The organism is Sphingobacterium sp. UBA7625 (assembly GCF_002484085.1).
Classification (GTDB): Bacteria; Bacteroidota; Bacteroidia; order Sphingobacteriales; family Sphingobacteriaceae; genus Sphingobacterium; species Sphingobacterium athyrii.
In genome coordinates, this window is record NZ_DLJD01000062.1 from 1 (window position 1) to 57,671 (window position 57,671).

Below are 57,671 nucleotides of genomic sequence, written 5' to 3' on the forward strand. Positions count from 1 at the left end.
TTAGCCGGAACAAGAAGCATCTTTTGAGTGACATCATCATTCTGTCGATCCTTGGTGTACTTTGTGGTGCTGAATCCTGGGATTCCATTGAGGCTTTCGGTAAAACCAAGCTTGGTTTTCTCAAAGGTTTTCTCAAACTGCCTCATGGGATTCCCTCACACGACACGATCAATCGTGTCTTCAGCGGTCTTCGGCCCAAGTTGTTTGAAAAAATGTTCGTAGAATGGGCAGGTAGCCTGAAGAATGAGTCGATCAAAAAGGAGGTCATCAGTATAGATGGGAAGAGCATTAGGGGTTCAAGGGATAGTTTTCATTCCCAGAGTCCAATACACATGGTGAGCGCATGGGCATCCAGTAATGAGCTGGTATTGGGACAATTGAAAGTCTCTGATAAGAGCAACGAGATCACCGCAATCCCCCTTTTATTGGAACTGCTGGACATAGAAGGGAGCATCGTGACCATAGATGCTATGGGTACCCAAGTCGATATTGCACAGAAGATCGTAGAGAACAAGGCGGATTATATCCTATCGGTCAAGGGAAACCAACAGGAACTATTGGATCAGATAAAGGGTCGATTTGAAAACCAGCTTCCAGCAGACGCAGACCTAGCCCAGGAGAAAGGGCACGGACGCATAGAAAGCCGTAAATGCGAGGTGATCACCGACCTTACCTTCATAGACAACAGTATTTCATGGGCTTCAATAAAATCGGTGGTACGCATAAGTTCCACAAGGGAGATAGGAAACAAGGTGACCACAGAACAGCGCTACTATATCAGCAGCTTGAGTGAAAAAGCTGCACATTTCAATAATTATATCAGGTTACACTGGGGCGTGGAAAACAAGTTGCACTGGTCACTGGATATGATATTTAATGAGGACAGGCAAAGAAAGAGAGCAAAGAATGCCGCCGACAACTTCTCATATATTAGAAAAATAGGACTCAATCTGCTCAAAAAGGATACATCAAAAGGCTCATTGGTCACAAAGAGACTCAAAGCGGGATGGGATGATAAGTATCTAATGCAAATTTTTAATCAAATTTAAATGCGTTGACCCTGCAAAAGGAGATAATATTTATGAAATCTGGAGTAAAGAATTAGCAAATTAACAAGATGACAATAGAAGAATTTCAATTATTGGACAGTCCTGTTCATCACTGGTCTGCCGTCCAAAAATCATTATGGTATGACAAAAAAGGAGATTGGAAAACAGCACACGACCTCATTGATCAATTGGATGATTTAGAAGCCGCCCATGTACATGCGTACCTTCACCGAAAAGAAGGAGATCTCTGGAATGCCCGCTACTGGTATAATCGGGCACATCAACCTGTTTATGCAGGTGATCTTGACGCGGAATGGAAGGAATTGTTTCGACTATATTTCTAATCGATCTATTCATCCTGCCCCCTTCTTATAATCGCTTTCTCTAAAATGCTCCTACTCATTTTTGATGTAAATTTCGTTTATATTCCTATGGCATTAATCAATCCGGATAATTTATCAATTATCCCAAACAATAAATTTTAGCCAGAACATATAGTCAAAACAAAAACGAGAGTTTATTTTTGTAACAAAAATAACACAAAAGAAAAATAGCTTAAGACATACCAATGCAATGGCATGAATATTGAACATTGTTTTCTATACTTTAAAAAGTATACTTTTCATAAATTTAGGTTAATAATTGGTTAGGTTAAACACCTGAAGTTCCCCACTTCAGGTGTTTTTTATATATATGAAGCTATTGCTGGTATTACATTCAGCACCTTCTCTTCTGATCCCGCTCCAAACTAGATAATTATTTGTTTATGGACCAACATCTGATTTTGTCTAATGAAACATCGGATCCATTGTATTACTATATTTTTTGTTATATATTTAAGTCCATGATTAACCCGACACAAATTATGAAAAGAACATCAATTTTACTGTTTTTATTAAGCGGCCTTTCCATTGTGGTCCTACGGGCACAGGAATTTAATCCTAGCCGAATGGATAGCTTAATGTCCGCCATGGATAAAAAAAACGCCTGGATGGGAAGTATTGCAATAGCGAAAGGAGATAAATTACTTTATCAAAAGGCTATAGGTTACGCTGATAGAGCACAGCAAAAGCTTGCCACGACCAATACACGATATGGTATCGGTTCCATCTCCAAAACTTTCACCGCAACCCTTGTATTAAAAACAATCGAGTTAGGGAAACTGCAAATGAATCAAGCCCTATCTACCTTTTATAAAGATATTCCAAATGCTGATAAAATAACGATACGTCAATTGCTTGATCATAGTAGCGGGGTACACAGTGTCACTGATGACAAAGATTATTTAACATGGAACACAAAAGCGCAAACTGAAAAAGAACTTGTTGAGCGTATGATCAAAGGTGGCGCTGAGTTTGATCCGGGCAGTAAACATGAATATAGTAATTCAAACTACATTTTGCTGACTTACATCTTAGAAAAAGTTTGGAAAAAAGACTATGCTTTTTTATTGAACCAGCAGATCTGCCAGCCGTTAAAATTGGAACAGACCACATTTGGCCGGCCACAAAATAGTACCAAAGATGTTAGCGAGTCGTATAGATTCACACAAGATTGGGACCTAGAGCCACATACGGATAATTCTGTTCCTCTTGGCGCCGGAGCAATATGGTCTACCCCAACAGATCTGGTCAAGTTTTTTAATGGTTTATTTAACCAAAAACTGATCAATTCCACCAGCCTTGAAGAGATGAAAAAAATTAATGGCGGCTATGGGCTGGGGCTATTCCAAATGCCATTTTATGACCGCCGGGGATTCGGTCACACAGGGGGGATTGACGGTTATTCTTCTGTGGCGAGCCATTTTGATGACGGCAATTATAATGTTGCACTCATCAGCAACGGCAATAATTATAATAATAATGAAATACTAAAATTCAGCTTTGGTGAACTGTATCAAAAACCTTTCCCTCTTCCTGATCTTTCAGAAATACAATTGACAGATGAGGAAACCACGAGCATACTAGGTGAATATAAAAGCGAACAGCCTCCAATTCAGATCAATATTACCAAAGATGACGGCAAAATATTGGGACAGGTTGTAGGCCAACCCGCTTTTCAATTGAAACCAAAGGATAAAAACACATTGGTGCAGCTTCAATATGGTGTAAAAATAGTTTTTGATCGCAGTGAGAATAAGATGACGCTCTATCAGAATGGGCAAACACTTATCCTGAAAAAATAGTTCTCGCTACCCGAAAACAGATGCCCCACTTTCTTCTCTTAGACTATAGATCAGAAAGAAAGTGGGGCACAATGTACTAAATCAACAGTACCTATTTGAGGTTTACCGGCACAAACACAATCTTTCGATAATTCTCCTTTTCGAATAAAATACCGATTCTATTTTTATTTAAAAGAACCAAATCGGAATAAGCCGCATAGTCACCTTTAACACCCTCGGGAGCTTTAGCAACAACTCGATTGAAATACCAGGTTTTCCCCTGATCCTTACTCAACCGCAGCGTCAGATTATCTCTTCTGTCCGATGTTGCTGCATTACAAACAGCTAACACGTATCCGCCTTTCCCCTGCCAGGAAAGCACAGAACCCTGATTGACAGGATCGAGCAGGTTTTTATCATAATAAGTTGTATCCCAAGTTACTCCGCCGTCGTTCGAATACGAAACAATTCGTTCTTTCACATTTTCTCGTTGATTGCGGGAATTCATATACAGCCCTGTATTCGATATTTGTGCAGCCATTGTCTCATTTGACCCCTCAAATTTGACGCTCGCTCCTATCTTGAATGTCTTTCCATGATCATCCGAGTAATACGAATGGGCAAAATAGTCTTCGCCATTTGCTTTTGGATTTCCTTCGGAATGATTCGCAGGGATATAAATACGTCCTTTATATTTACCAGAATCGAATTGCAATGCATGTCCAGGTGTATTTGCATAGGCCCGCCAATCCTCATCAAAAGCATATTGTGTATTTACTGAAGGCTGATTGGGACGATGGGTCTGCAGTGTAATGTTCTGCGAATCGGACCAGGTTTTACCACCATCTGTCGAACTCACTGACCAGCACTCGCGTAAACCATTACCTTTACGCACCTCTGCTTCATGATTATTACCAGTATTGTAAAAAAGTAACAGTCTTCCCTTCGGATATGCTGGATCTAACAAGTCGACCAGGGGAGCAGGATTTCCGACCTGCAAATGGTCATTGTCAACAGCGACATGCAATGGTCCCCAGGTTTTACCATTGTCCGGACTGATTTTATAAACAATATCTACATTACCAAAATCCCCCGCATGATCCACCCTTCCCTCGGCAAAGGCAAATAACCGGCCTTGTTTATCTTTGACAATAGCCGGTATCCGATAGCTTTTATAACCGCCTTCACCGGATACAAAAACACTTACTTCCTGTGCTCCTGCGTAGGTATACAATCCAACAAACATTGCCGTCACAACAACATTTCGCATTCGAATCCACCTTGTATTCATCATATTTACTTATCACTTTTAACTATAAAAATAGAATAATCTTCTATCTTTAAAGAAAGGATAGCATAATCAACAACAAAACCATTATTACAATGAAATTAACCTCTATCTGCTTAGCACTTATACTATGGGGCATATGCGGCCAGGTACTGGGGCAAAATAGGCCTAATATCGTGATTATTATATCAGACGACCATGCCTATCAGACCATTGGTGCCTATGGATCAACTTATGCCAAAACGCCGTACATTGACCGTATTGCGGCTGAAGGAGCAATTTTCAACCATGCCTATGTTAACAACTCCATTTGTGGTCCAGCCAGAGCCACCCTATTGACAGGCAAGTATAGCCACAAGAATGGATTTAAGGACAATGAAACTTCCGAATTTGACTTCAACCAAGATTTATTTGTCAAACAGTTACAGCAGGTGGGCTACCAAACAGCCTGGGTCGGAAAGATCCATTTGGGAGAACAACTACAAGGGTTCAATTATTATGATATCCTCGTGGGTCAGGGCACCTACTTCAATCCGGATTTCATCAGTAAACAAGGACGCAAGCGCACGGAAGGATATGTTTCAGATATCGTAACGGAAAAATCTATCAATTGGCTGGATACGCTGGATTCCAGTAAACCCTTCTGTCTGGTCATCGGTCATAAAGCGACTCATCGCACATGGATGCCCGACCCGAAGGACTTTGGCACCTATGACGCCATGAATTTTACTGTTCCATTAACATTTTACGATAATTATCAAAGCAGACAAGCTGCAGCGTTACAGGAAATGTCCATTGACAAAGATATGAAGATGGCCTACGATCTCAAGATGTTCGACTCTTTGGAAGATATGATGAACGATGGAAATTTCAAACGAATGAACCAAGAGCAAAAAGATAGCTATATTGCTTATTATCGACCAATCTACGAACAGCTCAAAAACAGTAAATTAACCGGAAAACAGCTTGCGGAGTGGAAGTTTAAACGCTATATGATCGATTATCTCAATACTGCGCAGTCAATGGATCGCAACATAGGCAAAGTATTGGACTATCTGGATCAAAAATCACTCAGTAAAAATACTGTCGTGATCTATCTTTCGGATCAGGGCTTCTATATGGGCGAACATGGTTGGTTCGACAAACGCTGGATGTATGAAGAGTCATTCCGGACGCCCATGTTAATGCGTTATCCCCCATTGATTAAACCCGCGACAAAAATCGAAGCAAAGTTGGTGAACGCTGATATCGCGCCCACTCTCCTCGAGTTGGCAAGGATCAAAAAGCCTAGTGATATGCAGGGAAAATCATTCGTTCATGTCCTAAAGAACACAAAAAAAGAACATCGCAAAGACCTATATTATCATTATTTTGAAAATGGGGAACATGCGGTGAGCCCCCATTTCGGTGTCAGAGATGATCGCTACAAACTGATCCGGTATTATAAACGTGTGGAAAGCTGGGAACTCTTCGACCTTCAAAAAGATCCGAATGAACTTCAAAATGCTTATAAAGATCCCACCTATCAGCAAATAGTTACCCGGATGAAACAAAAACTTATGGAACAAATCCGGGAATTTGACGACAAAGAAGCCGAAGCGATTTATAAAGTAGATATTGATCGGTAAAATAACACAGGGTATCCATAAACGCGATACCCTGTGTTATTTTAAGCCTTCATGCTATACTTGTTAACCCACAAGGAAATTCACTCTTCCGCCGTATGTTTTATTGATTATACCTAGTTTCACCTTATAACATATATAACGTATGCAGCAACAAGAACGTACTGCTTAAGCATTCAACTTATGTACCCATAGCGATACATTAAGAATACTTTATGGATACTTAATCTGTACTGCAAAGGTGCCTTGTGAATATTCAATCCATATTATAGGAGTAATTGTATCAAGACAATGTGTTTATTTTGCGATAAATGTATTTCGTCTGTATTCTATTACATTTATAATGAACATTTCACAAGCCGATATACTTAGTCTACGCATTCTGACCAAAGAATTACAAAAAAATAAAAAAGAAAGTATAGTTATCAGGTGGATTTTATATATTTGCATTAACATTTTTTAACACATGAAAATCAGTGCAATACATATACCTGTAAAACGAATGCTTCTAGGAGATGTTTTTCAGATAAATTCAAACAATCTCCTATAACCACAAAAAGATCCACTCATTATTATTACTAAATTAATATGGCAAAAAACAACATAGATTTTGTCGTACTGGCAGCGCTTTGCTTAAGCACGGGCACGCTATACGCTCAATCCACCATAAAAGGCAAAGTAGTCGACAACAACAACGCGCCCATTCAGGGCGCAACGATTACAGAAATTACAAGTAAAAAACAAGTACAAACGGATGTAAATGGCCTATTTGAATTACCGTCAAATGGGAATTCTATCAGTATACAAGTTCAATATATTGGTTTTGATCCCAAAACTGTCCAAACCAATCCCGGCGGACTTACGACAATTCAACTTTCTCCCACGAGTTCCCAACTGGATGAAGTTGTTGTAACCGCCTTGGGTATTTCGCGTGAAAAGAAATCATTAGGATATGCTGTCCAGGAAGTCAAGTCTACTGAACTTCAAACACGTCCTACGAATGCACTCAGTGCGCTTTCCGGAAAAGTAGCAGGTCTTCAAGTGACGACATCCGGTGGTAACATGGGGGGATCCACCCACGTTTTGCTTCGGGGTATCAATTCAATTGCGGGAAATAACCAACCGCTTTATGTCGTTGATGGCACGCCTATCGATAACACGGATTTAAACTCATCATCGACCATTAACGGAAGCGCAGGCAAAGACGTCGGTAATATGATACAAGATATCAATCCTGACGATATCGATAACATCTCCGTATTGAAAGGTCCCTCGGCTGCTGCTTTGTACGGTTCTAGAGCCGCTAACGGTGTTATACTGATCACGACCAAGCGTGCTTCAAAGGGGGAGAAGATAGATATTTCGTTAAATACTGGCGTTGATTTTGAGAATATTGTCCGACTTCCGAAAAGACAGCATTTATACGGTCAGGGGTACTCTACTGTTTTTCAGACCCAAACTATCAATGGCAAAGACTATAAAATTGTAAACTACGCCGCAGATGAAAGCTGGGGACCTAAACTCGATGGTACGCCTGTCCTACAGTGGTATAATTTAAACCCTGAAGATGAATCCAATTATCTGAATCCGTCACCATGGCTTTATCCAAAAAATGATGTAAGCTATTTCTTCCGTACGGGTGTAGCCAATACCAATAATTTTGCTATTGCCGGCAATAGTGGAAATACAAATTATCGTTTTTCATACACGAACAAAAATGTAAAAGGAACAACTCCGAATTCTAGTTTAGGTCGTAATACATTTAACTTTTCGGGCGGCACACAGCTAGGAAAATTGAAAATTAACTCTAATTTCAACTACATCCGTAATGCATCCATAGGCCGTCCATGGACCGGCGCCTCTAACCGAAATATTATCCTTGAAGCATTTCAATGGGGAGCTGTTCAAGTCGACTACAAAATACTGGAAAATTACAAACGTGCAGATGGAACCCCATTGGCATGGAACCGTACCGGCTGGCAAAATACACCCACAGACGAAGCAACAAAATTCATAGACAACCCCTATTGGTCTGCCTATGAATCCTATATGGAAGATCGCAGAGACCGGTTCTATGGAAATATTGGGTTGCAATATGACTTGAATAGCTGGCTTTCCCTAGGAGCTAAAGTACATGGAGATATTTACTCGTTCCAATCTCAGGATCGCATCGCCGTATATTCGCGCAGCGCTTCACAATATGAAGAGACAAGTAATAAACTGAACGAGTACAATTATGAATTTTTAGCTACAGCCAAAAAAAACTGGGATAAATTCTCATTCATTGGAAATATTGGAGCCAATCTCCGTGACCAACAGCGCAAGCAAGATTATGCCATTACCCAAGGAGGTCTAACTATTCCAAATTATTATAATCTAAAAAATGCGAATTCTGTCAAGATTGACAACTTTAAATATCATAGACGCATTGCATCTGTTTATGGCAGCTTTTCTTTGGGATACAATGATTTACTATACTTAGATGGAACAGTGCGCAATGACTGGTCTTCAACGTTACCAACAGATAATAACTCATTTATATATCCTTCCTTAACAAGTAGTTTTGTTTTTAGTCAATTAGAAACATTCAAAAAATTGGATTGGTTAAGTTTCGGAAAAATACGTTTAGGATGGGCCCAAGTCGGAAATGACACGGATCCCTATCAATTATATAAGGTCTATGAACCCGAGCAATCGTATGAAGGACAAGCTTCTTATGGCCTTCCAGGGATTAAACCAAATGCCAATTTAAAACCCGAAATTACCAGCTCTTGGGAAACAGGCCTAAATATACAATTGTTCAAAAATCGCTTGGGGTTTGATGTAACCTACTACAACAATAATTCTAGAAATCAAATCCTGCCTGTCCCTGTTTCCTCGGCCTTCGGATACGCAAGCAAAGTATTTAATGCAGGAAAAATTAATAATAAAGGCATTGAAATTGTCCTCAACGGAACACCTATCAAATCAGAAAACTTTTCTTGGGACGCAACAATCAATTGGGCGAAGAACAAAAACAAGGTAGTCAAATTAGACGATCAAGTGAATACGTTAACCTTAAGCAGTTCACTGATTCAATTGGTCGCACGTGAAGGCGAATCGTATGGACAATTCCTTGGTAATGACTTTGTGTATGCACCGGATGGACAACGTGTACTAGAAAAAGATACGCAAGATAAAGATGGTAAATTAATTAAGAATAGTACCTATATGAAGACCTCTCAATTGGTTCCTCTGGGCTCTATTCTGCCCGATTTCACTTTTGGTATCCAAAACAGCTTTCGGTATAAAAACTTTGCCCTCGGCTTTTTGGTTTCTGGTCGTGTAGGTGGAAAATTCTTCTCCCAAACCTATAAAGTCGGTATGTATTCCGGTATTCTGGACAAAACAGCTGCCAATAACATCCGTGAAACAGGTATTGTACTGGATGGTGTCAAAGGGGATGTTACTTTTCATAGTGACGGAACCTACGATGTCAAAAATATTACGCCAAACACAACCAACATTGATGCACAGCAGTGGGCGCGCAATGAATACAATGGGCCTACAACCTTTTCCATTTTCGATGCGACATACGTCAAACTCAGAGAAGTCACTTTAGGCTATAATTTCAAACTAGCCAATGTCAAAGTCATCAAGAATATCGGCGTTAGTGTCTATGGTCGGAATCTTTGGAATATCTATACAAAAAGTAAATACATTGACCCTGAATTCACTTCGAGTGGTGGTAATGTACAAGGCATTGAAGGCGGTGCTATTCCGCTGCCTGTTACTTATGGTTTTAATGTGAATCTAAAATTCTAAAAAAATGAAATTATTAAATATACTATATACAGCAACGATCGGCATCTCAGTTTTTGCGTCCTCCTGTTCCAAAACTAAATTTGCTGAGATTAATACCGATCCCAATCGTCCGGCTTCGGTACCAACGCCTACGCTATTGGTTACTGCGGAGAAACAGTTGGTCAATGCCTTACGGAGTGAGGAGATTAATCTTCGGGGAGCGCAGTTATTCGCCCAATATTTCAGTCAGAATATCTATACTGACCAATCCCGCTACCGAATAGACCAGAGTTATTCGGATAATTACTGGACAGCAACATACAAATCACTGAATAACCTGAATGATATCATCAAACTCAATACGGATGAAAGCACCAGAGCAATCGCCACAGCAGGGACAGCCGGCACCAATGCCAATCAAATTGCCATTGCAAGAATTCTCAAGTCTTATGCTTTCCAATCATTGACCGATGTCTTTGGCAATATTCCCTATGAGTCTTATGGCAATAAAGACACTGATTTCCAAGCTTTACAGCAGGATCCGGACAATCTTACGCCCAAATATGCTAGTCAGGAAAAAATCTATAAGGATATTCTCAACGAACTTCAACAGGCAGCGGATACCCTGCTCAAGTATTCGTCAGATAAAACCTTCGGCAGCGCCGATATAATCTATAAGGGGGCCAATGCAAACTGGGCAAAATTTGCCAATTCCCTCCGCTTAAGGGTAGCCAATCGTATCAAGGCCAAAGATGCCACTTTAGCTTCAGCACATATTGCCGATGCCCTGGCAAAAGGAGTTTTTACGTCCAATAGTGACAACGCTGTATTCAAATATTCGAAGACCTCACCCAATGAATCGCCTCTATTCCGGGCTACAGTAACAGCCAACCGGACAGATTTCGCGATCTCCGATGTACTTATTAAAGCCCTTCAAGGCACGCGCGGCCCTTTTAAAATTGCAGATCCAAGGTTAGCTAAATTTGCCAAACCAACAGCTGCAGATGGGAAATTTATAGGCCAGCCCTACGGCCTGCCTTTAGCTGCCGGAAATCTGTTCCCGGTTGATAAAATATCGCTACCAAGTGACCTGATCAATGCGGCAGACTATGGCGAAGTTCTTATGGAATACGCCGAAGTTGCCTTCATCCTGGCAGAAAATAATAATTGGGACCAAGCAAACTATGAAAAAGGAACCAGAGCATCGCTGGAAAAATGGGGCGTATCACAAGATGATATCAACAGCTATATCGGCAAACTTCCCACAGCGAACAAAGAGCACGTGCTTACTCAGAAATACCTGGCACTTTTCAACCAAGGCGTCGAAGCGTGGTCAGAGATCAGAAGAACGGGATATCCATTATTCCTGACAAAAGCAGGCGACCTACTTTGGACAGGCACTATTAATGGTGAAACGGTCAGCTATTACTTTACACCAGAAGTGGGAAAAGAAATACCCAGCCGCTTTGTTTACCCGTTAAAGGAACAAAGTACCAATAAAGCAAATTATCAGGCTGCGCTGGCCCAACAAGGAGATGATGTGATCAACACCAAAGTATGGTGGAATAAATAAAAAAGTATTTTCTACCCATTTGAACACCTGAAGTTTAAGATTTCAGGTGTTTTTTTTCAATTATTTCATAACTTCGTAAAGACCATTAAGAAAAAATGCCATGGATGATCAAATATTAGACAAAATCGACCAACTGAGTGAAGAGGGAAATGCTTATTGTGATGAAGAGAACTTTCGCGAAGCAATTAGGGTTTGGACTGAGGCGCTCAATTTAATCCCCAGTCCACAAAATGTCCACGCTGAAAGTCTTTGGCTGGAAGCCTCCATTGGGGATGCTTATTTCTTAGAGGACGACTTCGAAAACGCACTTCCACACTTTGAAAATGCTAAAGGCAATATCATCGAGAATGCCTATGAAAATCCATTTATCATGCTGCGGTTAGGGCAGTGTTACCTCGAAACAGCCAATACAGAGTCTGCACAAGAATATCTTCTTCGCGCCTATATGATGGAAGGAAAGGAAATTTTTGAAGAGGAATCACCAAATTATTTTAATTTTCTGGCTGATAACGTCGATTTGGACTAATCAATTGCATCTGCCAACTCCATTGGTAAATCAGATTCTAGAATGGATGCCCCCTGGGCAAATATCGCCCGATATTTTTTCTGCCGCTCAACCTTTTCTGGCTGCTTATCATAAGTAGAAGCGGAGGAGATCATGCACATGACTCCCTTTGCATTAAAAAAACGGTACATTTCTGTATTTGACTCTTTTAGCTCGGCTCCTATATAGACAATCATCCGGTCATAAGGTAATCCTGATGCTTTAAATTTAGCTAAGGCAGACTGATCTTTGATATGCATAGACATATACTGGTCTGGATGTTGGGCCAGATAGTAGGCCGCCTGCTCAACGTTATGTACAGTTACCCAAACCCAGCTATAGGCCTGATGTTTCCGTAATATAGCCGCAGTTGCCGACAGTGGCAAATCTTTCTTATCAAGATTTAAAATGGTTTTTCCCTTTGCCCATGCGATCACTTCATCCAGGGTATTGATAGGATATTGGGTTATATTTCCCGCATGATCCTTCAGACGAAGTTTACGTAGATCAGCCCAAGTATAGTCTGATACCCGCCCTACTCCATTGGTCACCCGTTCCAGGTTTGCATCGTGCAATAATACTGCAACACTATCTTTGGTATAACGCGGGTCTATTTCAAATATAGCCGGAATCTTACGTAATACAGCTTCAAAAGCCGCAATCGAATTTTCAGGAAGACCATCCTCTATCGTCCCCCGATGACCACTGATGATTTTCTTTCCTTCAGCATAGCGGAAATGTGCCCGCATCGCTTCTGCAGATTCAAAATTCAACCAATGAGTGCTTTGGGCAAAAACACGGGTATCCAAGAAATTGAAAAAAAATAATAATAGAACGACAGAAATTGCTTTCAAGCGTATATAATTGGATCCTAAAACAGCCATCTACCTTTGATTATTGAAATATACCCTGCTAAAATAGCTATCTTGTATCAATAAATTGTAAACAAAATATATACTCAAAATGAAAAAAATAAAACATACCGCTTAACCAGGCCGTATAAATTTTTCATGACTGTCAATGTATACCAACACAACATCACTATATTGTTCCATATTCATAGCGATCAAGAGAGACACTCCAAATCGAATTCCGATTTATCTTCGGAGATTTTGTAAATAAGAAAGTCGCTATAGAGACAGCCACTATATTAGAATTTTACGAGAAAAAATAGCAGTTTTTTTAGATGAAGAAATATTAAATATTCTATATTTGCATCAATTTATATTTGATCTAAATAAACTACCATGAAGAATAGAACACGATATATGATGTTCGCAGCGGGAACCCTTGTCCTTCTCGGGACGCAGTTACATGCACAAGAGTTATCTATCCTCGTAAAAAACAAAGAAAATCAACCAGTAGCTCAAGCCAATATCAAACTCAATGGAAAAAACATTGGATATTCCGATCAGCACGGGCAATTTCAGCTCAGTAAAGTGCCATCGGATAGTCCGCTTCAATTTCGTGTTTCCTATACCGGTTTTTCTCCTCTTGAAAAAACAGTGCGTTTAGATACACTCACCGGCCCTCTCTTATTCCAGTTAAATGCAACGCAGATTTTAGACGAGATTATTGTTACTGCCGGCCGTAAAGCTGAAAGTATATCGACTGTTCCCTCCTCTGTATCCATCTTAACCACAAAAGAGATCGAGGCACAGAGTCAGATCAGCACCAATCTTTCCACAATACTTGGTAATACAATTCCCGGGCTGGGAACAGCGACCAATAAAGCAACCAATTCGGGTCAGACCTTACGTGGACGATCCGTACTGGTTTTAATAGACGGCATTCCCCAATCCACGCCATTAATGAACGGCCAACGTGATCTACGCACCATTGATCCTAGCGTTATTGAGCGTGTGGAAGTTATTAAAGGAGCAACCTCCATCTATGGCAATGGCTCAGCTGGTGGGATCATCAACTACATCACACGCAACCCGGCAAAAGATTCAGCTCCCATCCAAGGAATTACCAGCCTGAGGACGACCTTCAATCCTATAAACAGTGCTGGAACATTAGGCTATCGTGCCGCCCAAACATTATATGGCCGAAAAAACAGCTGGGATTACACCGTCAGCGGATCGGCAGATTATGTGGGCCTTCAACGCGATGGAGATGGGACACCGCTTGGTCAAACAGATGGTCTTTCAAACACCTATCAATACAATGCATTTCTCAAAATCGGCTACACCATCGATAGCAGTTCCAATCTATCCGCTGTATATAATTTTTATCGAAGCAACCAGCACAACAGATACATCAGCCAGACAGGTGTCTATGGACAGTCCCCGACCATCGGAGTAAAAGGAGATGACCCTGGCAAACCTGCCGGTACGCCATACAATCACAATGCAATGCTGACGTATACCAAAAATAATCTTTTTGCCTCCACCTCTCTTGTTGCATCGGCCTATTACAACACCTTTCGGTCCATGAATCGTTATATCGAAAAAGCATCGGCCTGGTATGGTCCCGGCCAGACACAGATCAACTCTGAGAAAAAAGGTTTACGGATCAATCTCAACACGCCATTTCAGGTATTTGGCTCTAACGCAGATGTCACTTACGGACTTGATCTCCTGAATGATATTACGGATCAAAACCTGACAGACGGCAGGGTCTATATTCCCTATATGAATATGCTGAACGTGGCGCCCTATGCTCAAGTAAAAATTGATTTTCTCGAAAATCTAATCTTCAAAGGTGGGGTCCGTTATGAAAATGCAACCGTAAAAATAAAAGATTTCAACACCATTGCTACCGGACCGAATAATGAAGGTAGTATTGCTGTCAAAGGCGGTGAAATACCGTATAAAGGAGCCACGTTCAATGCCGGCCTCCGTTATAATAAATATTCTTTCTTTAACCCTTTCATAAGCTTTTCACAGGGTTTTGCTATCAATGAGCTTGGCAGAATTGTCCGCAGGGCAACGGACAACGACCTGGATAGTCTGAAAACAGATCCCATCATCACCAATAACTATGAAGTCGGGTTTTCTAGCAACTATAGTATTTTCCAATTAGCTGCTTCTTACTATTACAGTACTTCAAAAATGGGAGTAGAACTTGTAGACATTGGCGGTTATCTCATGCCACAACGACTTCCTGAGGATGTTTATGGATATGAAGTAGCCCTAAGTGCGACAATCAGTCCTCAGCTCACGATAGGTGGAACTTATGCTTATGTGGAGGGAAAATCGAAAAAAGAAGACGGTACGAAATCCTACCTCAACGGCTCTCGTATCGCTCCGATCAAAGCGACGGGATATATCTATTATACCCCGATCAAACCATTGACCTTTCAATTATTCTGGGTACATACCGGCGCGCGCGATCGTTTCATGCCTAACGAAAAAGGTGTTTATAAAAATAGCGAGGGGCCGGTTAAATCTGTTGATCTTTTTAACTTAAATGGTAATTATCAGATCAACAGACAGTGGTCATTGGGGCTAGGTATTGAAAATCTTTTCAACACGAACTACTACCCCGTTGTAAGTCAATATCGTGCACTAAATGAGGAATACGTAAGAGGTCAGGGAATGATGGCTTCCTTTAATATCAATTACAAATTTTAGATGATCAAATCTAGCATACTTTGGCTGCATAAATGGCTCGGTATAATCACGGGTGTTATCGTACTCATTTTAAGTATAACAGGGTGTATATATACCTTTCAGGATGAGCTCAAATTATGGGCTTATCCTGAAAAGTATTTTATAGCTCCTGTTGATAGCTCCACGGATCCGCTCCCTTTAAGTACCTTACTGAACAATGCACAAAGTAATCTTGAAGATGGGCAAAAAATCTCTCGTGTAGACCTCTATCCAGCGAAAAATCGAACCTGGGTATTTCGTGCCATGAAAACAGATGAGACAGCCTTTGGTCACTGGAATTACTTTCGCTATTATAAAAGGGTATTCATCAATCCTTATACAGGTAAGGTGCAACAGGTTGAAAACACAAAGACGGAGTTTTTTCAACTGGTCTTACAGCTCCACCTCAACTTGTTGCTTGGGAAAAAATATGGTCATGCCTTAGTAAGTTGGTCTACGGCGCTATTTATTGTCATTCTACTGAGCGGAATCGTATTGTGGTGGCCGAAAAAATGGAAAGGAAAAAATCTCCGCAGGAGCTTTTGGGTAGATACGAAGGTAAAATGGAAACGGTTAAATCACGATCTGCACAATGTGATTGGCTTCTATAGCCTTTTTATTGCACTGGCTTTTGCGATTACAGGTTTGGCATTTGCATTTCCGGGATTCAAAAAGACCTATATCGCTACATTTAATCTTTTTCAACATGAAGCGGCATCTACTCTTCTACCAGCCCCAAAACTAATTCCCTTGCCTTACGAAGAATTGCAGGACAATGCACTACACTACAGTCTCAAAAATTATCCGCAGGCTGAAATGTTTTCCATCCGACTGAAAAAAGAGACGGAACCGGAAGTAGATATTCAGATCAGACGGTACGAAAAACGGAGCGGTGTCTTTGACTGGTTATATTTTGACCGAAAACAAGCCCGTTTAAAAGAGATCAAAACGGGTGAGAACTTACGCCTCGGTGATAAACTGGGATCGTTGAATTATGATATCCACACCGGTAGTATAGGCGGCATGGGAACAAAGATTATTGCTTTTATCGCAAGCCTTTTTTGTGCTTCCCTACCCATCACGGGTTATATAATCTGGTTGAACAAAAGTAAGAAGGCAAAGAAAAAGAAGGGTTATCAACATAATGTTAATAAGTACTGTTAATAACAGCATCTTTTATTCTAAACATGTTATTAACACAGTTATTAACATAATGTGGAAAAGTAAACACAAAGGACTACTATTTGTAAAGAACAAAACGCTTCTATAACGGCCCTAAATAGATACTCCGAAATTTATTCATAAAAAAACAGACATATCTTTATATGCCTGTTTTTTTATGAATAATCCAACAATGAGTTAACTTCTTACAAATTTGGATTCTGTTCGTATTCTGTATTGGGAATAGCAAATAGATAATATGGACTATTATTTACAAAGTTAGAACCGTCAGAGAATTTGATCACCCGATGGCCTTGTCCATCGACCAATTTTGTTTTCCCTTCTTCGTCAACAACCTGCACCTGTATCGGTTCTCCTTTATCATTTAAAAAAGCCTTTCGTGTAACCTTACCTTGAGTACGAATAATATCAGATAATGCAAACCCCTCTCCCCAAAGCTCTTTTCTACGTTCAATCAAAATCTCCGCAATTAGTTTCGCGTTATCACTTCCTTCAAACAACTTCGCATTCCGTGCTTGTCGCAGTTTGTTCAAAGCAGCTACCGCCTTCTCTATATCTCCTGCTCTCGCATAACCCTCAGCTTCAATTAGTAACATTTCAGCTGAGCGCATATACACAATATCACCAATTTGATTTGTCTTCATTTTAAACTTCTTATAGCGTAAAAATCCTTCTCGGCCTTTCAGTCCATCCCATTCAAATAGCGCATAGCGGACATCATCTTTATCAAATAGATCCTTAAAATATGGATCAGCCATAAAACTATAATAATATGAGGCAGAAGAAGAAACATCAATATAGTGGAAAGTATAACTAGCTGTATTCTGCTCAGTAGTTTGCAAATGCCCCCATAGCCATTCTGAATTTTGAGCATCATTAAATCCGGTCTGATAATCCGACCCGCTCATTAGATTATGTCCGGCTGCTGCCTTATTTGCATATTCAGCTGCTAATTTCCATTCGCCAATCTGCAAATAAGTCCTGGCGAGAAGACCATAAACAACATCTATGCTGATCTGATATTTTTCCACCTTTGTAGCCGAAGCCAACAGCACCTCACTGTCTTTTAAGTCTTTCAATATCTGCTGATATAATTCCTCCAAACTCGCCCTGGGCTTACCTTTTGTCTGCAGGGTACTTGGTTCAGTATAAATTGGCACTGATTTCGCACTTTTGTCTTTTAGGTAGCTAAACTGATAGAACGAAGAAAGATTAAGATAGATAAACGCACGCAATGCTTTTGCCTGACCTTTTAGAAAGTTTTTATCAGCAACATCCCCAGTTACACCATCCACTTTTGCGATCACATTATTGGTATTATCAATGACCTTATAAAATAAGGTCCAGAAATAGGATACCCTAGATGACCGACGATTATCTAACTCTGTAAATGCATAGGCATCACGATAGCCATATTTAGTTGTTACCGCCACATCACTTCCCATGGCATCACTTGTACGCATGATAGCTGTATATCCCGGATTGGCGTAGGTAAAATAGGTATCATTTAAATATTTCCAGGTGCCGTTCACAACTGTTGCAACACCACGTGTATCTTTATAGATCTGTTCTTCTGTTACCGATGTCGTAGGCACCGTATCGAGCTTATCCTTACAAGATGTATTTATGAAGGAAAGCCCCAAAAGCATATAGAAAAGTTTTATTTTCGTGATTTTCATAATATTATTTACTTTAAGCATTCAACTGATTTAAAACACAAGCTGTATACCACCAGAGATTGTACGCATCGCCGGATAGCGGAAATATGTATTACCATTTACAGTCTGCTCGGGATCCATACCTTTGTGACCATAAAATGTCAAAAGATTTTCGGCAGTGGCAAAAACTCGTATTTTATCGATATTAATCCGCTTCAATAAAGCTCCGGGGAGACTATAACCGAAGCTTACGTTTTTAAGGCGTGCATAGGTTCCGCTATATAAAAAGCGCGTGGATGCCGAAGTCCAGTTTGTCGCATCGGTCGTTAATTTAGGGACATCTGTTTGTGTATTTTCCGGCGTCCAATGATTCAATATCTCTTTCGACCAGGCACGACCGGCATTATTGCCATTATGCATCAATTGAATGTAGTCATTATCCAATATTTGTCCTCCAAGGCTAAAGCTCAATAACGCAGACAGATCAAAATTTTTGTAGGTAAAACTATTCTGAAGACCTCCTACAATATCAGGGAGTGAGCTCCCTGCAACAAAGCTTCCCGCATCGCTATATTTAGAAGTTTTCTCGCCGGTATTATGACCATCTTTATCAGCGAGATACCATTGCGGCAATCCGTTTTGAGGGTTCACACCTGCCCATTCAGGCATATAAAAATCATATACACTGCCTCCGACGCGTAGAATTTTTGTTCCACTTATAATTGATTTTGTATTATCAGGAAGGGATGTTACTTTGTTTTTATAATGGGAGAAATTAATATCCAAATTCCATTTAAAATTATCATTTTTAACGGGAATTGTTCGAATATCCACATCAATACCAGTATTTTTTACTGCCCCTATGTTCGCATCGTAACCAACATAACCTGTAGATGCAGCCATTGGCATTGTAAATAATAAATCCTTACTTCTTCTATCAAAATACTCCACTGTTAGCGAAACACGATCCTGGAAAGCCGAAACATCCACGCCTACATTTAAGTTCAGATTCGTCTCCCACTTTAAATCTGGAGTCGCTAATCTACCAGTATAGGTCCCACCCTTCCCAAGGCTATTAGCAATGGTATAGAGTCCCTGATAGGCAAAATAGGTCCCCAGATTATCATTCCCCTGACCACCGTAACTCGCCCGAAGGGTTAGCTGATTAATTGTATTATTATCTTTTAAGAAGTCTTCTTGTTTCATTTTCCACGATCCACCAACTGACCAAAATGTTCCCCAGCGTTTATCTGGGCTGAATCTCGATGAACCATCGGTCCGTAATGAACTTGAGAAATAATACTTATTATCGTAATTATACTCTAAGCGTCCTAGAAAACTCAATAATTTATAATCCACACTTGATCCTGTAAAACCATCCAACTGAGAAGCAGCAACTGGCTCATAAAATCCGGGTAATACAAAATAACTGCGGTTACCACTGATATTGCTACTGTTAAAAGCATAGTATTCCTGCCCAGCTAACACATTAAGGTGATGCAAGCCAAATTGCTTTTCATATGTTAATATGTTATTCCATGTTTGTCCTACCGTCCGAACACTCGACCGAGCGACTGTACCAAAGGTTTCAGCACTAAATCCCAAGAGAGGGTTCTCATAATCATGTGTATTGGAATTGATATAATCGAGACTGTACGTAGATTTCAGTTTCAAATTCGTTGTCAACAAGGCTTCCAAATACGCCCGTGCCGAAATATTCTCTCTGCGAATATCATTTTTATCCAATGGCAGAGTAGCAGCTAAATTATTACGGGGGGAAGCCGCACTTGGTCTATAGGCACCAAAATCGTACACTCTTTTTCCATTCTCTTCTACATAGGATCCATCATCATTGCGTTCATAATATGGATAAAAAGATGGTACTAAACGGGAAAAGTTAATGATATTGGCGGTATTACTATCTTCTGATTGTGGATATTTTTGAAAAGTACTACTTCCACCTAAATTAACACCCGCATTTAACCAAGACTTGACTTTACTATCGATATTCGCCCGCAAATTATATCGTTTAAATCCCGACTCAATAGCCATCCCTTGGTCATTAAGGTATCCACCCGAAATATAATAGGTGTTTTTTTCACTTCCCCCGCTAAAACTCAAATCACCTTGCGTACGTACACCAGTTCGTTGCAACACATCTTTCCAGGGATCATCCCATAAGGTTTTAGCACCTGAAACCAACTTGCCATCCACACCTACCGGTTGCGGAAATTGGCTACCATAAGGATTTTTCTTCAAATCGACCAGCAGGGTTCTACTTGCATTTGCAGCAGCCTGTGCAGCATTCAAACCATTGCTCAAATTTTTATTACGCAATGCCTCCCAATACAATTGGAAGTATTCATCTGTTGTTACTTGTTCGTAATCCTTAACAGCACGGCCTGAATACCCCTGTGTGAAATTGAGATTGATCTTTGTATCACCTGATACTTTTCCAGATTTAGTTGTAATAATTATAACTCCATTTGCTCCCCGTGAACCATAAAGTGCACTAGAAGCAGCATCCTTCAATACCGAGATAGACTGAATATCGTTTGGATTAATAGAATTGATATCCCCTGCGTAAGGATTACCATCCAAAACAATCAGTGGTGAACTTGATGCATTAATAGAGCCAATCCCACGAATACGGATTGTTGCATCCGTTCCGGGCTGACCAGATGAAGCAACAGATTGTAACCCTGGTACCTGACCTTCCAACGCCTTGGAGATACTGGAAACCTGTCTATTCTCAATTGCTTTACTACTCACCGTACTCACCGACCCTGTGATATTTGTACGTTTAGAAGTACCGTATGCCACCACCACGACTTCATCCAGGTCTGTACTTGATGGTTTCAAAGCCAAAGAGACTGTACTTCCCGTGGCTCTCACCTGTTGCGATTCATAGCCTATAAAAGAAAACTCCAGAAACGGATCATCTTTACCTGTAATACTGATCGTAAACTCCCCTTTAGCGTTGGTCAGCGTTGATTTATTTTGGTCGGATACCCGCACACTTACGCCCGGAAGTACTTGCCCAGTATTGGCATCGGTCACTTTTCCCTGAATGGAACGTTGCTGTGCATACAATTTATTCACACTCGCACTAGACAGAGCTAACGCGACAATAGGAATGTATTTGAATGTTGAGTGCATATGAAGGATAATTAATAAATGAGTTAAGTATAATACTTATATAGAAAATAAATAAATTAATGTAATTATTTTACCAAAAAACAAGACAAAAGTCTGCATATCTAAAAATCTACTAAATTGATAGATTTTACAGGGCGCAAATATAATATAATCTATACTAATTTAATAGACATTTTTTTTAAAAAAAAATAAATAAATGAAAATCAACTAATTACAGAACCAACTAATGACAATAAACTGATAGTAAGCAAGCTAACAAACTGCTATTGATCCAGCCAACGCTGAAAATTTGGAGAACGTTCTTCGCTAACTATAACATCAATCCCCTTTGGAGTTGGGGGAATTAGTTCCAATTTAATTCTATTCCGACTTATTTTCAACATAGACTGAATGGAATCTATACGAATAAGAAATTTCCGATTAATCTGAAAAAAGGCAAAAGGATCTACCTGCGTGACCAAGTGGACCAAGCTGTCTTCAATGATATAGGCTACGCCTGACCTTTTTTCCACCGCATATAGCTCTTTATCTTCGGCCATAAAGTAAGCGATATCGGCAATCGCCAAGGACTTTAAAAAATTACCGTACTTTACAAGAAACCGCTGTTTTAAACGAACCTCTGCTTTGGGTAACAGCGGTTCAATACGTTTCATGGTTTGCACAAGTTCGTCCACATCGAAAGGTTTCAACAGATAGGCGTAGCCCTGATGCTGAAAAGCCTCTAATGCATATTGTTCATAGGCTGTCGTAAAAATAAGTGGCACTTCGACCGAAACCTGCTTAAATATTTCAAAACTCAGTCCATCCATCAGATGGATATCCATAAAGATCAGGTCGAAATGATGTTTATTGATCACCGTCACCGCCTCCTGGATCTCCTTTGCATTGGTAAAAGTCAATGTGCTATCCCCATAAAGGTCTATCAACATCTCCTTTAGGCCTACAAAAGCCCAGTCTTCATCTTCAACAATCAATATGTTCCATCCCATGGGTTGAATGTAATAAAAAATCCATTTCCTAAGAAAGAAAATGGATTAATATATAAAGGATTAAAAAAATTGACCTTATTTTAATAGATCTGGATTATTATTGATCGCTTCCTGTGGATAGCGGATCACATAACGCGGATCGTTTTGCTGCAAAGTCATTGTTCTCCCAAAACTGCTGTGTGTTATGGTAGGTCTCGTTGTTCGTTTTAAATCGTACCAACGTAATCCCTCCAGCGCCAGTTCACGTTTACGTTCAAGCAACACCGCATCCAGCAATTGGTCTTTCGACAAACCGGCATCAGCTTTAGTTTCTTTGCTATAAGCATCCGCCGTGAATCGGTTTTTCTTCAATACGGAAAGATATTTTAACGTTTCCGCGGTATTTCCTAAACGCGCATTGCATTCAGCAATTGTCAGGTAAAGATCCGCATTTCTGAAACTCACGTTGAAACGGTTTTCTCCCCCTTTAAGTGAGACATAGTCAGCACCTCTTTTTTGGAAATAGCGTCCTTTTCTTAGATCTCCATCTGAATAAGCCGACAACAAAGAGGGCGAAATAAATGAGCTCGAACGAACTTCGGGAATAGATACTTTCTCCAAGGCCATAATCACCTCTACCGACTCAAAATCGTTGGGCAATAAACTTGCTGCCGCATTTAGATCCACCAATTTGTCATTTATCGCCAGCGCTTTCTGAGCGGCTTCCATGGCCGTCTTCCATTCACCACGGTATAAATGAAGACGTGATGCCATCGCATAAGCCCCACGCTTGCTAAATCGGTAATTTGCGCCTTTGGCCTGATCATCTACCGTAAGCAATGCCGTCCCCTTTTCCATATCTGATAACACCAGCGCATACGAGTCACCTATAGTTGCCGGAACAAAACGTTGTTCAAGGTCGATTTTGGTCGATAGTGGAACTCCACGCAAACCGACATTGCTTGCTGAATAGACCTCACTATAGAGGTTTAACAGTTCAAAATGTGCGTAAGCACGCATGAGGTAAGCTTCACCTTTAATCTGATCTACCGTCGCATTACTACTCAATTTTTCATCAATGGTACTGATGATCTGATTGCTGTAAAAAATACTTTTGTAAAAGGCCAGATAAGGATACGCTGTCGTTGCCGGGTCTGGGTTCTGGTCATTCCAGAGATAGATATCTTTGGTCCTAGCTGCATCAGTCGAACTTTCGTCCAGAAGTAATTCGTCTGTACGTAAAGACAAATAAGATTTATGGGCAGGGAAGCTCGTATAGCTGCTTGTCATTAAGCCTCTAAAATCACTTTCCGAAGTCGGGATGACAGTACCTACAGGTTGTATATCTAAATATTTATTGCAGGATGTCAATGCGCTTGCGGTCATGATCATTCCAAAATAAATTATTTTCTTCATATTATATTCAATTAAAAGGATTAAAAACTTGCTGAAAGACCAAAGGCAAAGGATTTGCTGATAGGCTGCGCATAATAGCTGCCGTAGGTCTCTGGATCAAAGTACCCTTCGTAATTCGCTCCGAAAACAAATAAGTTGCGTCCTTCTACGTTCACGCGCAAATTGCTTGCGCCAATTTTTTTACTCATGGCAACCGGCAGTGTATATCCCAAACGAATACTATTGATACGTACATAGCTCATTTTCTTGGCCCAGATATCATACTGATTAAAGGAGTTGATGGGGTCATTGCTCTCCAACCAAGCATACGCCATCCACCGGTCATTTAGCTCAGAACTTATACTTCCCAATGCAGGCAAAGCAGCGTTGCCCTGTAGAGCCGCCAACAGATCCTTCGTATAATTTTGTCCGCGATCTACGAGTGCTGGATTATAGGTCGGTGTACGGTTTACCCAACGCTCTAAATTGAATACAGCTGAAATTGCCAGATCAAAATTCGCATAGCGGAAACGGTTGGTCATACCACCTACAAATTTCGGGTCTTTGCTGCCTATGTATTTAAATTTAGTGCGATAATCTGCTGCGGTCATACTCGTTTGGGAGGTATATCCCGGTAAGAAATCTGCCCAAGGATCATATAATCCGTAAAACTCTTCAAAGCTCGAAACTGATCCATCCTGATTCCTGAACTGCATCACACCATCCTTATCCAATCCCGCTGTTTCAAGTACATACATACCACTGATCGGACGGCCTTCCTGTGTGTCGGGCGCATAGGCTTTGGGATTATTCATGACCTTCAATAATTTATTATTATTGTGGGCAATATTAAAATCCGTAGACCAGGAGAATTTATCCGTCTGGATCTGGCGGCTCGAGATCGTCAACTCCACTCCTTGATTTCGAGCTGAAGCCCAGTTGACCTGTACATCCTGGAAACCATTCTCCATCGGTAAAGCACTATTTGCAATAAGGTCTGTACTTGTTCTATTGTAATAATCCACCGTAATATTCAGTCGATTTTTCCATAGACCTAAGTCAATCCCCGCATTGTAAGATCTTGTGCGTTCCCAGCGCAACTTGTCATTGGCAGGCATGTCCACCACCACGGTCCCTTCCGGATAGCCAGGTAGTATGGTCGAATTGTCATACTTTCCAACGATAAACGGGTAGGTATTGCGATCCACATTCCCCTGAATACCATACGAGGCACGCACACGAAGATCGGATAAAGCTGTTTTTCCTTTGATAAAATCCTCCTCCAGTACATTCCAAGATCCGGACAAAGACCAGATAGGCAAGAAACGATATTGCGGATCGACGCCAAACATATTTGAGCCATCATAGCGTATGCTACCATACAGATTATACTTACGGTCAAAAGTATAGGTAGCATTTCCATAGAAAGAGGCGTATGAATTCTCGATAAGTCCTTTTTTATACTGAACAAAACGTTGATCATCTTGATAATTACTATTCGGAAAAACAATATTCTGTGTGGTTAACGTTGCGGGATTATATCCAAAACCTTTGGTCGCGATCATTTTATTTGTACTACGACGAAGTTCTGTTCCGCCCATGAGTTCCAGCTCGTGCTTATCGTTCCATGTTTTAATATACTTGAGGTACGTTTTCCAGTTATATTGGAAGATACTGTTGCTTGTATTCTCGATCTTACCTCCTGTTGGCAAAAAGTATTTGAACGTTTTCGTTGCTGAATCATAGTACCGTGTCGCAGCGCGCAATTTTCGGGTATTATAGCTTTCCTGATCGGCAAATCTTTCGGTGCTATTTTCATCAAACTGCAAGCCAAATTCGGTACGCAAGGACAATTGAGGAATAATGGTATACTCTAGGTAACCTATCGCCTTCAGTGCCTTATTCGTTAATGCATATTTGGTATTTTCTCGCTCCTCTACGCTATTAAAAGGAACGTAAGTATCTTTTTCATAGCCTTCGATATCCGGATCGTAGTTATATTTACCCGATTGGTCACGTACGGTCAAATACGGATTAACCAAGCGCATATAGTTACTGGGATTGGTAAATGCATCATTGTCCTGGATCGGATTCTGTCTATTTGAAACTGACCCCAATAGATTGATTCCCGCTTTAAAGCGGTCATTGATATTGAAATCATTATTTAGTGTCAATGAATAACGACGGAGGTCAGCTCCTTTTGTAGCTGCTTTCTCATCATAAAATCCACTTGACAAATAGTAACGATGCGCATCATTTCCTCCGGAGATTGATGCTGAATACTGCTGATTCACTGCTTGACGATAGAGTTCTTTCCCCCAGTCTGTCTGCTGCGTACGCAATTGATTGATGGAATGCTGGACTTCCGGAGACAAGGCCGCTAATCCACCGGAGCGATAAGCATCCAGTGCATTTGCTTTGTCCAGGATACGCATCACCGCTCCCTTGCCCGTACGATAATTCAAATCGGTACGGTTAGCCATCAGCAGCTCAAAGTCTACTTTCTCATTGGCATTCATCAAGTTGAGATGACTAAAATCGGGACGTTCCGTCACAAAGGTATTCGCTGAGACCTGCAATTTTGCTGGCCCGGGTTTCCCCCTTTTTGTTGTGATCACAATAACCCCGTTAGCAGCTCGGGCGCCGTAGATGGAAGTTGCCGCCGCATCTTTTAATACCGTAATATCTGCAATATCATCTGGATTGATGCCTGCAATCGGAAGATTATTCAAACTATTTAGATTATCCTTATCAAAACGATTAGGCAATTCGGTCCCTTCTATGGGTAATCCATCGATAACCCACAGCGGGTCCTGTGTACCATTGAGTGATACGGTTCCCCGGATACGGATCTGCGGAGCACTATTGGGGCCACCATTCAGATTACTTAATTGTAAACCTGCGACCTGACCGGCCAACATCTCATCAATAGATGCAACGCCAGTCTGTTTAATATCCGCTACATTGATTTTATTATATGCTGTTGTATTCTTACGTTTTTTGATATCGGTATACCCTGTCACGATTACTTCGTCCAAAGACTCACCACTGGGTTGTAATAAGATGGTCTTGTGGTCCTGAAATACCGGCACTTGAATACGTTGGTACCCCACATAACTAATCGTGACGTATTTTAAATTTCCCGGAACTTTCAGGCGAAATTCTCCCGAAGCATCAGTCAATGAGCCCAATGCAGATTGTTGTACCTGATTAGGCACGCCAATATCTTCCGCTACTGCCGAACTTTCGACTACAACCGTCGCCCCCACGACCGGCTTTAATGTGACCGCATCCAGTACCTTTCCTTTCAGTTCCTTGGATTCCTGTGCATGTGCCATTTGCACACACATAAAGGTCAGCGGTATTAAAAACTTATTCATTTTGGTAGATGTTGATATAATAGATGTTAATATATTAGTTCAATTCTAGGGTATTTGCAATACGCAATTGCAGATCCATATAATGTGCTTTTGTTGTGGCGTCTCCAGTCCGTTGTTTCTGTTTCAACAATTGGTATATCTCATACAATTCAGCACGTTTATACGTCAGCATATCCGATGTACGGATCATTCCCGTTACATGTACATTACGTAAACCCGTTTGAGCAGAAGCTGTATGATGCGAATGCAAGCACAGATTAGGCTGAGTTCCTTCGATCAATTGTTCGACACCTGCTAATTTCTTGGCATTTAATTTCTCCATGGACTTATTCGTAGAAACCATCAGTACATCCACGTAATTCTGTTGCAACATGCGTGTTTTAAGATCCAACGCCTGTCCACTGAGCGTTTTTGCAAAAATCTCTTTGCGTACCGATGCCAAAAATGCAGGTGCACTCCATGCCTTCTTGTCGCCAAAGAGGTTCTCCATTTCGACCATACGCAATAGACGCTCATCGTTGACCAATTTGTAGAGCATGGCATATTGAAATTCGCGCTGTAGATTATAAGGTGCATATTCAAACGGTCCCATAGGTGAATCTCTTAAAGGGAAAGTTTTCGCCATCAGTTCCGGAACAAATAACCACTCCGGCATATAAAACACATTTTTCTTTAAATATTCCATTGCAGCTACCTGTTTCTCTTTAGGCACTGGACTGTATGCATTTTTTTGATCACCCAAAACAGCATTTTCAAGATAGATACCACCGATATTATTGAGTACATGGTCAGCATACGCATACCATTGACCAACCACGCCCATATATAATTTACCGGCACGATAATAGTCATCTCCCGTATTCGTGGTCCAGTGAATGATGTTCGGCATCATGCGACGCAAATTTTTCATCCCATATTCACCAGCTTTCATTGCATCATCACCCAGATCTTCGGATTGTGCCCTTGGGTCCACAATATTTTTGGAATCTTGTTGTTCACCGTAATGATAAATCGGGTCATGTACATGGGCATCAATTTCTTTCCGCAACAAAGGTATTTCATCCCAAGGCTGCGGCTTGCCGTACCAGCGGTAAGCCCATCCAATAGCATATTTGTCATAGGCTCCGATCACGGGTGTAATCTGTTCAACACCATCTTCAGGTTGTGCGACATAGTTGAAACGCGCATAATCCATGATCGATGGTGCCGTACCGCCCATTTTTGCCGTAAAACTTTTACTACGGAGCGAATCTACTGGAAAACTTGCCGACGAACCCATATTGTGCATCAGTCCCAAGGTATGTCCGATCTCATGTGAAGAAACAAAACGGATGGCATGGGCCATTTTCTCATCCGAGAACACATTTGAGCGCACCGAAGTATCCACGATACCAGTTTGGATCCGCATCCAGCTATTTAGGATCGTCATCACGTTATGCCACCAGATCACATCCGCTTCCAGGATTTCACCTGAACGCGGATCCACTACAGATGGCCCCATCGCATTGGCCTGAGCTGATGCCGCATATACAATAGAAGATACATTGGCGTCATCTGGATCAAACTTGACGCTGTCAGGTTGCTGTTTGGCCAAAATCGCATTCTTAAAACCAGCCGCCTCAAATGCCTCCTGCCAGTCATGAACCCCGTCGATGATAGCCTGTCGCCATTGCTTTGGCGTTGCCGGATCCAAATAAAAAACAATAGGCTTTTTCGGCTCTACCAGTTCACCTTTTAGATAACGTGCTTTGTCCTCATCTTTCGGCTCAAGACGCCAGCGATTCACCAGATTTTTTTTATCCAATTCCTGTTGTTTATCGTTAAAATACCAGCGCGGCGATGTAAAGAAGCCAATACGTGGATCTGCAAAACGTGCCACCATCGGGGTTTCAGGCAGTTCATAAAGGTTACTTGTGACTTCCAGTGAAACGGGCACCGATTCATTTCCTTCAGTTACCTTTGTCGACAATACCGACTTGACAACAATATTATTGGGATACGATTTAATTTCCTCGATCGTTGAGATGCTCGTTTTGGGTGAGGTACCTAAGCCCAAAGCGGTAAAAACATCCGTAAAGCTCTTTTCTGATCCATCAAACACTTTATTGACTTTGATCACCACAGCACTTGAGTCTTTCGAATAACTTTCCACCTTGAACGATTCAATGTAAGAAGGGCGATAATTATCGTAGACCGACGCGGCTATCGCATCGTCTTTAGGCACTTCTACTTGCGGTTTAATCTCAGAAACCCATACTTCTTTCTTCTCTTTGCGCAGGGTAAACCGAATGACCTTATTTTCATAATTCATTCCCTTATTTACACCTGCCTCGTTCAGCGCCAAGGGAACGGAAGATAGCTTTTGGATCAGGAGAATGTCCTGCCCCATTTTTTTCAATGGAATTTCAAAGTAATAATTATTTTCTTTTCGGATCACAGCAAACATGCCGCTATCCACGCACGCGTCTTTAAACAATTTGTCATAGGCAATGGTCGTATCTTTCTTGGCTGTAGAATCTTTCGCAGAGGTAACAGTCTCTTTTTTTCGTAAACCTACAGTTTGCAATACAGAACAAGATTGCATGAGGCCTGCCGAAAATAAGAGGCTTAGGGCTAGCTTGGTATAAGTGTTGTTCATTTAGAATAATTATTTCTGAGTGCTGTTTTTCAATAGCATACATGCATTTGTTACACCCGGTTTGTTTTTCAATGGCATTGAAACCATCAGCTACGCATGATAGGTCTCTTATCAAGCGCTATTGAGCTGAAGATCATTTCATCCGAATAAGATTAGGTTAATCTTGCAATTAAATTCCTAGATCAGGAGCCAAATTTGTTAAAAATATTGTACAGAATCACTTCAAAAGAGACGAGCACGTGTTTCAAACGTATGAACACGGGCGCCAAAACTATGAACACGTATACAGCTGACCTATTTCTGTACTATTTTAATGATCCAACAGGGGTAAACTGACAAAAAAACAGCCCTTTTCTGTTCCATAACCAAAGCCATCCAATGTATAATGGGAATACATAGACGCCAAGTAATTAAGTCCATACCCCTCACCTTCCATTTCAGCCCCTTGCCGCGGCTGCCAGTTATTGCTTACTTTGATGATGTTCGCCTCCGATAGATAAACAATATGGATCTGAAGTGGATTTTCCGTCGAAATCCTTGTATGTTTAATGGCATTTTCCACCAGCATCTGCAAGGTCAGCCGCGGTAGCTTCGCTCCCATCATATCCATTGGAATGGAAATCTCCATATCTTTCAAAGCCTTTCCAAAACGTACCTGTTGCAAAAAGAAATAGGCTTTGGCCAGTTCCAGTTCCTCCTGTACCGAAGACCATTCCGAGTCATCGGTGCGCAACATTTTACGATAGACCTTTGTCATCTTACCGACGAATGACTTGGCCAGATCATTATCCTTACCGATCAGATACTGGAGTGAACCAAAGGTATTAAACAAAAAATGTGGATTGATCTGCTGCCGCAATTGAACCAGCCGCATCTGCGTATATTCATTTTCCTGTTGCAGGGCTATTAATTTGAGCTGCTGAGTCTTGCGACGTTCCAGCACATTAAAATAGATAAGTGCTATCGCTACAAGCATCAGACCTACGCCAAGTAAAATACTATAGGTCATCACCCCCTGAACTTCCTCCTCAATCGTCAACAGCAAAGTACTTACCCGAATTTCACCCCCTACAAAAATAATCGAACAGGGGTAGGAAGTAAGCATCACATCCAGCTTTAAGTAATCCGACTTGACGATTTTTCCTTGTGTGATAATATCACTATCTTTCGGACGCCCCCATTTTCGGTTTTCGGGCGAAACAATACAGATCCCTTTATCACTATATATTTCAAAATAAGCCCTTCTTCCAAAATAGCGATTGGCGAAATAAGCATTTAATTTTTCAATATCGACATAGACATGGTATAAGCGATGCTGTATCGTCCGCGTTTTGAGCAGTATCCATAGCCTATTGTCCACACGGTTCGACGGGCTTGCAGGAATGAGAATAAGCAGGGAATCGCGACGAATCTGGGTTGACGGCGTATTCACCAATCTTTTCTCAGACGTGAGCAGTTCTTGTTGTAACAGTTCCAGCTGCTTATTCAGCAGCAACATATTTTCATCGGCAAAGTCTATCAGCACCCTTTTATTCAGTCGATCTATTTTATGATGGATAATACCGAGCAGTCCCCCACCTATCAACAGCAACAAAAGCAAACAGAAAATGAGGATGGTACCACTTTTCTGTTCCGCATTTTTAAATCGAAAATTCACACCGCAAAAATACGGGAAAAATCCCGAGCATTACAAAACCAGCTGATAAGAAAGGACTTTTGCTAATCCGTTTGTCATTGAATCACGACATATTTTACGTAAAAAGCCAAAAATAAATCTATCAATAAGCGATCTTTAACAATAAATTTCGGACTTTTGTAGCCACAAAAAAACAACACTGTGTCAAAAGCAACATTTCTAAAACTTGCCAAACGAATCTCTATCGGTCTAGCAAGTTTAATAACACTATTCATTCTTTGTATATTATCTATTCCCTATATCTTCGAAAAGGAAGTAAACGACAAAGTCAAATCTTTGGCGAATGCACATATCAATGGGGAACTCAACTATACAAAAGTCAGATTGACTTTCTTTGACCAATTTCCGCTGTTGACAGCATCCATGGATGACGTGTTGTTAAAAGGCGCCGAACCATTTAAAAAAGACACCTTGCTTGCCGCCAAACAAGTAAGTTTTGGGGTTGACCTCATGAGCTTACTTAAGTCTAAAATTATCATTGACAAGTTTATCGTTAACAACGGAAGAATCAATATTTTAGTAGATACGCTGGGCAATGCGAATTACAACATTTATAAATCCACACCTACGGATTCCTCCAAAACAAAAGACGATTCCGAAAGCAGCGCACTTGCCTTTCAGCTGATCAAATTTGAAAAGACTAATCTACATTACGAAGATCAATCTATTCCATTATGGATTGAAGCCAAAGATCTGGACTACGAAGGCAAAGGTGATCTGATGTCGAATATCTTTGACTTGAATACAAAAGCCAAGATCGCCGCTTTTTCCTTTTCCTTCAACAATGAACTCTATGTCGATAAAAAATCCATTGACGCCACCTTATTAACCCGTATCAACACCGACAATCTATCCTTTGTATTTGAACGAAATGATATTAAAATTAACCAGCTACCAGTAAGATTTCGGGGATTATTGTCCTTTATCTCACACGGTTATCACCTGGACTTCAAGTTAAAATCTCAGGAGAGCACACTGAGCGAATTGCTGTCACTTGTTCCCAATAGTTATGTTTCTTGGATAAAAGATCTATCAGTCAAGGGTACTTCTGAGGTATTTGTCAACTTGATAGGGGATTATATTGTGGACAAGAACGAAATGCCCGATCTTTCTCTGGGCCTGACCATCAACAACGGTTATCTTGCGTATAAACAGTCCGGGAATCCACTAACAGACTGGAATGCAAAATTAAGGATAGATCTCCCCGCATTGAATCTCGATTCCCTCAAGGTAGATCTTCATCAATTTGATTTTAAAGTCGCTTCCGGTTATTTCAATGCAAAAGGTCAGATCGCCGGACTACATCCAGTTACGGTACACGCAGATATGCAAAGTGACCTGGACCTGGGCATCCTCCATTCCTCTTTGCAATTCCCGGGATTCTCCTTCGGAGGTCGCTGGAATCTCGACGCAAAGATCCATGGAACCTATGCCAAAGCCATACGCAAAGTCGGTCTTCAAAAGCGCGAACAGGAGTACATTGCTTCCATACCGACATTTGACATTAAAAATACCCTCACAGATGGACATTTCAAATTGGCCGATCTCCCTAAAGGACTTGAAAAAATCGCGTATCGCTTAGAAGCGAAAGATCCGGATGGAAAAATGAAAAGTGCTTCTATCTCCATACATGATATTTCGATTCAGGCACTCAGTAATTACATCAAAGGCTATATTTCAATAACGGATTTCAATAAAATTGCAGTGCAGTCTGATCTCAAAGCCTTGTTCAATCTGGCGGACATCAAAAGCTTCTATCCGATCAAGGATATCGAACTGGCGGGTCTGATTGATGTCAACCTCAATGCAAAAGGTTACGTTGATCTGAAACGGAATATTTTTCCGGAGACCAACACTGCTATCGTGATGAAAAACGGCTTTATCAAATCGAAGGAATACCCTATTCCAATGGAAAACATACATGTGGAAGCCTTTGTCAATAGTGAGAAAGGATCTTTACGTGATCTAAATGTCAAGATACTACCTGTATCATTCACATTTGCGGGTGAACCATTTTTCCTAAATGCTGATTTACGCAATTTCAATAATATCAAGTATGATATTAAATCCAAAGGAAAACTCAACCTCGGTCCCATCTATAAGTTTTTTGCCCTGGACGGAACCAATGTTGATGGATTTATCCACACAGATTTCAGTCTCAAGGGACTCCAGAGCGATGCAAGCAGTGGTCGCTATGCCAGACTCCACAATAGTGGACGCATCAATATCGGCCAGATCCAGGTACAGACAGATCTACTCCCTCAGCCCATAGCGATCAAGAGCGGTGACTTTAGTTTTCATCAGGAGAAAATGAACTTTGATAGATTCCTGGTCAATTACGGTAAAAATGCTATTTCCATAAAAGGTTACATGAATAATATCATTAACTACCTGACGAATAGCAATGCATCCTTACAGGGGCAGTTCACACTCAACAGCAAAAAGATCACTGTCGATGACTTCATGGTTTTCGCGGACAATCCATCGGCAACATCCTCTTCTGCGGAGACAGGTGTGGTTCTTTTGCCCAAAAATCTGGACGTCCAGGTACTCGGCCTAGTCAACAATGTTTTTTACAACAACATGAACATCAAAGATTTTAAGGGCGATCTACATTTCAAAGAAGGTAAGCTGTCACTCAACAGGACCTCTTTTGAACTGGCAGGATTAAAAGCGGCTATGCAAGGAAACTATAACCCATTAAATCCCCGCCGGGCAGCATTCGACTATGCCGTAAAAGCCGATAGTTTTGATATCCAACGTGCTTATAAAGAAATTCCAATGTTCAGAGAGATGGTTACCGCGGCAAAAAATGCACATGGCCTTGTCTCCTTGGATTATAAGTTAGGTGGTTTATTAAACGGAAATATGCAACCGGTAATGCCTTCCATTGTCGGTGAAGGTACCTTGACGCTAAACCAGATCAAATTCAGAGGTTTCAAGTTACTGAATGGCATCAGCGAATCTACCTCAAAAGAAAAATTGAAAGACGGCGAAGTTAAAAAAGTCGTGATCAGATCCCATATCAAAAACAATGTCATGACCATCGAACGCACCAAAATGAAGATGATGGGATTCAGACCACGGTTTGAAGGTCAGGTGACACTAGATGGACGGATGAATCTCGGGTTCAGACTGGGGCTGCCCCCATTCGGAATCTTCGGAATACCAATGCGCATCACTGGTACGGCGGATAATTTTCAGCTTAAAATGGGAAAATACAAAGAGGAAGATCTCGATATGGACATGGACGATGAGGACAGCAAAATCTATAAAGAATCCCAAAAAGAAAATACCACGGCGGAAAAATAGATAGTAAAATATAGATCCCATTATTTAAGAATATAGTGGGATTTATTATCTTTATTACTGCATTTAAATCCATTGAAACTATGCGATATCTAACAAGCGTATTATTTGCGGTATTGGCCATCTGTAGCTGGTCAAGTTTTAGCGCCATTCAAGATCAAAAAAATCCATTGTATGGAAAAATATTTCGGGAAATAAATGAAATCCCCGGATTGGGCAGTTATGGCCATGCCTCAGGAGCAGTAATAGATGCGGGCAAAAGTGCCAGTGGAGACTATCGCTTTGCTGCCGGATATTATACCAACGACAAAAACGGCATCTGTATTTTAAACGAATTGCTTGACGACAAGGAGAATGGAAAGGGGCAGGTAAAGTATAAAATATTGGACACGATCAATATCCCTAAACTGAAATCCAACGAACAACTTAGTCTCTGTAATTGTAGATTAGGCAACAAAGTGGACAGTGAAATTGTTGCCATTAGCGTTGTGGAGGAAAACAAAGAATACTTTGATCAGATTGTCAAAGCCTGGCGACTGAATACCAAGACCGGAAAAATTAGTCCGATACAGAATACCAAAACAATCAATTGTGCCAATGAAGGCTATGGTATCTAATAGGATTGCCCGAGGCATTTAGCCTAGATTAGGCCATCTGCTTTCAATTTGTCAAAGACATGCAATACACCGATGACCTGAATAGGTTCACGTAAATAATCTTCATGGGAGAAGTACTTCACTTCTCCTATTTCATTGCTAGGTTGTATCGTTTCGGTGAGCGGATATAGAAAACAGTCCTGTTCCATGATCACATCGGGTACCATACCATACGCAGGGGCCGTGATGTGACAGTAGTATGAAATCTTTTGGGGATCGAGGTCGATGTTCAGTTCCTCTGAAATCTCCCGGCGAAGGGATTGCAGGGAATCTTCCCCCGCATCAATTTTTCCACCGGGGAGATACCAGGCTTTTTTATTGTTGCTATAAGCAAGTAATATTTTATGATCCGCTATACTAATCAATCCAGCTGTTGGCAAACCTTGTGCAATTGTAGACATTCGTTTCCTTGTATATTCTAATTTAAAGTATCGTTTTGTATTAAAGTATCCTGTCGTGAAGTTACTTTTTTAACGGCATTTATCCAAGTACAAATCTATCCCCTCATCGAGGCAAGCTATGCTGCCCCCCTGATTTATCAATAAAATTCCGCAGAGAACGGTGAAGCACAATTCTCCAATTCATTACTGCTTGTGATAAGTTTAATTACTGCATCTGATACGAACGATTTTGGGAATAGTGATCATTTTTCAGAAGCAATTTTTTCAAGCTCCTAAGAAAAATCTGCGCATGTTCCTTTGTAAAACACAGCGGCGGTAAAAGCCGTAAAGTATAAGCACCGGCATATCCCGTGAAGATTTTCTCGCCAAACAGCAGTTCATGGCGCAGCTGCCGTATATCTGTGTCAAACTCCACACCGATCATTAATCCCCTTCCCCGCACCTCGGCAATGCCCGTCATGCCCTGTAATTCTTCCATTAAAAATGTACCAATCTTTGCCGCATTGTCCATCAGCTTTTCATCCCGGATGACTTCCAATACAGCAATTGCTGCCGCGCAGGCCAGATGATTGCCCCCAAAGGTTGTTCCCAGTTGCCCCATTACAGGTGTGATGTCAGGAGAGATTAGTGTCGCGGCCATCGGGAGACCATTGGCAATTCCTTTCGCCACAGTAATCAGATCCCCTTTTATTCCAGCATGCTGATGTGCGAAAAATTTCCCTGTACGCCCATACCCCGACTGGATCTCATCGAGAATAAGCATCGTTCCCGTTGCTGTACAGATCTGCCTGATTTCTTGTAAAAACGCTGCCGAAGCAACATGGATTCCGCCGACTCCCTGAATCGGTTCTATAATCAGGGCGCAGTATTCCTCTGTTTCCAGCTGTTTTCTCAAACTGGACGGGTCATTGAAAGGTGAAAAAAAATAATGACGATTATCGTTTACCGCAGCTCGGATGTTAATTATATCGGTAGCTGATACAGCTCCCGAAGTGCGTCCGTGAAAAGCATTGGATAGGGATAAGACCTTTTTTCGTCCTGTAACAAAAGAAGATAGCTTCAAAGCATTTTCATTGGCCTCTGCACCGGAATTAGAGAAAAACACCCCATAGTCTACATACCCGCTGATCAGTCCCAATTGATCTGCCAGTTTATTTTGCAGATCATTGTATATCGTATTCGAGTAGAAACCGATCTTATTGAGCTGTCGCAAGGTGCTTTCTACAATATGCGGATGGGTATGCCCCACAGCAATAACAGCATGTCCACCATACATGTCCAAGTAAGCCTGTCCTGACTGGTCGTACACAAAGCAGCCAGCAGCACGGTCAATCTGTATGGCCAATTTTTCAAATACCGAAAATGGTTTCATCAAATGATCAAGTTTGGTTTACCCCAAAAATCAGATTAAATCTACCCTTAAAGGTGGTCCAGGATCAATTTAAAGTCAATAGTCCAGTTCCGGACAGGAAATGCAAGCTACTCATCACAAGCCGAATGCATCAACGACAAATGCGCCCAGATCACTGTAAAAGGTTTCAATCTTGCAGAACAATTGTATCTTTGGGTGAATTACCCGATATAATTGATCATGCTCAGACCCTGGAATTTGACAATGGAGATTGACCGATCCTCCACAAAGGCGATTTACTTACAACTAGCAGATAGTATTGCTGCGGATATACAGTCGGGCAGATTAACCCGCGGAACAGCGCTGCCCAGCAGCAGGGCACTTGCGGCACAATTAAAACTAAACCGCAACACCGTTGTTGAAGCGTTCCAGCAGCTTCTGAGTGAAGGCTGGGTGGTGAGTGAGCAGCGCCGTGGAATTTTTGTTGCCCAGCAGCTCCCACAATTAATTGCCACAACTGAATACACAGCGCACAGCATCATTGAACCCCAAACCTCAGTACCGCTGCGTATTATTTTTGATGATGGTAATCCGGACAGTAAAATCGCACCCATAGACCAGCTTGGACGTGCCTATCGGCAGATTTTCAAACGGAGTGCCCGATGGAAAATGATGGGGTATGCTGATCCGAGAGGACATATTGATTTCAGGCAGGCGATCGCGGATATGCTCAATCAGGAGCGTAATATGAATATTACGCTGGACAACCTATGCATCAGCCGTGGCAGCCAAATGGCCATGTACCTTGTTGCTCAATGCTTATTGAAAAAGGACGATTTTATCTTCGTTGAATCTCCGGGTTATCATTCAGCCTGGAAGATTTTTGAGCATACTGGCGCACAGCTCATAGAAATTCCTGTCGACCAGGATGGTATTCTTGTTGATGAAATGATCCCCCATCTCAAAGAAAACAAAAATATTAAGGCTGCATACCTTACACCACATCGGCAGTACCCAACTACGGCTACATTAAGTCAGGCACGTAGATCCGAACTGATTCAACTGTCCAATCGGTATGGATTTACGCTTATCGAGGATGATTATGACTACGAATTTCACTTCGACCATACACCTTGTTACCCGCTTGCTGCTGATACCGAACTACAAAACTCGATCTACATCGGGACATTGAGCAAAGTGGTCGCCCCGGCACTTCGCATAGGTTATCTGGTCAGCAAAGATGAACAGCTCTTGCAGGCTATCGCGCAACTGCGTTATATGGTCGATATACAGGGGGATAATATCATGGAGCAGGCAGTTCTGGAACTTATCCAAGACGGTACCGTCAGAAGACACATCCGCAAAGCCACCAACTATTACAAGAACAAGCGCGACTTTATGGTCAAACAACTGGACCTGCATTTATTGGAGCATATCAGTTATCAAGCTCCTCAAGGTGGATTAGCTGTCTGGCTTGAATTCAGACACCAAATAAACTGGACATTATTGTTCAAAAAGCTGAAAGAAAAATCAGTTCATATCCCCCATCCCGATAATTACCATAAAGACAATTGTTACGGAGGCTTGCGCCTAGGGTATGGTTCACTTTCCGAAGAACAGATCGAAGATGGAATCCGGATCTTAGCTGATCTCCTACAGCTCGCCCGAATTTCGACATAAAATGCTCTCAATGCATCAAAAACAGCTAGACCGTTTCCTTATTCTGAAAAGAACAAAAAGATTAATATTTCGACAAACACGAAACAAACAACATATAATTTCGCTTCATCAAGACCAATTAAAAGAATAGTATAGACCAAAGGTTAAAAACGGTTAATTTTGCCATAAAACGTAATTATTTTGTCAAAAACCTATCTTTTCCGCTTCTAGTTGTACAAATTAACCGTAGTTTTACGGCGCAAAATTACACCCTGTCTAATTTGTTAGATCTGGCTGTATAAAAAGAGAGAAAAGAGTACATTATTTTATGACTGAAAGAATACCGAGCAGGCCGTATGCAGCAATAACTGGGGTTGGAGGATATATTCCACCAAACAGAAGATCCAATACCGATTTAGAGCAGTTTTGCGAGACCTCCGATGAATGGATTATCAAACGTACGGGAATTAAGGAGCGAAGGATATTGGATGAAAATCTGGCCACATCGGACATGGCGGTCAAAGCCATTCAGGATTTAGCAAAGCAATACAATAAAGACCTTCGGGATGTCGATGCGCTTATCGTCGCAACTTCAACACCAGATATGCCTATGCCAGCTACGGCAAATATTATTCTCGAAAAATTGGGATTGACCAACGTATGGGCATTTGATGTCAATGCTGCTTGTTCAGGTTTTCTCTATGCACTGGATATGGCATCGTCACTCGTGGAGACACAACGTTACAAGAATATACTTGTTGTTGGCGCCGATAACATCAGTACCTATGTTGATCTAAAAGATCGATCCACCAATATTCTTTTCGGCGATGGCGCTGGCGTTATATGGCTCGAACCTTCTCTTGAAGGGGGCGTCATGGATGCCTACCTGCGTAGCAATGGCGCTGGACGTGAGTTTTTGAAAATCGAGGCCGGGGGTTCACTCTACCCGATTGACAGTAATCTTCCTGTAAACGACAACCGCTTTCTCAAACAAGACGGCAAAACAGTTTTCAAACATGCTGTTCAGTCCATGAGTGATGCTTGTAATACCGTTTTACAGCGTAATAACTTACAAATTGAGGATATCAACTGGTTAATTCCACATCAAGCCAACCAACGTATCATCGATGCCGTCGGCCGTAGTCTTAATATCCCTGAAGACAGAGCACTCAGCAATATCGAATACTTAGGCAATACCATTGCCGCGACGATCCCGTTGTGTATCTGGCAAAATATCAAGAAACTGAACACCGGCGATTTAGTGATGCTTACGGCTTTCGGAGCCGGATTCTCCTGGGGGGCGAGCATCTTTAAGTGGATGATCTAACACAATCAAAACAGCGTCGGTCAAAAGCCCCTGAGCAATATAAAAAGCGCCAGAAATCGTTAATTTCTGGCGCTTTCTTTTGTGCTGTCCGCCATGGAGAACATCTGCTCAAAAACGTTGAGCTTCCAGAGAAACAGGAGGTCTACAAATTCATATCAACAAGTATATTAATAGGGAGCTATTAGGGACTTTGTCCAGACTTCATACACACCTTCATTCGGATAAAAGCGTATAAAGTCCGAATAATTTCACCTCTAGACCTATCTTATTGAAGGAGATAATCCCCACTTGCTCCCTTGTTAACCAGTAACCGAGAAAAATAAAATCTGTTCGTTAATAATTCAACGATAGTCCTACACCAAATCCCATATCGCTGTCATAATGCGTTCTGAAAGCCATATTTTTTGTAATGACATAATTGAGCCCTGCCATATATTCAAGGTCCGAGTTGACCATAAAATCACCACGTATTCTACGGGAAATCGGGATATCCTCACGCATCATTTGCAATCGGACAATACCGTCATGATATACTTCGGCCTGAAAATTCACCAGCATCGGCAGTGTATACATAAAACCCAGACTCACCGCCTTGCGGCTATCTTTTTTATTGGCCTGACCGAAGATGTTTTTTTCATGTTCGTCTTCGCCCATTCGGCGGTAGCGGTAATCAAAACCTACAAAAGGCATAAACCATTGCATTTTTCCAAAAAACCGTCCTAGGTGCGTCTCTACCTCATAACCTTGCATATCGTTGTAACCCAATCGCCATTCCGATCCCAGTTGCCAGCGTGCATTCTGGAACATCGCCTGACCATCATTTCCATTTGTCGCAAAATCATTCTGTGCCATGAAATGCGTCATATTGCTTTCATGTTGCAGTTCCTTATAGGCTTTGGCCTTATCGGGCAAATAGGGATTTTTATAGTCATCCACGGCAAAAACCCGGTTCATTCCGGCCATCATATGGTATAAGATATGGCAATGGAAAAACCAGTCTCCTTCTTCATTTGCCAAAAACTCAATGGTATCCGTTTCCATTGGCATGATATCGACCACATTTTTCAGCGGCGCCTTTGCGCCCTTGCCATTTAGCAGCCTAAAGTCAAAGCCATGCAAGTGGATCGGGTGGCGCATCATCGAGTTGTTGTAGATAGTGATCCGTAACACCTCCCCTTTTTTAACCGGGATCTTATCCGTTTCCGAAAGAATCTTATTATCCATGCTCCACACATAGCGGCTCATATTTCCCGTAAGGGTAAATTTAAGATCCCGCACAGGAGCGTTCTTCGGCAATTCGGTCTCATGGGGAGATTCTAGCATCGCATAATTCAATGTGACAATATCACCCAGTGCATTCGCGTTGTAACGGTTTGGATCCTCATCCGCCTTCATCTTACCATGATCCATACCACTATGCTTGCCATGATCGTCTTTTTTCTTTCCGTCTCCGGTAATTTCCGAATACATGACCACATTCATATCCATCTGATTCAGACTCATATTCATGCCCATATCATTGAGATTACCATCCATCTTCATCATGTCATTCATCATCTTCATCCCTTCAAAATATTTGAGACGGGGAAGCGGCGAGATCAGCTGTTTGATGCCGCTACCGACAAAATAACTGGCAGATTGCGTCCGATCTTCCGTCGTCGCCATAAATTCGTAGGCTGTTCCCGCATTCGGAATCGTCACCACGACATCATAGGTCTCCGATACAGCGATCATTAGCCTATCCACCTCCACAGGTACCACATCATTCCCGTCATTAGCGACCACGGTAATTTTTCCACCGGCATAGCGCAGCCAAAAATAGGATGAAGCACCCCCATTGGAAATCCGTAAACGCACCTTATCTCCCGCCTTCAATGCCTTGCCATCCACTTCCTTTAGATCCGTAGAATGGGCACCATTCAACAGAATCTTGTCGTAGTACACATCGCTGACATCCATAGCGAGCTGACGCTTCCACTCATTGGTGATTTTCGTTGCAAATTTCCCTTCTTTGATCGCCTCCGCGTAAGATTGGGTCGCGCCTTTTTTAATAGCTGCCCAATCATTTCCCGTATGCAGCATCCGTTGAATATTATCCGGATTATAATTTGTCCATTCGCTTATGATGACCGGAATAGTAGGTAAGTCATCTATCCCTTTGCGAAAAGTCTTGTCATCGGCCCGTTTGTTCAGAATAAGGCTGCCGTACATACCAATCTGTTCCTGCAAACCCGAGTGGGAATGATACCAGTGTGTTCCATGCTGGATGATCGGGAAACGATAAGTATAGGTCGAATTAGGCTTGATCGGCTCTTGGGTCAGATGCGGTACGCCGTCCTCTTTATTTGGCAGAAAAATACCGTGCCAGTGCAGTGAGGTACCCTCTTTTAACTCATTGTGAACAACGATTTCAGCGGTATCCCCCTCGGTAAATGTCAACGTGGGCATAGGAATCTGCCCATTTACGGCAATGGCACGTTTTGCTTTGCCAGCATAATTGACAATGGTATCCCGTACATAAAGGTCATGCCGTACCACCTTTTGGGCAAACACCACGACCTGTGTCGCTACGAATAAAACAACTGTTAATACAATATTTCTCTTTTTATTTACTTTCATACGATTACTTGATTAAAACGCCATTGCTTTTAGGCCCTACACCATACTGATAGACCAGTTGCACGCCATGGTGTCCGGTAATAAATAGTGTCATGGACAAACTTATCAACAAAATCATTATTAAATAGTTTGTCCAGTTTAGGGTACTCCGCCGCAGCGTCACAAAACGGACAACTGTATTTATGCCTAAAAGCCCGAAGCTGATCCAGTCATAACAGCCATGAACGCCAAAAATTTTAAAAGCAGTATTATTGATTTAAATTTTCAACATACGTCCGATAATTCTCTTCGTTCTCAAAGTAAGAGACCTCACTTTGATCACCTGTTATCGCAATTGCTGCGCTGGCCTTATCTACCTCTTTCTTGGACAGGGGATCAATAGCAACACGAACAGCGGCATCTTTAGGAATTCGTTCCTTACACATTTCACAGCAGCCATAATAAACCTTGCCCTCATGTTTGACTAGCAGTTGTTTCTTGGCCATAAAAGCATCGTTGACCATGCACACCTCTTCGGTAGGCACAAGATCCCCCTTTTTGTACTGCTTTGTAGCAGTTGCCACCTGTATTGTTGTATTCTTCTCGGACTCCAGAAGTGCCGCTTTCGATCTACTTTGTGGATTGGTGCATGCCGTCAATATGAGGACAAACACCGCTATAATAGCAACTAAATATTTCATTGGGTCTGCTATTTGTTAAGCGTTTCAACTGTACTTCCACAAGTGATCATCTGCGATCCGTAGAATGGATTTTTAACCGCTTTTTCCTTACTCAACCAGTTTGCACCTTTGCCGTCATTAAACATCGGACAATGTTGATAGTAGATAGGATTCCCGAAAGAACTGACTTTGGCCAGTTCATAGAGCTTCGTGGAAAGCGAGGCAAATGCTACCCGTTGTTTGGTCACATCTTTGCCCTTAGTAATGGCAGCTGCGTCAGTAGCCAGGTTGTTCATCACTTTCATCCATACGGTATGTTCGGTGGGAGAAAGCTTGTTCATATCCACGGCTTTGATCGCCTCCTGCAATAAGGCAGCTTTATTTGCTGCCGCTGATGCATCTGTTTTGACCAGTGCATCTTTTAAAGCAAAATATTGATTGAGCAGATTTGTCAACTGTGTTTCTTTGCCCGCATCCATTTCCGCCGCTGCTTGATGGGCTGAATGATCAGCTGCCGGCATGCTCCGTTGTCCTTCCTGTGGAATGACTTTCATAGGTTGGCTTTCCACCTTTGGCTTCAAGGTTCTGACGTATTGATCTGCTTTAGGCAACTGTGCATAAACATCATCCGGAGCCAGAAATTTCTCATTATCAAATCCCGCCAGGGCAATACGTTTTAGGATCTCATCTGCATTTGTTTTTGACGCATCATAGGTAATGGTCGCCATATTTGTTTCCCGGTCCCACTCCACTCGGGCGGTCTTTCCAGACTTACCTTCCCCCTCAATGGCCGCTTTCGCCGCCGGCGTGTTTCCAAATACCTTTACGGTTGCTGTTTTCGCATTTTTGATCTGTGCATGTATTGTAATATTGGTCAGTAATACCAGGCTTACCATACCAATTAGTGAAATTGATTTCATAGCTAAATTATATTTTTGAGCTTGTTACGCTTGAATTGTTTTTAAACATCATTTTCAATCCCTGCATATTTGATCTGTGTTTGTACTTTTCAAATGGGGATATTTCACGATAAATAAAATTTGATTAAATGAATACCAATGAAAACTGCCGTTCAAAGCAATTAGCTGTTGACTGGCATCGGATGATGTCAGCCAATGGAAATTTTCATTGAATAACTAAAAGAGATTTTGAATGTAGACAACGATTCAAAAGGACATAGCATGGGCTATTGTCAATTATTAGGCTATTTTAGGCGGTTGCCAGATCGAAAAATAAGCATCCGAACAAAAAGATTGCTTATACAGGGTGTATAGTTTTAAATGATCCGTATCGAAAAGTAAAATCAGATCCGTTTCATAAAAAGGAATAATAGGATTATACTGCGTGGAGGTTCGGCAGGACTTTTCACCGCAATTTTTAGTGCAGTCATCACCGTGATCTTGTGTTGTTGGTGACCCCTCGCTTTTATCCTTACAGCAATCTTTTCCTTCGATATCTTTTATGTCGCCGCTATTCCGCGCATGATGTGAATCTTGACCTTTGTCAGTATCTTTTATACCTTCACCCTTATCGGCCGCATTTACATGTGGTTCTTTTTCCGAGCAACAGGACTTTTTGTCCTCCTGCTTGGTTTTTTCAGGAGTCAGATGGCAGGCAAACACCGGGCTCGGAGCTAAAAACAGCCCCAATATACAGATGACCAACAGGATGTTGACTTTTACCCACATAACGGATTAAAATTTATCTTTTTTACAGCTACCCGATTACAAATGTCAGGTTATATCTTTATTACGGAATAAAGGTCGTAAATTTTTCCAAATCGCTGTTGTACTATTTTTTATTTTATTTATAAGATTTCATTTCCGGTCTCCAAAATGACCACCTATTTATTTCTCCTGTTCTTTGATCCATTTAAGCATCAGCAGGCAGCCCGGCGCATATACACCACCGTGGTCAAAGCCCTGCAATTGATACAAAGACGTTTTGGTATGCCCCACCTGTTTTAGTATCGCTGCGAGATGCGCATTCTCTTCATATCTAGCCGGAAGTTCCAATTGTGGGTCACCGGTAATCAATACAGTAGCGGGTGCGTCCTTGCGTGCAAAGGATATCGGCGCATATTGATCCATCTGCGGGATTGCCATTGACTGTCCACGTTCCTTTTTGATCGTATAATGTGTATTCGTCTGACCACTGATCGGTATCAGCCCCTTTATTTTATTTGCGCTGACACCCTGTTTTTGCAGGTAACTACTATCAAGTCCCACCATTAGCGCCAGATATCCCCCCGCGGAGTGCCCCGAAACAAAAATCTTCGCCGGATCACCCCCATAAGATGCAATATGTGAAAAGGCCCAGGCTACAGCTTCAGCCGCATCGTCAATGTAATCCGGGGCTTTCACTTTGGGGCTCAGCCTATAATTGACCGCAACCACCGCCACTCCTTTCTCCTTAAGTTCCAAAGGAATAAATTTATTCCCTTCTTCCAGTCCACCGCCATGAAACCACACAATCGTGGAAAAGTTCTTTCGATCGGTCGGCACATAGAGATCGAGCTTGCAACGTTCTTTTTTATACCCGTCGGTATCAGTAATTTTACAATAGCTAATATTTTCTATGGTACGGTATTTTTGGGCAAAAATTCGGTTCGATGAAATGAATAAAAAGAATACAACAAGAAATTTTGAAGACATATTAAATGGGTTTAAGGATTCACATCCATAAAGTTAGCAAAAACCTCTCAGATCCCTCCCTCCTCTGCATAAAATTGTTTGTCCCATCATACGAAGCAACGGATCAATAGCATCTATACGTTTTTTCGGGGAATATTCAGTATTACCTCGTGGAGGACATAACAAAAGATAGATTTTCCTGTTATTAGTAAGGAAACTGTAATTACTATAAAACAAATTATTAACGTAATATGGAGCAGATAAAAATACAGACACATATTGCTGCGCGAGTGGAAACTATCTGGAATGCCTACACCTCTGCGGAGGACATTATGGAATGGAACCGAGCATCTGAAGACTGGCATTGCACGGACGCAATTAACGATTTACGCGTGGGGGGAAAATTTAAAAATCGTATGGAAGCAAAGGACGGTTCGATCGGCTTCGATTTTACAGGAACCTATACTGCACTTGAGCCCTTTAAAAAAATCGCCTATGTGATGCCCGATGGCCGTCAGGTAACAATCAATTTTACTACGAAAAAATCTGCTACGGATATCGAGGTTATTTTTGATGCCGAATCTGAAAATCCCATCGAGATGCAACGCCATGGTTGGCAAGCCATTCTCGACAATTTTAAAGCTTATGTGGAGAAAACATACGGCAACACTTCCTATGGACAGACGCATTAAATACATCGGTTATTGGCCATTACTGCGGCAAGGATCATCCCAACAAATAGACATATAATAACGGACATACTTGGATTGCTAACGACAATGGTTATCTTTAGCCAAAATTTGATGTTCCAGTATATACCCTACGGATCAAATTCCAACGAAAAGCGATAAAGACATAACATATGACAATAATTAACAATTATGAAGAGTACAAAGCCTTTGAAGGAAAGTCATTAGGCGAATCTCAATGGCACACAATCGACCAAAAACAGATCAACCAGTTTGCAGATGCAACATTAGACCACCAATGGATTCACCTCGACAGCGAAAGAGCGAAAACAGAGAGTCCGTTTAAATCAACCATTGCACACGGTTATCTGACATTATCACTTATTCCTTATTTGTGGAAGCAGATTGCCGAAGTACGGAATGTCAAAATGGAAATCAACTACGGTATCGAAAATCTGCGTTTTGCGCAACCTGTGCTGGTCGATAGTGAAGTACAATTACATACTCATGTTAAATCTGTTGCCAACCTCAGAGGAGTTATCAAAGTAACTATTGAGGCAACCTTAAAAATTAAAGATAGCGCCAAACCGGCCTATGTGGGGGATGTCATCTTTTTATACCACTTCAATTAAGTCAATCAGAACAACATCCTTTTTAATGGATTTAGACAGGCTATTTGTATGTTAGCTGATTTAGAAATAAAACAGATCACAAATCATAAGGATTATCCTTATGATTTGTTGCTTCTGGCAGACGAGACAGTCGCCGCGATCAATAAGTATCTTTTTGATTCCGCTGTGTTTGTTGTCGAGGAACAGCAGCAGCCCATTGCTGTGTTTTGTTTGTATCCTATCGATAGCAAAACCCTGGAAATCAAAAATATCGCCGTCGCTGTCGCGCACCAGAACAGGGGGCTTGGCAGTAAAATATTACGTCATATCCAACAAACTTATCCTGCACAATATCCAAATCTGATTGTTGGAACGGCCGATTGTGGTCTGGATCAGATCAGATTCTATGAGCGCAATGGTTTTGTTAAATATGGTATCCGTCGGAATTTTTTTATCGAAAATTATGAACAGCCCATCTATGAAAATGGTCAATTGTTAAAAGATATGGTTTTACTGAAATACCAGCCTCAACACTATTAAAGCCGGTTTTCTATTGCTATTCGACACACACCATATTTCTACAGACAAAAATAAATATAAAGCAATACAGGGACGGCGAGGGTCAACCACAATACCAGTCCCTGCAAGATCGCCTTATAACCTACCGACAGCAACACATCTCTAGACAGACTGGATCCGATCAGAAAGAGTGTCAAGGTAAGTCCGGCTTTAGCAATCTGAACGACATATATTCCCACACCCCGAAAAAATGGAATATAGCTATTCAGGATAATAGCCAATATAAATAACCCGATAAAATAAGGAATCTTGATACGCGTCCCCTTGGTCTTAAAGGCGAGGGCGCTCAGCAACGAAATTGGAATTATCCATAATGCCCGTGTTAATTTAACGGTAGTCGCCACCTGCAGCGCCTCGATGCCATACTTACTTGCCGCACCGACCACGGAACTCGTATCCTGTATCGCAACCGCGCACCAAAGTCCAAATTGTGTCTGCGAGAGATCCAGGACAGTACCGATGACCGGAAATACAAATAGGGCAACAGCATTTAAGAGAAAGATGGTTCCCAACGCTACACTGATCTGCTTTTCATTTGCCTTCACTGTGGGTGAAACCGCAGCAATGGCACTCCCGCCGCAAATAGCTGTTCCTACGGTGATGAGATAAGCGGTCATTTTTTCTAGTTTTAACAATTTAGCCAATGCATACCCCAGCAACAATGTCCCGATAATAGAAATAACAGTTAGCAAAAAACCGTCTTTACCCGTCTGAATAGCACTATCAATATGCAAACCAAAGCCCAAGCCGACAACGGAGAACTGTAACAACATCTGCGTGGCTCTATGATTAACAGCCAAAAAGGGATGTCCGATCCATTGAGCAACAATAATTCCTAGCAGCAGCGCCAAAGGAGCCGATATGATCGGTGTCAGACATAGGATAAGCAAGAGGGTGAAGATGATTTCCCGGATGGAGATCTTTTTATTGAGCATATGCTTGTATCGCATCGTAAAGTTTATCTTTTTATACATGGTAACTGTCTTTGATCTTGCACAAAATTGAATAACTTTTGCTCATGAATAAAACTATAAAAACTAATGAGTCATAACTAAAAATTATATAAATAGAATATATGGAAGAATCAACCTTTAAATATGATTATATGAGGGCCGGATTAATTGCGTTAATGGATGGTCGTCCAGAGCCGTATTGCACTATGTTTGCTCAACCGGAAAGATAATAGATATTAGCTAGGCATAAAGAATAAAAATAAACCCTTATATTTCAGTAGGATTCAAAAAAACAGTAAATAAACAATGAGACTAAATACGATACACCCCAAACTACCGATGCGCGACAAAGCTGTCACAATTGATTTTTACGTAGGCAAGCTAGGGTTCATGCCCTGCGGCACTGAAGATTATGAAGGCTATCTGATGATCAAAAAAGATCAGATCGAGATTCATTTTTTTGAATTCAGGGAACTGCCTCCCGAAGAAAATTATGGCATGATCTATATCCGCACCGATGATATTGATGCACTCTATCATTCTTTTTTAGCACGCAACATTGCCATCCATCCGAATGGCAAACTGGAGACAAAACCTTGGGGTCAGCGTGAATTTTCCATATTGGATCCAGATAATAATTTGCTAACGTTCGGACAGGGTGATTAGCGTTAAACGTCTGACCTAAAAAACATAATACTGATACTAAAGCAGTTGCTGTATAGGACACAGGCAGACTGAGCAGATGACACTTTATTGAAGCTATGCTGTCCAATGGAAAACTACACGACAAATAAAGGGGAAATATCCGTTGAGACGATTAGATACGACAAGAAAGAATAAAAAAAGATGCCTGTCATTATTACACGAAAACGGAGTATAACGATGACAGGCGCAATAATTTATACACGAGTTTGCTGCGCCACAATGGACTAACCGAATAAGTCTGAACTCAGGTAGCGGTCTCCTCGATCACATGCAATAAAAACAATGACACCTTCCTCAATTTCATTGGCAATTTTCAGGGCGCCGGCAAATGCTCCGCCTGTACTCATACCTGCAAAAACCCCTTCCCGTTTCACCAATTCACGCGCCAGTTCGGTTGCTTCCTGTTGTGAAATATCAATGACACGATCCACGCGGCTCGGATCAAATATTTTCGGTAGGTAAGCTTCTGGCCAGCGTCTGATTCCGGGGATGGAGGACTCCGGGGTTGGCTGACAACCGACAATCTGTATCGCCGGATTTTTTTCTTTGAGGTAAATGGAATTTCCCATAATCGTTCCGGTTGTTCCCATTGCACTGACGAAATGGGTGATTTTCCCATCTGTGTCACGCCAGATTTCAGGTCCAGTCGTTTTGATATGCGCTTTGTAATTATCAGGATTGGCAAATTGATTTAAAATAAAATAACCTTCATTTGCTGCTTTTGCCTCGGCGTAATCGCGGCATATCTCCATTGATTCCAGAAGCGTAACCTTGGCACCGAAAGCTTCCATGGTCAGCGTACGCTCCCGGGTGGAGGACGCAGGCATGACCAATTCAAGATTCAAACCATATATCCCGGCAATCATGGCCAAGGCAATCCCCGTATTCCCACTGGTTGCCTCAATAAGCTTACTTTCTTTCGAAATCTCACCACGCTGCATGGCCGAACGGATCATATTTAAAGCTGCACGGTCCTTGACAGAGCCAGCAGGGTTATTCCCTTCCATCTTTGCAAAGATCCGTACTTTTGGATTTGTATGAAATTGGGTGATCTCCACCAATGGTGTGTTTCCGATGGTATCTATAATATTTCCCATAATGTATCTATATGATTGGTTTTGAATCAATAAATTTTGCAGTCGCCTGATGATACACGGTCGTATATGGCTCCACTGAACTTGTCAGCCAAACATTACCTCCGATGACCGAATGATGGCCTATACGTGTTTCACCACCCAAAATAGTTGCTCCCGAGTAGATAATAACATGGTCTTCGATGGTCGGATGACGTTTAACATTTGACAACACCTTATCCACACTCAAAGCGCCCAGCGTCACCCCCTGATAGAGTTTAACGTAGTTTCCGATTGTACAGGTTTCCCCGATCACCAGCCCGGTTCCATGATCTATGTGGAGATGATGACCGATAGTCGCTCCAGGATGAATATCAATTCCTGTCTTGGAATGCGCATGCTCTGTCAATATCCGTGGAATCAGGGGGACCCCCAGACGATGTAACTCATTTGCCATCCGGAAAATACAGATCGCAAAAAAACCGGGATAAGTGCGTACGACCTCGCGCTTGTTCTGTGCCGCCGGATCCCCATCCATCAATGCATCAGCATCCTGGCACATGAGTCCATACAACGCTGGAATACGTTCAAAAAACTGATGAGCTACTTGCGCATGATTGCAATGACCACAGGCTTTTGATTTACTTAGGAGCTGTTCCAGCTCCAGTTCAAATTGTCCAAAAGCAAGCTTTACATCGTCCACCGATTTCATCTCGCCCGAATTTCGCTCCGGAAAAAGCACATCCAGAATTTTGGTAGCCCAGCCGCAGATCTTCTTATTGGAAGGCATTTCTAAAACAGCTAATTGCTGTTCGTAGATATGTTGATAAAAATCATGCATCTTCAAAAGTAAATATTAAAACAATCTTAGCTCAAGTTTCTATCGTATAGAATTCTGGAGAAACATACAAATTTAATGTTCCTCTTTGATCTGCAAGAGCTTTATTCTTAAACAAAGATACTATACAATATTGATAGATTAAGCCTTATTACCACTTAACTATGTGATTAAATCAATTTTATTTGAATTTTAGGACAACTAAAGATTTCTCATTGCTGTATCATCAACGTCATTTCTTCATCTCATTAGTGCAAGTTCCAATTCCGAAACCTGTTTATGCCTCTTAAAGTACTAAGCGCTCAAACAGGTTTTGTAATGTTGCTTCGGGATCTTCACATAGTCCGGGATGCGAAGCTGAGCATTGGATGACCGTACTCCGTTTGGCAGTAAGCCAACGAAAACGCTCAGTGATATCCAGGGCAGCCAGCTTTCCGGCATCTTTATCTCCATTGCATATTCGTTGAAAGGAAGACAAATGGTTTTCAATAAGTTCCAGTTCAATTTTTGGACAGAGTGCCCTTACCTTCTGCTCATCTATGGCGTAAACCATCTTGGCAAAACGATATTTACGGCAATAGAGCGCAATACCGACATTGATAAATTCCTCACGCTCTACACGTGGTACCAATCGTACCACAGCATATTCATATAAGGTTTTTTCTGGCATCTTCTATCTGTTTTACAAAAATTGACGAATTCGCCACACGTTGTTTTAGGAAGGAAACATACACTTCTCTGGCATCTGCCGCAGACAGTTCGCGTTCGGAATCCGCTAACCATTCGTCCGGAACAACAGCCAATACCTTACGAAAAACATCTTCCGTAAAAATAGAACTGAATTCAGCATCTATTTTTTCGACAATGCTCGCATTTTTTAACAACACATGGTCTTTAATCTGTACAAAGGGTTTGACCGATTGCTCTTCCCAATTGTCCCAGCTGTGGTGAAAATACAAGGATGCCCCGTGGTCGATCAGCCATAATTCTTTATGCCAGATCAGCATATTGGTGTTCCGTACCGTACGGTCCACATTCATCAGTAAAGCATCAAGCCACACAATTTTTGAAGCCTCTTCTGCACCGATCACGTCAACATTGGCATCAAAAGTAATCGCCCCACTCAAAAAATGAAGCCCGAGATTTTTCCCCACACTAAATTTGAGCAGATCCTGTATTTCCTCATCCGGTTCCGAGCGCCCGAAAGATTCATCAAGATGTGCAAAGACAATTTCGGGAACTCTTAATTTTAAAAGCCTGGCCAACTCTCCACCGATAAGTTCAGCAATGAGTGCCTTACGGCCCTGTCCTGCTCCTCTAAATTTAATGACATAACTAAAGCCATCGTCTGCATCGACCAGCGCAGGCAAAGATCCACCTTCCCGAAATGGCTGAACATATCGGATAATCTCTACCTCGCGAATGATAGGTTGTTGAAAATTCATGAATTTCTTTTTTCTTTCTGTTCAAAGTTGACCGTCTACGCCGGACATGGTATCAAACTAAGATAAAGTTAACTTTATTTATAAGTTTGTTCGTCATACCCTGTACAAATTTATTGTTATCCCGCAACCGTCGAACCTTTTATTCGTGGAAATATCTCAAATATTTATTTATTTTTTAGCAAAATAGCACAAATTGTACATTCATTTGACCATTAGAAGTACTATTTTCTAATTATATTTGTCATATAATCTCGACTTGTCTCATCAAGTTCTTTTCAAAAACGATATGGATACTATTCAGGAATATAACAGTGTGATCAAGCACTGCCAAGATTTATTTATTAAAAAAACAAAAGATTATGGTACGGCATGGCGGATTATGCGCCTATCCTCCATTACCGACCAGATTTATATTAAGGCACAACGTATACGTACCCTCGAAGTCAAAAAAGTATCTAAAGTTGGTGAAGGTGTCGTGGATGAATATATCGGTATCATTAATTATTGCATCATGGCCATGATCCAAATTGATCTTGGTGAAGATGGAGAGGAAAACCTCGACCCTGCCTTTGTCAATCAAAAATACACCGAAAAGGTAACCGAAACAAGGGACCTCATGCTAGCCAAAAATCATGATTACGGTGAGGCATGGCGTGATATGCGCGTTTCTTCGATGACAGATCTGATCTTAATGAAAATCCACCGCGTCAAACAGATCGAAGACAATGACGGACAGACCATCGTTTCAGAAGGCATTCATGCCAATTACCAGGATATGCTCAACTACGCAGTTTTTGCGTTAATTAAGTTAGGACTCGCACAACAATAATCGGATGATGACAGCACAACAAACAACAAAAACAAATTACCTTTTAGGTTTTTGCCGAATTTTCACTGGACTTCTTTTTATTTTCTCCGGATTTATTAAAGCCAACGACCCTACCGGCTTCGGCTATAAATTGCAGGAATATTTCGAAGTGTTCCACCTGACTGCTTTCAATGAATATGCTACGGCCATGGCCGTGGTGATCTGTGGCTTCGAAATTCTTTTGGGGGCCTTATTGTTGTTTGGTGTCTACGCCAATCTGGTGGCTTGGGGCTTACTGCTGTTGATCCTATTTTTCACCTTTCTGACATTCTATTCCGCATTTTTCGAAGTCGTTACTTCCTGCGGTTGTTTTGGCGATGCCATTCCACTGACCCCTTGGCAATCTTTTTCCAAAGATCTGGTGTTATTGGCCTTGATCCTGATCATCTTTTTTAATCGCAAACAGATCCGGTCCATTATTAAAGGCTCCGGCAATCAATTTGTCGTCACATTGATTACCGCCATTATTTCATTGGGAATTGGTATCTATACGGTAAGTTATCTCCCTTTTATTGATTTCTTACCTTATAAAATCGGCAATAATTTACCGTCCCTGATGGTCCTTCCCGAAGGGAAACAAGGCGATGTTTTTGAGCAGCTCTATACCATGAAAAACAAGAAGACCGGCGAGACCAAGAAAGTGAATGACAAAGTGTATATGGCAGATAAACTCTGGGAGGATGAGTCTTGGGAGATCATCGGCGAACCCGAAAGTAAACTTGTCAAAAAAGGATATGACATCCCTATTCCCGACCTCTTGATTACTGATGCAGACGGTGCCGATCATACACAGGAGATCATCGCCAACCCTTATTATAACATTATCATCGTCGCCAAGGATCTTTCATCAACCAATATAGATGCCATCCAAAAAATCAATCAGACGGTGACACAGATGACCAAAGATTACAATGGTCTTCGTGTTGTCCTGCTGACGGCCTCTGCTTCCAAAGATGCACAATACCTGAGTGACAAGATGCAATTGATTGCAGAAATCTATTATGCGGATTTAATTCCATTGAAAAGTATGGTCCGGGCCAATCCTGGTGTGCTCCTATTAAAAGGGGGGGATGTAATGGGCAAATGGCATTACAATAATTTCCCGGATGCAAAGACGATTGAAGATAATTTTTTAAGTAAGGACAAATAATACAATATGCCTAAACCTATATTTTTGATTGGCTATATGGGCAGCGGAAAGACCACTCTGGGAAAAAAGCTGGCCAGCAAATTAGATTTACCTTTTATCGATACCGACGAGGAGATTGTGAAACAGATCGGCATGAGCATTACTGAATATTTCGGCCAACATGGTGAAGAAGAATTCCGAAAACTGGAGCGCGAACAGTTGCGTAAATTTGCGGACAGCTACGCCGTCATCTCCACAGGGGGCGGTGCCCCTTGTTTTTTTGACAACATGGATTGGATCAAAGCCAATGGCTATGCGGTCTATCTACAAATGAGCCCAAAAGCTTTATTTGACCGCCTGTCGCAGTCAAAATTACATAAAAGACCTATTCTGATCGGAAAATCCCCGGAAGAACTCCGGGCTTTTATTGAAGAGAAATTAACGGAACGCGAGCCTTACTATACCCGGGCTCATCTGACAATAGATCAGCTCAATACCACGGTAGAAACGTTAGTTGCCCTGATCAATCAGCATAATTTATAATCGCACAATAGTTAATAATGAAAATACGCCTGTATTGCTTCGTTTTATTCCTGACCTGTGTAGCGGTTTGCAGCTGTTTTCGCCATAGCGGTGATACAGATGGCTTACCTGTAGGCAAGCGCATTCAGCTGGCAACGGTAGAGGATCTTTATCAGTTTCTGACCTATGATGACAACCGCTATCCGTTGGTCAGTCTGCACCGTGGCGGGCCTACCTCTGGCTATCCGGAAAATGCTTTGGAAACCTTTGCATACAATGCCAGTCTGCAGCCTGTTATTGTGGAGTGCGATGTCAGATTAAGCAAAGATTCGGCACTGGTACTGATGCATGACAATACCCTAAACCGCACGACAACAGGGCGGGGATCTGTTAGTGAACGTACATTGGCCGAGCTCAAAAAACTGCGTCTGGTAGACAACGACAAGAAAATAACACCTTACAAAATCCCGACACTTGATGAAGCTCTCGCCTGGGGAAAAGGTAAGGTTATTTTCACGCTGGATATTAAAAATGAGGTACCTTACGAATCCGTAATCAATGTCATTCGTAAACAGCGTGCCGAATCCAGTGTTGTTATCATTACTTATAGTGCCGGTCAGGCCGGAAAAGTACACAATCTTGCCGGGGATCTGATGATATCTGCCTCAGTGAAGAATCTAACGGATATCGCTCGTCTCAACGAAAAAGATATTCCAGACAATAAGTTACTGGCCTTCGTCGGTACACGGGAAGCTGATCCGCAGCTGACCAAAGTACTGCATGATCATGGGATCATGTGTATTCTGGGCACGCAGGGGAATCTCGACAGACAAGCTGCAAAGAAAGGATTTCAGCTGTATGCCAGCTTTATCGAACGTGGCGCAGATATACTGAGTACTGATCGTCCGATCGAGGCAGGTAGAGCGTTAAATTTTTATATCAAAAAAAGGGGGATAAGTTCTAAATTTGTGCAGTAAAACACTACTCGTGTCAAACTGAACCATTCCTAATAAAAAAACACCGCTCAATCCCCGAAGCTTAATATAATTGTTAAAAATAATAAGCGCTAACCACTGGTATTTTTTAAATATATGCAACACGAAAAATGAGTTTACCAAACATCGCGATTAGATGCATTTAGGCTATCCCGGATATAGTTTAGTACTTCGTCGTTTTCATCCGATTGTTTTAAACGCTTCCTAAGGTTTACCAACCAATCCTCCAGTGCATCGGCTACTGATTCGCCGTTTCCAAAAATTCCCCGATGTGGATCTGGCCCCAATAAGCACCAATACGATGTTTCCTCTCTGAAAACCACGGGGCGCAATTCCCTAATTTCTACGGGTAGTTCCTCCGCATCAAAATCTATCGGAACGATCTTTTCCGATGCTATTTTCATTTGTTCCATATTTCCTTACAGTTTTTTAAGCTCTTCTTCAGGCCATGTGACCAATTCTTTTAGCAAGTAAGTCTTTGGCTCAGCTTTGTCATCAAATTGTTCCAAAAACTCGGGCAGGTCGCCTTCAACTTTTAAAAGCTTCCCTTCTTGCAGCACGTCATAGCCCTCCGCAAGCCATTGCTCTATTTTTTTCCTATTGATTTGAATATGTTCCATCTTAAAAATATTTGATTTTTTACTGCCATACACCTATTTTTAAATAGGTTAAACCGCCATGTATGTATAAGATAAACAACGCTCCCGCAGATATCGTTTCGGCAATTTGAGTTTGAATCCGTAAGCATTAGATTTCTATATAAATACCGAACTAAGAAATCATCATCATCAAGGCCCAAGATGAAGTAAAAAAAATAATACACTTAAAATAAAAAAGTTAACAAATAAAAGTAGCCAAAAAACTACAAATAATCATTATTGGCAGAGTATTTGTTTAAACAGCGAAAGTTTTCAATTCGAAAACTTAACGCTAACATTTTTTAAAATATCAT

45 protein-coding genes (1 of these 45 running past the window's edge) are annotated in these 57,671 nt (G+C 41.5%); 22 read left to right on the plus strand and 23 right to left on the minus strand.

Going from position 1 to position 57,671, the window contains the following annotated elements:
• From B4G94_RS26470 to B4G94_RS26480, 3 genes are all read left to right on the plus strand, one after another.
• Positions 1–1,049, plus strand: a 1,049-nt coding sequence (locus B4G94_RS26470; protein ID WP_286863107.1) for an ISAs1 family transposase, incomplete at its 5' end; no start/stop codon positions are given.
• A gap of 68 nt (positions 1,050–1,117) precedes the next feature.
• Positions 1,118–1,393, plus strand: coding sequence for a hypothetical protein (locus tag B4G94_RS26475; protein WP_108636472.1), 276 nt, complete (start codon positions 1,118–1,120; stop codon positions 1,391–1,393).
• Between the two features lie 521 nt (positions 1,394–1,914).
• The gene (locus B4G94_RS26480; protein ID WP_286863109.1) at positions 1,915–3,234 is read left to right on the plus strand and encodes a serine hydrolase domain-containing protein; all 1,320 of its coding nucleotides are present in this window, start codon (positions 1,915–1,917) and stop codon (positions 3,232–3,234) included.
• A gap of 91 nt (positions 3,235–3,325) precedes the next feature.
• On the opposite strand, the gene B4G94_RS26485 is transcribed toward B4G94_RS26480, so the two are convergent.
• Positions 3,326–4,507, minus strand: coding sequence for a sialidase family protein (locus tag B4G94_RS26485; protein ID WP_286863110.1), 1,182 nt, complete (start codon positions 4,505–4,507; stop codon positions 3,326–3,328).
• A gap of 89 nt (positions 4,508–4,596) precedes the next feature.
• Between B4G94_RS26485 and B4G94_RS26490 the strand changes: the two genes are divergently transcribed.
• The 4 genes from B4G94_RS26490 (at position 4,597) to B4G94_RS26505 (ending at position 12,008) form a co-directional block, all read left to right on the plus strand.
• Entirely contained in the window at positions 4,597–6,129 is a 1,533-nt protein-coding gene (locus B4G94_RS26490) for a sulfatase family protein (RefSeq protein WP_286863111.1), read from the plus strand.
• A 585-nt stretch (positions 6,130–6,714) separates the two neighbouring features.
• Positions 6,715–9,930: a SusC/RagA family TonB-linked outer membrane protein gene (locus B4G94_RS26495; protein WP_286863112.1), complete on the plus strand. Its 3,216-nt coding sequence runs from the start codon at positions 6,715–6,717 to the stop codon at positions 9,928–9,930.
• A 4-nt stretch (positions 9,931–9,934) separates the two neighbouring features.
• On the plus strand, positions 9,935–11,482 hold the full coding sequence (locus B4G94_RS26500; protein ID WP_286863113.1) for a SusD/RagB family nutrient-binding outer membrane lipoprotein: 1,548 nt from the start codon (positions 9,935–9,937) through the stop codon (positions 11,480–11,482).
• A 100-nt stretch (positions 11,483–11,582) separates the two neighbouring features.
• Entirely contained in the window at positions 11,583–12,008 is a 426-nt protein-coding gene (locus B4G94_RS26505) for a tetratricopeptide repeat protein (protein ID WP_108636466.1), read from the plus strand.
• On the opposite strand, the gene B4G94_RS26510 is transcribed toward B4G94_RS26505, so the two are convergent.
• Complete coding sequence (locus tag B4G94_RS26510) at positions 12,005–12,910, minus strand: glycerophosphodiester phosphodiesterase family protein (RefSeq protein WP_286863114.1); 906 nt, start codon at positions 12,908–12,910, stop codon at positions 12,005–12,007. The genes B4G94_RS26505 and B4G94_RS26510 overlap by 4 nt on opposite strands.
• Before the next feature lie 363 nt (positions 12,911–13,273).
• On the opposite strand from B4G94_RS26510, the gene B4G94_RS26515 reads away from it, so the two are divergent.
• Both B4G94_RS26515 and B4G94_RS26520 read left to right on the plus strand, forming a co-directional pair.
• Positions 13,274–15,604, plus strand: coding sequence for a TonB-dependent receptor (locus B4G94_RS26515; RefSeq protein ID WP_286863115.1), 2,331 nt, complete (start codon positions 13,274–13,276; stop codon positions 15,602–15,604).
• Positions 15,605–16,786: a PepSY-associated TM helix domain-containing protein gene (locus B4G94_RS26520; protein WP_286863116.1), complete on the plus strand. Its 1,182-nt coding sequence runs from the start codon at positions 15,605–15,607 to the stop codon at positions 16,784–16,786.
• Between the two features lie 203 nt (positions 16,787–16,989).
• On the opposite strand, the gene B4G94_RS26525 is transcribed toward B4G94_RS26520, so the two are convergent.
• The 7 genes from B4G94_RS26525 to B4G94_RS26555 all read right to left on the minus strand — a co-directional run bounded on the left by B4G94_RS26525 (position 16,990) and on the right by B4G94_RS26555 (position 31,659).
• Positions 16,990–18,483 carry a RagB/SusD family nutrient uptake outer membrane protein gene (locus B4G94_RS26525; RefSeq protein WP_286863117.1) on the minus strand — a complete coding sequence of 498 codons (1,494 nt, stop codon included), beginning with the start codon at positions 18,481–18,483 and terminating at the stop codon, positions 16,990–16,992.
• 30 nt (positions 18,484–18,513) lie between these two features.
• On the minus strand, positions 18,514–21,621 hold the full coding sequence (locus tag B4G94_RS26530) for a SusC/RagA family TonB-linked outer membrane protein (RefSeq protein ID WP_286863118.1): 3,108 nt from the start codon (positions 21,619–21,621) through the stop codon (positions 18,514–18,516).
• 263 nt (positions 21,622–21,884) lie between these two features.
• A complete protein-coding gene (locus B4G94_RS26535; RefSeq protein ID WP_286863119.1) occupies positions 21,885–22,610 on the minus strand; it encodes a LytR/AlgR family response regulator transcription factor in 726 nt (241 codons plus the stop codon).
• 75 nt (positions 22,611–22,685) lie between these two features.
• Complete coding sequence (locus B4G94_RS26540; RefSeq protein ID WP_286863120.1) at positions 22,686–24,005, minus strand: RagB/SusD family nutrient uptake outer membrane protein; 1,320 nt, start codon at positions 24,003–24,005, stop codon at positions 22,686–22,688.
• Positions 24,006–24,025: 20 nt separating this feature from the next.
• Positions 24,026–27,364 carry a SusC/RagA family TonB-linked outer membrane protein gene (locus B4G94_RS26545; RefSeq protein WP_286863121.1) on the minus strand — a complete coding sequence of 1,113 codons (3,339 nt, stop codon included), beginning with the start codon at positions 27,362–27,364 and terminating at the stop codon, positions 24,026–24,028.
• 34 nt (positions 27,365–27,398) lie between these two features.
• Positions 27,399–30,002: a zinc-dependent metalloprotease gene (locus B4G94_RS26550; RefSeq protein ID WP_286863122.1), complete on the minus strand. Its 2,604-nt coding sequence runs from the start codon at positions 30,000–30,002 to the stop codon at positions 27,399–27,401.
• A gap of 310 nt (positions 30,003–30,312) precedes the next feature.
• Complete coding sequence (locus tag B4G94_RS26555; RefSeq protein WP_286863123.1) at positions 30,313–31,659, minus strand: sensor histidine kinase; 1,347 nt, start codon at positions 31,657–31,659, stop codon at positions 30,313–30,315.
• Between the two features lie 180 nt (positions 31,660–31,839).
• Here B4G94_RS26555 and B4G94_RS26560 point away from each other — a divergent pair, with 180 nt between their 5' ends.
• Positions 31,840–35,010 carry an AsmA-like C-terminal region-containing protein gene (locus tag B4G94_RS26560; RefSeq protein WP_286863124.1) on the plus strand — a complete coding sequence of 1,057 codons (3,171 nt, stop codon included), beginning with the start codon at positions 31,840–31,842 and terminating at the stop codon, positions 35,008–35,010.
• Between the two features lie 80 nt (positions 35,011–35,090).
• Positions 35,091–35,624, plus strand: a complete 534-nt coding sequence (locus tag B4G94_RS26565; RefSeq protein WP_108636456.1) for a hypothetical protein — start codon at positions 35,091–35,093, stop codon at positions 35,622–35,624.
• Between the two features lie 23 nt (positions 35,625–35,647).
• Here the strand turns inward: B4G94_RS26565 and B4G94_RS26570 are convergent, their stop codons facing one another.
• Both B4G94_RS26570 and B4G94_RS26575 read right to left on the minus strand, forming a co-directional pair.
• Complete coding sequence (locus B4G94_RS26570; protein WP_286863125.1) at positions 35,648–36,064, minus strand: NUDIX hydrolase; 417 nt, start codon at positions 36,062–36,064, stop codon at positions 35,648–35,650.
• A gap of 205 nt (positions 36,065–36,269) precedes the next feature.
• Entirely contained in the window at positions 36,270–37,436 is a 1,167-nt protein-coding gene (locus tag B4G94_RS26575; RefSeq protein WP_286863126.1) for an aspartate aminotransferase family protein, read from the minus strand.
• A gap of 243 nt (positions 37,437–37,679) precedes the next feature.
• Between B4G94_RS26575 and B4G94_RS26580 the strand changes: the two genes are divergently transcribed.
• Positions 37,680–39,095, plus strand: coding sequence for a PLP-dependent aminotransferase family protein (locus B4G94_RS26580; RefSeq protein ID WP_241254827.1), 1,416 nt, complete (start codon positions 37,680–37,682; stop codon positions 39,093–39,095).
• Between the two features lie 307 nt (positions 39,096–39,402).
• Positions 39,403–40,401 (plus strand): beta-ketoacyl-ACP synthase III, encoded by a 999-nt coding sequence (locus B4G94_RS26585; protein WP_108636452.1) that lies wholly within the window; start codon positions 39,403–39,405, stop codon positions 40,399–40,401.
• A 333-nt stretch (positions 40,402–40,734) separates the two neighbouring features.
• Here B4G94_RS26585 and B4G94_RS26590 read toward each other — a convergent pair whose 3' ends face one another.
• The 5 genes from B4G94_RS26590 to B4G94_RS26610 all read right to left on the minus strand — a co-directional run bounded on the left by B4G94_RS26590 (position 40,735) and on the right by B4G94_RS26610 (position 46,333).
• Positions 40,735–43,020: a multicopper oxidase family protein gene (locus B4G94_RS26590; protein WP_286863127.1), complete on the minus strand. Its 2,286-nt coding sequence runs from the start codon at positions 43,018–43,020 to the stop codon at positions 40,735–40,737.
• Between the two features lie 248 nt (positions 43,021–43,268).
• Complete coding sequence (locus B4G94_RS26595; RefSeq protein WP_286863128.1) at positions 43,269–43,700, minus strand: TRASH domain-containing protein; 432 nt, start codon at positions 43,698–43,700, stop codon at positions 43,269–43,271.
• Positions 43,701–43,708: 8 nt separating this feature from the next.
• Positions 43,709–44,599, minus strand: coding sequence for a DUF3347 domain-containing protein (locus tag B4G94_RS26600; RefSeq protein ID WP_286863129.1), 891 nt, complete (start codon positions 44,597–44,599; stop codon positions 43,709–43,711).
• A gap of 279 nt (positions 44,600–44,878) precedes the next feature.
• Complete coding sequence (locus B4G94_RS26605) at positions 44,879–45,367, minus strand: hypothetical protein (RefSeq protein ID WP_286863130.1); 489 nt, start codon at positions 45,365–45,367, stop codon at positions 44,879–44,881.
• Between the two features lie 159 nt (positions 45,368–45,526).
• Positions 45,527–46,333 carry an alpha/beta hydrolase gene (locus B4G94_RS26610; protein ID WP_286863131.1) on the minus strand — a complete coding sequence of 269 codons (807 nt, stop codon included), beginning with the start codon at positions 46,331–46,333 and terminating at the stop codon, positions 45,527–45,529.
• Between the two features lie 230 nt (positions 46,334–46,563).
• On the opposite strand from B4G94_RS26610, the gene B4G94_RS26615 reads away from it, so the two are divergent.
• From B4G94_RS26615 to B4G94_RS26625, 3 genes are all read left to right on the plus strand, one after another.
• Positions 46,564–47,004, plus strand: a complete 441-nt coding sequence (locus tag B4G94_RS26615; RefSeq protein WP_108636446.1) for an SRPBCC domain-containing protein — start codon at positions 46,564–46,566, stop codon at positions 47,002–47,004.
• Between the two features lie 170 nt (positions 47,005–47,174).
• A complete protein-coding gene (locus B4G94_RS26620; RefSeq protein ID WP_286863133.1) occupies positions 47,175–47,633 on the plus strand; it encodes a MaoC family dehydratase in 459 nt (152 codons plus the stop codon).
• Positions 47,634–47,681: 48 nt separating this feature from the next.
• A complete protein-coding gene (locus B4G94_RS26625) occupies positions 47,682–48,152 on the plus strand; it encodes a GNAT family N-acetyltransferase (protein ID WP_286863135.1) in 471 nt (156 codons plus the stop codon).
• A 38-nt stretch (positions 48,153–48,190) separates the two neighbouring features.
• Here B4G94_RS26625 and B4G94_RS26630 read toward each other — a convergent pair whose 3' ends face one another.
• Positions 48,191–49,141 (minus strand): YeiH family protein, encoded by a 951-nt coding sequence (locus tag B4G94_RS26630; protein WP_286863136.1) that lies wholly within the window; start codon positions 49,139–49,141, stop codon positions 48,191–48,193.
• Positions 49,142–49,450: 309 nt separating this feature from the next.
• Here B4G94_RS26630 and B4G94_RS26635 point away from each other — a divergent pair, with 309 nt between their 5' ends.
• Positions 49,451–49,810 (plus strand): bleomycin resistance protein, encoded by a 360-nt coding sequence (locus tag B4G94_RS26635; RefSeq protein ID WP_286863137.1) that lies wholly within the window; start codon positions 49,451–49,453, stop codon positions 49,808–49,810.
• A 263-nt stretch (positions 49,811–50,073) separates the two neighbouring features.
• On the opposite strand, the gene cysM is transcribed toward B4G94_RS26635, so the two are convergent.
• The 4 genes from cysM to B4G94_RS26655 form a co-directional block, all read right to left on the minus strand.
• On the minus strand, positions 50,074–50,946 hold the full coding sequence (gene cysM, locus B4G94_RS26640) for a cysteine synthase CysM (protein ID WP_286863138.1): 873 nt from the start codon (positions 50,944–50,946) through the stop codon (positions 50,074–50,076).
• A gap of 7 nt (positions 50,947–50,953) precedes the next feature.
• Positions 50,954–51,763, minus strand: a complete 810-nt coding sequence (locus tag B4G94_RS26645) for a serine O-acetyltransferase (RefSeq protein WP_286863139.1) — start codon at positions 51,761–51,763, stop codon at positions 50,954–50,956.
• A gap of 283 nt (positions 51,764–52,046) precedes the next feature.
• Entirely contained in the window at positions 52,047–52,430 is a 384-nt protein-coding gene (locus B4G94_RS26650; RefSeq protein WP_108636440.1) for a DUF3037 domain-containing protein, read from the minus strand.
• Positions 52,408–53,205, minus strand: a complete 798-nt coding sequence (locus tag B4G94_RS26655) for a HipA family kinase (protein ID WP_286863140.1) — start codon at positions 53,203–53,205, stop codon at positions 52,408–52,410. The genes B4G94_RS26650 and B4G94_RS26655 overlap by 23 nt, the downstream gene beginning before the upstream one ends.
• A 286-nt stretch (positions 53,206–53,491) precedes the next feature.
• Here B4G94_RS26655 and B4G94_RS26660 point away from each other — a divergent pair, with 286 nt between their 5' ends.
• Genes B4G94_RS26660 through B4G94_RS26675 form a run of 4 tightly spaced genes read left to right on the plus strand, consistent with a single transcriptional unit; the run spans position 53,492 to position 56,701 of the window.
• Positions 53,492–54,034 (plus strand): DUF1599 domain-containing protein, encoded by a 543-nt coding sequence (locus tag B4G94_RS26660; protein ID WP_077438693.1) that lies wholly within the window; start codon positions 53,492–53,494, stop codon positions 54,032–54,034.
• Positions 54,035–54,038: 4 nt separating this feature from the next.
• A complete protein-coding gene (locus B4G94_RS26665; RefSeq protein ID WP_313533206.1) occupies positions 54,039–55,223 on the plus strand; it encodes a BT_3928 family protein in 1,185 nt (394 codons plus the stop codon).
• Positions 55,224–55,229: 6 nt separating this feature from the next.
• Positions 55,230–55,745 carry a shikimate kinase gene (locus B4G94_RS26670; protein ID WP_108636438.1) on the plus strand — a complete coding sequence of 172 codons (516 nt, stop codon included), beginning with the start codon at positions 55,230–55,232 and terminating at the stop codon, positions 55,743–55,745.
• A 17-nt stretch (positions 55,746–55,762) separates the two neighbouring features.
• Positions 55,763–56,701, plus strand: a complete 939-nt coding sequence (locus B4G94_RS26675) for a glycerophosphodiester phosphodiesterase family protein (protein ID WP_286863141.1) — start codon at positions 55,763–55,765, stop codon at positions 56,699–56,701.
• Between the two features lie 134 nt (positions 56,702–56,835).
• Here B4G94_RS26675 and B4G94_RS26680 read toward each other — a convergent pair whose 3' ends face one another.
• Entirely contained in the window at positions 56,836–57,132 is a 297-nt protein-coding gene (locus B4G94_RS26680; RefSeq protein ID WP_108636436.1) for a hypothetical protein, read from the minus strand.
• Positions 57,133–57,138: 6 nt separating this feature from the next.
• Complete coding sequence (locus B4G94_RS26685; RefSeq protein ID WP_286863142.1) at positions 57,139–57,339, minus strand: hypothetical protein; 201 nt, start codon at positions 57,337–57,339, stop codon at positions 57,139–57,141.
• A gap of 330 nt (positions 57,340–57,669) precedes the next feature.
• Here B4G94_RS26685 and B4G94_RS26690 point away from each other — a divergent pair, with 330 nt between their 5' ends.
• A protein-coding gene (locus B4G94_RS26690; RefSeq protein WP_108636434.1) for a hypothetical protein crosses the window boundary here: on the plus strand, positions 57,670–57,671 show a 2-nt sliver of it. 523 nt of this gene lie beyond the right edge of the window; only 2 of the gene's 525 nt are visible here; only part of the start codon is in view: it crosses the right edge, with 2 bases visible at positions 57,670–57,671; its stop codon lies beyond the right edge, outside the window.

Coding starts and splice junctions, on each gene's coding strand:
- B4G94_RS26570 (WP_286863125.1), bottom strand. CDS start 36,064: ATGTCTACAATTGCACAAGGTTTGCCAACAGCTGGATTGATTAGTATA.
- B4G94_RS26565 (WP_108636456.1), top strand. CDS start 35,091: ATGCGATATCTAACAAGCGTATTATTTGCGGTATTGGCCATCTGTAGC.
- B4G94_RS26680 (WP_108636436.1), bottom strand. CDS start 57,132: ATGGAACAAATGAAAATAGCATCGGAAAAGATCGTTCCGATAGATTTT.
- B4G94_RS26505 (WP_108636466.1), top strand. CDS start 11,583: ATGGATGATCAAATATTAGACAAAATCGACCAACTGAGTGAAGAGGGA.
- B4G94_RS26620 (WP_286863133.1), top strand. CDS start 47,175: ATGACAATAATTAACAATTATGAAGAGTACAAAGCCTTTGAAGGAAAG.
- B4G94_RS26655 (WP_286863140.1), bottom strand. CDS start 53,205: ATGAATTTTCAACAACCTATCATTCGCGAGGTAGAGATTATCCGATAT.
- B4G94_RS26585 (WP_108636452.1), top strand. CDS start 39,403: ATGACTGAAAGAATACCGAGCAGGCCGTATGCAGCAATAACTGGGGTT.
- B4G94_RS26515 (WP_286863115.1), top strand. CDS start 13,274: ATGAAGAATAGAACACGATATATGATGTTCGCAGCGGGAACCCTTGTC.
- B4G94_RS26520 (WP_286863116.1), top strand. CDS start 15,605: ATGATCAAATCTAGCATACTTTGGCTGCATAAATGGCTCGGTATAATC.
- B4G94_RS26535 (WP_286863119.1), bottom strand. CDS start 22,610: ATGGGATGGAACATATTGATTGTTGAAGATGAAGACTGGGCTTTTGTA.
- B4G94_RS26500 (WP_286863113.1), top strand. CDS start 9,935: ATGAAATTATTAAATATACTATATACAGCAACGATCGGCATCTCAGTT.
- B4G94_RS26595 (WP_286863128.1), bottom strand. CDS start 43,700: ATGAAATATTTAGTTGCTATTATAGCGGTGTTTGTCCTCATATTGACG.
- B4G94_RS26475 (WP_108636472.1), top strand. CDS start 1,118: ATGACAATAGAAGAATTTCAATTATTGGACAGTCCTGTTCATCACTGG.
- B4G94_RS26580 (WP_241254827.1), top strand. CDS start 37,680: ATGGAGATTGACCGATCCTCCACAAAGGCGATTTACTTACAACTAGCA.
- B4G94_RS26630 (WP_286863136.1), bottom strand. CDS start 49,141: ATGCGATACAAGCATATGCTCAATAAAAAGATCTCCATCCGGGAAATC.
- B4G94_RS26600 (WP_286863129.1), bottom strand. CDS start 44,599: ATGAAATCAATTTCACTAATTGGTATGGTAAGCCTGGTATTACTGACC.
- B4G94_RS26650 (WP_108636440.1), bottom strand. CDS start 52,430: ATGCCAGAAAAAACCTTATATGAATATGCTGTGGTACGATTGGTACCA.
- B4G94_RS26490 (WP_286863111.1), top strand. CDS start 4,597: ATGAAATTAACCTCTATCTGCTTAGCACTTATACTATGGGGCATATGC.
- cysM (WP_286863138.1), bottom strand. CDS start 50,946: ATGGGAAATATTATAGATACCATCGGAAACACACCATTGGTGGAGATC.
- B4G94_RS26545 (WP_286863121.1), bottom strand. CDS start 27,364: ATGAATAAGTTTTTAATACCGCTGACCTTTATGTGTGTGCAAATGGCA.
- B4G94_RS26495 (WP_286863112.1), top strand. CDS start 6,715: ATGGCAAAAAACAACATAGATTTTGTCGTACTGGCAGCGCTTTGCTTA.
- B4G94_RS26685 (WP_286863142.1), bottom strand. CDS start 57,339: ATGGAACATATTCAAATCAATAGGAAAAAAATAGAGCAATGGCTTGCG.
- B4G94_RS26625 (WP_286863135.1), top strand. CDS start 47,682: ATGTTAGCTGATTTAGAAATAAAACAGATCACAAATCATAAGGATTAT.
- B4G94_RS26540 (WP_286863120.1), bottom strand. CDS start 24,005: ATGAAGAAAATAATTTATTTTGGAATGATCATGACCGCAAGCGCATTG.
- B4G94_RS26605 (WP_286863130.1), bottom strand. CDS start 45,367: ATGTGGGTAAAAGTCAACATCCTGTTGGTCATCTGTATATTGGGGCTG.
- B4G94_RS26480 (WP_286863109.1), top strand. CDS start 1,915: ATGAAAAGAACATCAATTTTACTGTTTTTATTAAGCGGCCTTTCCATT.
- B4G94_RS26485 (WP_286863110.1), bottom strand. CDS start 4,507: ATGATGAATACAAGGTGGATTCGAATGCGAAATGTTGTTGTGACGGCA.
- B4G94_RS26590 (WP_286863127.1), bottom strand. CDS start 43,020: ATGAAAGTAAATAAAAAGAGAAATATTGTATTAACAGTTGTTTTATTC.
- B4G94_RS26670 (WP_108636438.1), top strand. CDS start 55,230: ATGCCTAAACCTATATTTTTGATTGGCTATATGGGCAGCGGAAAGACC.
- B4G94_RS26525 (WP_286863117.1), bottom strand. CDS start 18,483: ATGAAAATCACGAAAATAAAACTTTTCTATATGCTTTTGGGGCTTTCC.
- B4G94_RS26665 (WP_313533206.1), top strand. CDS start 54,039: ATGATGACAGCACAACAAACAACAAAAACAAATTACCTTTTAGGTTTT.
- B4G94_RS26635 (WP_286863137.1), top strand. CDS start 49,451: ATGAGACTAAATACGATACACCCCAAACTACCGATGCGCGACAAAGCT.
- B4G94_RS26660 (WP_077438693.1), top strand. CDS start 53,492: ATGGATACTATTCAGGAATATAACAGTGTGATCAAGCACTGCCAAGAT.
- B4G94_RS26645 (WP_286863139.1), bottom strand. CDS start 51,763: ATGCATGATTTTTATCAACATATCTACGAACAGCAATTAGCTGTTTTA.
- B4G94_RS26550 (WP_286863122.1), bottom strand. CDS start 30,002: ATGAACAACACTTATACCAAGCTAGCCCTAAGCCTCTTATTTTCGGCA.
- B4G94_RS26575 (WP_286863126.1), bottom strand. CDS start 37,436: ATGAAACCATTTTCGGTATTTGAAAAATTGGCCATACAGATTGACCGT.
- B4G94_RS26675 (WP_286863141.1), top strand. CDS start 55,763: ATGAAAATACGCCTGTATTGCTTCGTTTTATTCCTGACCTGTGTAGCG.
- B4G94_RS26530 (WP_286863118.1), bottom strand. CDS start 21,621: ATGCACTCAACATTCAAATACATTCCTATTGTCGCGTTAGCTCTGTCT.
- B4G94_RS26610 (WP_286863131.1), bottom strand. CDS start 46,333: ATGTCTTCAAAATTTCTTGTTGTATTCTTTTTATTCATTTCATCGAAC.
- B4G94_RS26510 (WP_286863114.1), bottom strand. CDS start 12,910: ATGGCTGTTTTAGGATCCAATTATATACGCTTGAAAGCAATTTCTGTC.
- B4G94_RS26615 (WP_108636446.1), top strand. CDS start 46,564: ATGGAGCAGATAAAAATACAGACACATATTGCTGCGCGAGTGGAAACT.